Annotated in this window: 32 protein-coding genes, 1 tRNA gene and 1 pseudogene (1 of these 34 only partly in view); 20 read left to right on the forward strand and 14 right to left on the reverse strand. The window is 59.6% G+C overall.

Annotated elements, in window-relative coordinates; translation table 11 throughout:
• Positions 1 to 917 carry the 3' portion of an alginate lyase family protein gene (locus VGU25_11640; GenBank protein HEV2577852.1) on the forward strand. It extends 181 nt beyond the left edge of the window, so 917 of the gene's 1,098 nt are visible here — the last part of the coding sequence; its start codon lies beyond the left edge, outside the window; the stop codon is at positions 915 to 917.
• A 171-nt stretch (positions 918 to 1,088) separates the two neighbouring features.
• Here the strand turns inward: VGU25_11640 and VGU25_11645 are convergent, their stop codons facing one another.
• Positions 1,089 to 1,295, reverse strand: coding sequence for a hypothetical protein (locus VGU25_11645; protein ID HEV2577853.1), 207 nt, complete (start codon positions 1,293 to 1,295; stop codon positions 1,089 to 1,091).
• A 241-nt stretch (positions 1,296 to 1,536) separates the two neighbouring features.
• Here VGU25_11645 and VGU25_11650 point away from each other — a divergent pair, with 241 nt between their 5' ends.
• The 5 genes from VGU25_11650 (at position 1,537) to VGU25_11670 (ending at position 8,534) form a co-directional block, all read left to right on the forward strand.
• Positions 1,537 to 2,487, forward strand: a complete 951-nt coding sequence (locus VGU25_11650) for a DNA-formamidopyrimidine glycosylase family protein (GenBank protein ID HEV2577854.1) — start codon at positions 1,537 to 1,539, stop codon at positions 2,485 to 2,487.
• 60 nt (positions 2,488 to 2,547) lie between these two features.
• On the forward strand, positions 2,548 to 3,225 hold the full coding sequence (locus tag VGU25_11655; GenBank protein HEV2577855.1) for a methyltransferase domain-containing protein: 678 nt from the start codon (positions 2,548 to 2,550) through the stop codon (positions 3,223 to 3,225).
• Positions 3,226 to 3,293: 68 nt separating this feature from the next.
• Positions 3,294 to 4,529: a VWA domain-containing protein gene (locus VGU25_11660; GenBank protein ID HEV2577856.1), complete on the forward strand. Its 1,236-nt coding sequence runs from the start codon at positions 3,294 to 3,296 to the stop codon at positions 4,527 to 4,529.
• A gap of 43 nt (positions 4,530 to 4,572) precedes the next feature.
• A complete protein-coding gene (locus tag VGU25_11665; GenBank protein ID HEV2577857.1) occupies positions 4,573 to 6,741 on the forward strand; it encodes a glycoside hydrolase family 3 C-terminal domain-containing protein in 2,169 nt (722 codons plus the stop codon).
• A 107-nt stretch (positions 6,742 to 6,848) separates the two neighbouring features.
• Positions 6,849 to 8,534 carry a PAS domain S-box protein gene (locus tag VGU25_11670; GenBank protein ID HEV2577858.1) on the forward strand — a complete coding sequence of 562 codons (1,686 nt, stop codon included), beginning with the start codon at positions 6,849 to 6,851 and terminating at the stop codon, positions 8,532 to 8,534.
• Positions 8,535 to 8,836: 302 nt separating this feature from the next.
• Here the strand turns inward: VGU25_11670 and VGU25_11675 are convergent, their stop codons facing one another.
• The 4 genes and pseudogenes from VGU25_11675 to VGU25_11690 form a co-directional block, all read right to left on the reverse strand.
• On the reverse strand, positions 8,837 to 9,394 hold the full coding sequence (locus VGU25_11675) for an NUDIX hydrolase (protein HEV2577859.1): 558 nt from the start codon (positions 9,392 to 9,394) through the stop codon (positions 8,837 to 8,839).
• A 36-nt stretch (positions 9,395 to 9,430) separates the two neighbouring features.
• Positions 9,431 to 11,182, reverse strand: a complete 1,752-nt coding sequence (gene treZ, locus VGU25_11680; GenBank protein HEV2577860.1) for a malto-oligosyltrehalose trehalohydrolase — start codon at positions 11,180 to 11,182, stop codon at positions 9,431 to 9,433.
• A gap of 37 nt (positions 11,183 to 11,219) precedes the next feature.
• Entirely contained in the window at positions 11,220 to 13,877 is a 2,658-nt protein-coding gene (gene treY, locus VGU25_11685) for a malto-oligosyltrehalose synthase (protein HEV2577861.1), read from the reverse strand.
• Between the two features lie 131 nt (positions 13,878 to 14,008).
• Positions 14,009 to 15,856 (reverse strand): annotated as a pseudogene (locus VGU25_11690) (glycoside hydrolase family 15 protein).
• 159 nt (positions 15,857 to 16,015) lie between these two features.
• On the opposite strand from VGU25_11690, the gene VGU25_11695 reads away from it, so the two are divergent.
• The 7 genes from VGU25_11695 to VGU25_11725 all read left to right on the forward strand — a co-directional run bounded on the left by VGU25_11695 (position 16,016) and on the right by VGU25_11725 (position 27,344).
• Positions 16,016 to 18,049: an alpha-1,4-glucan--maltose-1-phosphate maltosyltransferase gene (locus VGU25_11695; protein HEV2577862.1), complete on the forward strand. Its 2,034-nt coding sequence runs from the start codon at positions 16,016 to 16,018 to the stop codon at positions 18,047 to 18,049.
• Positions 18,050 to 18,112: 63 nt separating this feature from the next.
• On the forward strand, positions 18,113 to 21,454 hold the full coding sequence (treS, locus tag VGU25_11700) for a maltose alpha-D-glucosyltransferase (protein ID HEV2577863.1): 3,342 nt from the start codon (positions 18,113 to 18,115) through the stop codon (positions 21,452 to 21,454).
• A gap of 58 nt (positions 21,455 to 21,512) precedes the next feature.
• Entirely contained in the window at positions 21,513 to 22,742 is a 1,230-nt protein-coding gene (locus VGU25_11705) for a hypothetical protein (protein HEV2577864.1), read from the forward strand.
• Positions 22,739 to 23,560: a hypothetical protein gene (locus VGU25_11710; GenBank protein HEV2577865.1), complete on the forward strand. Its 822-nt coding sequence runs from the start codon at positions 22,739 to 22,741 to the stop codon at positions 23,558 to 23,560. Before VGU25_11705 ends, VGU25_11710 begins: the two co-directional genes overlap by 4 nt.
• A 73-nt stretch (positions 23,561 to 23,633) precedes the next feature.
• Positions 23,634 to 26,009 carry a xanthine dehydrogenase family protein molybdopterin-binding subunit gene (locus tag VGU25_11715; protein HEV2577866.1) on the forward strand — a complete coding sequence of 792 codons (2,376 nt, stop codon included), beginning with the start codon at positions 23,634 to 23,636 and terminating at the stop codon, positions 26,007 to 26,009.
• Positions 26,006 to 26,479: a (2Fe-2S)-binding protein gene (locus tag VGU25_11720; GenBank protein HEV2577867.1), complete on the forward strand. Its 474-nt coding sequence runs from the start codon at positions 26,006 to 26,008 to the stop codon at positions 26,477 to 26,479. Before VGU25_11715 ends, VGU25_11720 begins: the two co-directional genes overlap by 4 nt.
• Positions 26,469 to 27,344, forward strand: coding sequence for a xanthine dehydrogenase family protein subunit M (locus VGU25_11725; protein HEV2577868.1), 876 nt, complete (start codon positions 26,469 to 26,471; stop codon positions 27,342 to 27,344). Before VGU25_11720 ends, VGU25_11725 begins: the two co-directional genes overlap by 11 nt.
• Here VGU25_11725 and VGU25_11730 read toward each other — a convergent pair.
• Genes VGU25_11730 through cysD form a run of 5 tightly spaced genes read right to left on the reverse strand, consistent with a single transcriptional unit; the run spans position 27,341 to position 32,287 of the window.
• Positions 27,341 to 27,916, reverse strand: coding sequence for a nucleotidyltransferase family protein (locus VGU25_11730; GenBank protein ID HEV2577869.1), 576 nt, complete (start codon positions 27,914 to 27,916; stop codon positions 27,341 to 27,343). The genes VGU25_11725 and VGU25_11730 overlap by 4 nt on opposite strands.
• Positions 27,913 to 28,965 (reverse strand): XdhC family protein, encoded by a 1,053-nt coding sequence (locus tag VGU25_11735; GenBank protein HEV2577870.1) that lies wholly within the window; start codon positions 28,963 to 28,965, stop codon positions 27,913 to 27,915. The genes VGU25_11730 and VGU25_11735 overlap by 4 nt, the downstream gene beginning before the upstream one ends.
• A gap of 15 nt (positions 28,966 to 28,980) precedes the next feature.
• Positions 28,981 to 29,682, reverse strand: coding sequence for a phosphoadenylyl-sulfate reductase (locus tag VGU25_11740; GenBank protein ID HEV2577871.1), 702 nt, complete (start codon positions 29,680 to 29,682; stop codon positions 28,981 to 28,983).
• Positions 29,679 to 31,340: a sulfate adenylyltransferase subunit CysN gene (gene cysN, locus VGU25_11745; protein HEV2577872.1), complete on the reverse strand. Its 1,662-nt coding sequence runs from the start codon at positions 31,338 to 31,340 to the stop codon at positions 29,679 to 29,681. Before cysN ends, VGU25_11740 begins: the two co-directional genes overlap by 4 nt.
• Positions 31,340 to 32,287 carry a sulfate adenylyltransferase subunit CysD gene (gene cysD, locus VGU25_11750; GenBank protein HEV2577873.1) on the reverse strand — a complete coding sequence of 316 codons (948 nt, stop codon included), beginning with the start codon at positions 32,285 to 32,287 and terminating at the stop codon, positions 31,340 to 31,342. Before cysD ends, cysN begins: the two co-directional genes overlap by 1 nt.
• A 365-nt stretch (positions 32,288 to 32,652) precedes the next feature.
• Here cysD and VGU25_11755 point away from each other — a divergent pair, with 365 nt between their 5' ends.
• Together VGU25_11755 and VGU25_11760 are read left to right on the forward strand one after the other, a co-directional pair.
• The gene (locus tag VGU25_11755; GenBank protein ID HEV2577874.1) at positions 32,653 to 34,716 is read left to right on the forward strand and encodes a hypothetical protein; all 2,064 of its coding nucleotides are present in this window, start codon (positions 32,653 to 32,655) and stop codon (positions 34,714 to 34,716) included.
• A gap of 120 nt (positions 34,717 to 34,836) precedes the next feature.
• Positions 34,837 to 34,913: transfer RNA gene (locus VGU25_11760), tRNA-Pro, on the forward strand.
• Positions 34,914 to 35,120: 207 nt separating this feature from the next.
• On the opposite strand, the gene VGU25_11765 is transcribed toward VGU25_11760, so the two are convergent.
• Both VGU25_11765 and VGU25_11770 read right to left on the reverse strand, forming a co-directional pair.
• Complete coding sequence (locus VGU25_11765) at positions 35,121 to 38,708, reverse strand: TonB-dependent receptor (protein HEV2577875.1); 3,588 nt, start codon at positions 38,706 to 38,708, stop codon at positions 35,121 to 35,123.
• Between the two features lie 59 nt (positions 38,709 to 38,767).
• Entirely contained in the window at positions 38,768 to 42,394 is a 3,627-nt protein-coding gene (locus tag VGU25_11770; GenBank protein ID HEV2577876.1) for a LamG-like jellyroll fold domain-containing protein, read from the reverse strand.
• A 324-nt stretch (positions 42,395 to 42,718) separates the two neighbouring features.
• On the opposite strand from VGU25_11770, the gene VGU25_11775 reads away from it, so the two are divergent.
• Complete coding sequence (locus tag VGU25_11775; protein HEV2577877.1) at positions 42,719 to 44,143, forward strand: hypothetical protein; 1,425 nt, start codon at positions 42,719 to 42,721, stop codon at positions 44,141 to 44,143.
• 232 nt (positions 44,144 to 44,375) lie between these two features.
• Complete coding sequence (locus VGU25_11780; GenBank protein ID HEV2577878.1) at positions 44,376 to 45,809, forward strand: sulfatase; 1,434 nt, start codon at positions 44,376 to 44,378, stop codon at positions 45,807 to 45,809.
• Positions 45,810 to 46,208: 399 nt separating this feature from the next.
• Here VGU25_11780 and VGU25_11785 read toward each other — a convergent pair whose 3' ends face one another.
• Positions 46,209 to 46,946, reverse strand: coding sequence for a response regulator transcription factor (locus tag VGU25_11785; GenBank protein ID HEV2577879.1), 738 nt, complete (start codon positions 46,944 to 46,946; stop codon positions 46,209 to 46,211).
• Positions 46,943 to 48,049, reverse strand: coding sequence for an ATP-binding protein (locus tag VGU25_11790; protein ID HEV2577880.1), 1,107 nt, complete (start codon positions 48,047 to 48,049; stop codon positions 46,943 to 46,945). The genes VGU25_11785 and VGU25_11790 overlap by 4 nt, the downstream gene beginning before the upstream one ends.
• Before the next feature lie 337 nt (positions 48,050 to 48,386).
• Here VGU25_11790 and VGU25_11795 point away from each other — a divergent pair, with 337 nt between their 5' ends.
• The 3 genes from VGU25_11795 (at position 48,387) to VGU25_11805 (ending at position 51,819) form a co-directional block, all read left to right on the forward strand.
• A complete protein-coding gene (locus VGU25_11795) occupies positions 48,387 to 49,616 on the forward strand; it encodes an outer membrane beta-barrel protein (protein HEV2577881.1) in 1,230 nt (409 codons plus the stop codon).
• A 55-nt stretch (positions 49,617 to 49,671) separates the two neighbouring features.
• Entirely contained in the window at positions 49,672 to 51,384 is a 1,713-nt protein-coding gene (locus tag VGU25_11800; GenBank protein ID HEV2577882.1) for an ammonium transporter, read from the forward strand.
• 96 nt (positions 51,385 to 51,480) lie between these two features.
• The gene (locus tag VGU25_11805) at positions 51,481 to 51,819 is read left to right on the forward strand and encodes a P-II family nitrogen regulator (GenBank protein ID HEV2577883.1); all 339 of its coding nucleotides are present in this window, start codon (positions 51,481 to 51,483) and stop codon (positions 51,817 to 51,819) included.
• The last annotated feature ends 310 nt before the right edge of the window (positions 51,820 to 52,129 follow it).

Genomic DNA, 52,129 nt, shown 5'->3' on the forward strand with positions numbered 1-52,129 from the left:
CGACGCCGCTCGTCGCCGCGCCCATCGGCCCCATGCAGATTCCGCACCACTACATGCATGGGTCGAACGGCCCCATTAATCCAGCCGAAGCCGAAGCCACCCACACCTACGGCGAGTTCGAGCACCGCATCACCTCCGGCATGAACCGCTGGGTCGCCACCGGCAACGAAGCCGAGGCCCAGTGCGCGCTCTCGCAGCTTGACGCCTGGGCACAAGCCGGCGCGCTCACCAAGTACGACCCGAAGGAATATTCGCAGTCTTGGTTCCAGGCCGAGTGGACACTCTGCTCCGCCGGCATCACCGCCTCCGTGCTCAGGCAGGATCCGGACCTCGACGGCGCAATGCAGCAGCGCGTCGCCAACTGGCTGAATCACGCCGCGCACCAGCTCATCTCCTACGAGAAGCCCGGCGAGCTCGGCAACAATCACCACTACTGGCGTGCGCTCGCCGCTACTTCCATCGGCGTGCTCTCCAACGACGACGACCTCTTCCGCTTCGGCGTCGACACTTTTAAACAAGCCGTCAGCCAGGAGGACAACAACGGCGCCTTCCCGCTCGAAATGGCTCGCCACGAAAACGCCATCCACTACCAGGCCTTCGCTCTGCAGCCGCTCATCATGATTGCCGAATTCGCCGAGCGCCAGAACGTCGATCTCTACACCGTTACTGACCACGGCCGAACCATCCGCAACGCCGTCGTCTTCCTTGGCCAGGCCATCGCCGATCCCGCAACCGTCAAGCAGTACACAACCGACGAGCAGAAGACGAACTTCAGTGCCGGCGACATCGCGGAGCTCGACTTCTACGTCGCGCGCTTCGGGCCGGCCGGCATCCCGTCGTCGCTCACCGCGCTCCTCAGCCATCCCGCTGCCGCAACGCGCATCGGCGGCAGCGCCACCGTGCTCGCGGCCAAATAATCGCGCGAATAAATCCACGCAATAGAAAGCGGCGCAGAAGATAGGACATCATCTTCTGCGCCGCTCTTTGAGCCCGCGTTGCTGCTGCGGGCCGGCTTGCACAGCCGCGGTCTCAGCACCGCGCGCCGGCGATATCGTCAAAACCTGTTACGCGTTACTTCTGAATCTCACCTATCTCTTATCGCTGCCGCCGGAGCTCCTCGAGCCGCTGCCGCTCTGCGATCCCTGTGATCCTTGCGAGCCCTGTGAGCCCTGTGAGCCCGTTGATTTACCCGACTGTTGAGAGGTTGAGCTACCCATACCTGACTGGGTGCGGTTCGGATCCTGGTTGCTGCCTTTGTTCTTCTGCTGCTCCATGTTCCGATCGTTTGTCGCCATAGTTTCTACTCCTCTTCAGTTGCGAGCGGCCTCATCGCCGCCACTAGTAGGACATCACCTCCCATAGCAGCGTTGCCCGCATTTTTATTGGGTTTTTCGCCAGGATTCACATCCAGATTTCAACCTTATAAACTCCATCTCAGCACCATTCAGCGCAGATTCTTCCAGCAATGTCTCCGCACTGAATCGGTGATGTTGCAGCTAAAAAGCTTAGCGCGAGTATCCTTCTTTCACCGGTCGCATGCCTGAGCTTCCCGACATCACGGCGTATCTCACTGCGCTCACGCCACGCGTCGTCGGGCAGCGCCTTGAAGAGCTTCGCATCGCCAGCCCGCTTCTTCTCCGCACAGCCGTGCCACCAATCCAATCCATTGAAGGGAAAGTAGTTCAAAGCCTTCGCCGCGTCGGCAAGCGCATCGTCTTTGTGTTCAATCCCGAGGCCAGCGCCGAAGCGAACATTGATGAGATCAAAGATCCTTTGTTTCTGGTTCTGCACCTCATGATCGCCGGCCGTCTGCACTGGCGCGATGTCATATCCGGAGCACGACCCAAACTCGGCGGCCGCAACAATCTCGCATCCTTCGACTTCCCCAACGGCTCGCTCGTCCTCACCGAAGCCGGAGCCAAACGCCGCGCCTCGCTGCATCTCGTTCACGGCGAAGCGGCCCTCGCCGCGCTCGACCCAGGTGGCCTCGACATCTTCTCGCTCTCACCCGAAGCCTTCCGCGCCGCGCTGTCTGCCGAGAATCACACGCTGAAGCGCGCCCTCACTGACCCGCGTGTGCTCTCCGGCATCGGCAACGCCTACTCCGACGAGATCCTTTGGGCCGCGCAGCTCTCTCCGCTTGCACAAACGCAAAAGCTCAACGCAGACGAGTGGCAGCGTCTCTACACCGCGACACGCGACACACTGCAAATCTGGATCGGCCGCTTCAACGCCGAAGCCGCAAAGAAATTTCCTGAGAAGGTCACAGCCTTTCGCCCAGAGATGGCCGTGCACGGCCGCTACAACCTTCCGTGCCCGCGCTGCGGCACGCCCGTCCAGCGAATCCGCTACGCCGACAACGAAACCAACTACTGCCCCACCTGCCAGACCAGCGGCCGCGTCCTCGCCGACCGCTCGCTCTCACGCCTCCTCGGCTCCGACTGGCCTCGCACGCTCGACGAGCTCGAAGCCCTGAAGCGCAAATAGCCGCATTCGAATCTCTTATCAAAATCGCCGAAACCATCAATACACCTTATCCTTCTAATCATGCGAGCGAACAACAGCCGCGCCGTCTTCGATGCCACCGCCGCCACCTACGACCGCGACCGCATGAAGCTTATCCCGGGCCATGAAGCCTTTTACGCTGCCGCGCTCGAGCTCATTCCAACGGACGCGCTTCGCATCGTCGAACTCGGCGCGGGCTCCGGTCTCTTCTCCGCCATGCTGCGCGCCGCCTTCCCCGAAGCGCACCTTACGCTCATCGACTTCTCCGAAAACATGCTCGCGCTCGCACGCAATCGTCTCGGTGAAGATCCCCACATCATCTACAGCCTTGCTGACTACACCACCGAACCGCTGCCCGCGAACTCCGACGCCATCGTCTCCTCGCTCTCCATCCATCACCTTGAAGACGACCGCAAGCGCGCTCTGCTGCCGCACATCTTCACCGCGCTCCGTCCCGGCGGGCTCTTCATCAACGCCGACCACATCGCCGGCCCCACCGCCGAGCTCGAAGAGATGTACCAGCTGCGCTGGCTCGCAGACGTCCGCGCGCTCGGCGCCACCGAGCAGCAAATCGCCGACTCACTCTTCCGCCAGCAGGAAGACCGCCGCACTCCGGTTGCCGCGCAGCTCGCGTGGCTGCGCGACGCCGGCTTCACCAACGTCGACTGCTGGTACAAGCACTCCAGCTTCGCCGTCATGAGCGGTACCCGTCCGCGTTGATTCCGTCAGATTCCGGAATCCTCGCCCGCGCGCCGTCGTCTAATCTGTAGAGACCAGACGGCGCGCGTATGAAGCTGACCCGCTACACCAAGTTCACCGGCGACCTCTCCACAAGCTTCGACCTCGAAGACCTGATGGAAGCCCTGTCCGATTTTTTCCTCGACTCCGGCTTCGAAGATCCCTGGTCGCAGTTCCCCAACGCTTCCGACTCCATGGAAGACCTCCGCGACGCCATCCGCCAGGCGCTCGACTCCGGCGAGCTCCTCGACGAAGATGCGCAGGAAAAGTACGAAGCCCTCCCCGAAGAAGGCAAGCAGGAGCTCGTCGAAAAAATCATTCAGCGCATGAAGGACGAGTCCTTCCTCGACGCCGAATCGCCCGAAGATCAGCCCCAGAGCCCCGGCCAGCAAGCCCAGGGCAACGCCGAAGACGCCCGCTTCGAAGTCACCGACAAGGCCATGGACTTCCTCGGCTTCAAGGCCCTGCGCGACCTCCTCGGCCCTCTCGGCAAATCATCCCTCGGCCGCCACGACACACTCTACGAGGCCGCCGGCGTCGAGACCAACGGCTCCTCCAAGCCCTACGAATTCGGCGACTCCCTCAACCTCGACATCGCCCAGACACTCAACAGCGTCTTCGCGCGCGAAGGTCCGCCGAACTCCTCCGGCACACTCAACCTCGAATACTCCGACCTCTACGTCCAGCAGGCCGACTACCAATCTTCCTGCGCCACCGTCGTCCTGCTCGACTGTTCGCACTCGATGATCCTCTACGGCGAGGACCGCTTCACGCCCGCCAAGCGCGTCGCCATGGCGCTCTCGCATCTCATCCGCACCCAGTACCCCGGCGACCAGCTCTCCCTCGTCCTCTTCCACGACTCCGCCGAAGAGATCGCCATCTCGCAGCTCCCGCGCGTCAAGGTCGGCCCGCACTACACCAACACCCGCGAAGGCCTCCGCGTCGCCCAGCGAATTCTCCGCAGCTCCGGCAAAGACATGAAGCAGATCGTGATGATCACCGACGGCAAGCCCTCCGCGCTCACGCTCGACGACGGCCGCATCTACAAAAACGCCTTCGGCCTCGACCCCATCGTCATCTCCGAAACCCTCGAAGAGGTCGGCCGCTGCAAGCGCTCCAACATCATGATCAACACCTTCATGCTCGCGAACGACTTCCAGCTCGTCCAGTTCGTGCAGACCATGTCCGCCATGTGCCGCGGCAAGGCCTACTTCACTACGCCGCAAACACTCGGCAACTATCTCCTCATGGACTTCATGTCCCGCCGCTCCAAACACATCAACTAACTCGCGCTACCATCGTGTGGACAAAACACACGAGGTCACAAGCGTGTTCAAAATCCTCCCCGCGTTCACCCTCGCGCTCGCCCTCGCCGCATCCGCACAACAGCCGCAATATCCCTTCCGCGATCCATCCCTCCCGACCGCCAAACGCATCGACAATCTTCTCTCCCTCATGACCCTCGACGAGAAGATCGACTGCCTCGGCACCAACACCGCCGTGCCCCGTCTCGGGGTCCCCAACTTCGGCAGTTCCGAAGGCATCCACGGCGTCGTGCAGCGCGGCGGCCGCGGCCGCGACGCCATACCAACTACGCAGTTCCCACAGCCTCCCGGCCTCGGCGCAACCTGGGACCCGGCGCTCATCCAACAGGCGGCCGGCGTCGAAGGCTACGAAGCGCGCTACATCACGCAGACGCCGAAGTACAACCGCCAGATCCTTATGCTCTGGGGACCGCAGGCCGACCTCGCGCGCGATCCACGCTGGGGCCGCAGCGAAGAGGTCTACGGCGAGGACCCCTTCTTCAACGGCACCATGGTCACCGCCTTCATCCACGGCCTGCAGGGCAACGACCCACACTACTGGCTCTCCGCCTCGCTCATGAAGCACTTCCTCGCCAACTCCAACGAGGACCACCGCGACAGCTCATCCTCCAACTTCGACGACCGCCTCTTCTGGGAGTACTACTCCGTCCCCTTCCGCATGGGCTTCGTCGACGGCGGCGGCCGCGGCGTCATGGCCAGCTACAACGCATGGAACGGCACGCCCATGGCCGTCAACCCCATCCTCAAATCCATCGTGATCGACCAGTGGCACGCGCTCGTCATCTCCTCCGACGGCGGCGCCGTCCGCCAGCTCTGGTCCGCGCATCACGCCTTCCCCGACCAGAAGGCCGCCGTTATCGCCTGCCTCCACGCCGGCATCAATCAGTTCCTCGACACGTACAAAGACGAAACTCACGCCGCCATCAAAGAAGGCTCCGTCACTGAAGCTGAGCTCGACACACTCCTCCGCCGCAAGTTCGAGGTCACACTCAAACTCGGCCTCCTCGACCCACCTGACTCCAACCCCTACGCACGCATCAACGCTGAACACGAACCTGAGCCGTGGAACTCCGCGCACTCCCACGAAATCTCCCTCCGCACCGCGCTCGAATCCATCGTCCTCCTCAAAAATTCCAACAACACTCTCCCGCTCGACAAGACAAAACTCCACTCCATCGCCGTCATCGGCCTGCTCGCCGACTCCGTCCACTGGGACTGGTACGGCGGCACTCCTCCCTACGCCGTCACACCACTCGCCGGCATCAAGGCCGCGGCCGGACCTAACATCAAAATCAACTACGCCTCCACCGAAACAGGCCAACAAGCCCTCACCGCAGCGAAGGACTCCGACGTCGCCATCGTCTTCGTCGGCAACGACCCCACCTGCGGCCCCGACATGGCGCACGACTGGCACGCCACCGTCGACGGTGGCGGCACGCTTCCCTGCACCGTTCCCTCCGACGGTCGCGAAGGCCGCGATCGCGAATCCCTCACGCTCGAGCAGGAACAGCTCGTCAAGCAGGTCTTCGCCGTCCAGCTGCACACCATCCTCGTCCTCATCTCCAGCTTCCCCTACACCATCAATTGGTCGCAGCAATACGTCCCCGCCATCCTGCACATGGCTCACAGCTCACAGGATGAAGGCACAGCCATCGCTCGCGTCCTCTTCGGCGATTACAACCCCGGCGGCCATCTCGTCGTCACCTGGCCCAAGTCCATTGACCAGCTCCCGCCCATGATGGACTACGACATCCGCCACGGCCGCACCTACATGTATTTCAAAGGTGAGCCGCTCTATCCCTTCGGCTTCGGCCTTAGTTACACCACCTTCAAGTACTCCAACCTCCACACGAGCGTGCCCGCAGATGGCTCATTGGACGTCGCCGTGGATGTCACCAATACCGGCTCGCGCGCTGGCGATGAAGTCGTCCAGATTTACGCGCATTGCCTGCACTCCTCTGTGTCCCGTCCGACACAGCAGCTCATTGGCTTTCAGCGCGTTACGCTTGCGCCGGGAGAAACTCGCTCCGTCGACATCCCGATCAAGACCTCGAATCTCGCCTATTGGAACGAAAAGCTCAACCGCTTCGTCCTGGAAAAAGAGCCCATTGAGCTCCGCGTCGGAGACTCCTCGCACAACATCCTGCTCCGCGCGCGAATCCAACCTAAGTAGACTCCTCCTTGAGCCTTGCTGCGCCCGGCTTGGCAGTATGCTTCAAAACGAAAGGGCCCGATGCTCATCCACCCACATCCCGCGCACGACGATCTCTGCGGGGCAGTATGGCTTTGACCTTTAACGGCCCCGATTCTTTGCACCAGAAGCTCGAGCTCGTGGCGCACACCGGCCTGCTGCTCGCTCGCAACGCCCAACTTGAAGCGATTACGCAGCGCGCAACGGACGCCGCGCTGCAACTCACAGGCGCGGAGTTTGGTTCATTCGTCTGTAATCAGTCCACGCCGCACGCCGGCAGTTACGTCTTCTACACCGTCTCCGGCACTGGCACAAACCGTTCGTCCACCTTCCCGGCTCATGCCGCGCTGGCCGCTCCGCTCAAAGATCGCACCATCATCCGCTCGCGGGACATCGGCCGCGACACCCGTTTCCGCGGTCCGATTCCCGGTGACGGCCTCCCGCACGAAACCCGCACCATCCGCAGCTATCTCGTCGTTCCAGTCCGGAACCTCACCGGCGAGATCCTCGGCGCGTTCGTCCTCGGCCACGAAGAACCCGACGTCTTCGACGAAACCGCCGAGCTCCTCATATGTACTCTCGCCTCGCAGACCGCCGTTGCGATCGAAAACGCCCGCGCCCGCACACTGCTCTCCCGCCAGATCGGCGATCTGGACCGCGTTCACGCCCAGATGAACGTCGACGCCAAGCGCCTCGGCGAGCTCGCCGCCATCGTCGAGGGCTCCGACGACGCGATCATCAGCAAGGACCTCGACGGCGTCATCACCAGCTGGAACAAAGCCGCGCAACGCATCCTCGGTTACACGGCCGACGAGATCATCGGCAAGTCCGTCCTCACGCTCATCCCCGAGCATCTCCAGGGCGACGAGCCGGTCATCATCTCCAAAATCAGCGCCGGTGAGCGCATCGAGCACTTCGAGACCGTTCGCCGCACCAAGTCCGGCGAGCTCCTCGACGTCTCTCTCACCATCTCTCCCATCCGCGACGCGAGCGGCCAGATCGTCGGCGCCTCCAAGATCCTCCGCGATTTCTCCCACCGCAAGCGGATCGAAAACTCGCTCATTCAGGCGGAAAAGATCGCCGCAACCGGACGCATGGCCGCCACCATTGCGCACGAGATCAACAATCCGCTCGAGGCCGTCCTCAATCTCCTCTACCTTATGCGCCCGCTCGTCGAGGGTGACGGTAAAACCTATCTCTCGACGGCCGAGATCGAGCTCAATCGCGTCGCGCACATCGCCAAGCAGACGCTCGGCTACTACCGCGAGCACAGCTCCGCAGTCTGCATCTCTCTCGCGCAGCTGGTCGATCACGCACTCGCCGTCTACAGTCCGCGCTGCTCCGCCTACAACATCGAGGTCGAACGCTGCGTCGATAGCTCCGCGAAGATCGTTGTTCGCCGCGGCGAGATGATGCAGGTCATCTCCAACCTTCTCGCGAACGCCATCTACGCCATGGGCGAGGGCGGCCGTCTGTCCGTTTGTCTCACCGACGTTCAGACGCCAGCTCCGGGCGTCCTGCTGACCATCGCAGACAACGGCGTCGGCATTCCCCAGGAGAATTTGAGCAAAGTTTTCGAGGCCTTCTTCACTACCCGCCTGATGATTGGAACCGGCATAGGCCTCTTCGTGGCAAAGCAGTTCGTCGAGGGCCACGGAGGCCAGATCGGGATCGAAAGTAGCACCGATCCCGAAAAACACGGCACAAAGGTCTCCGTCTTCCTTCCCCTGCACACCATCTACGAAAAGACCCTCGATCCCGCCCCCATCGCCTGACCTCGGACCCGCCAAAAATCCTGTCAAGCCCCGAATCCCGTGTAAACCCTCGCATCCTCAACAAAACGCACGCGTTCTGCCGTGTACAGATCCGCGGAAATAATTACGCTCAACTCGATAAAATAGAACAATAAGACTTCACAGCTACGGGTGGGCGGCCAGCCTGTGTCGCTTCCCCCTAAGTCTCTGATTCCAGATACTTTGATTTTTAAGCCTATTAGAATCAAGACTTTGCACACAAAGTCCAGACCTAAGTCCAATCTTCTGAAGACTTTGCGCAAATTCACCGGGGGAGGGGGCACCTACCCCCGATCCCTCCACACCCGATAAACGCCCCAGGCTGCGGCCGAGCAGTTATCCATCACCCGCCCGTCCAGCAGCATCGCCTCAAATTCGCTCACGCGGACGCGATGCACCGTCATGTCATGCTCCTCCGGCTCGCGCTCATGCTGTCCCTCGGTCAGCCCTTCGGCCAGGAACACATGGTGTAGCTGCCGCATAACGCCATAGCCGATCCAGAGCTTCGCCAGCTCGGTCATCCGCTCGGCGCGCAGGCCGGTCTCCTCGCGCAGCTCCCCGCGCGCCATCTCCTCCGGATCAACCTCTGCCTGCTCCCACCCACCCTGCGGCAGTTCGAAGTAAGTTCCCCCCACCGTGTACCGGAACTGCCGCACCAGCCACAAAAAATCTCCATCAGCAGTACGCTCGATCGGAATCACGATGCAAGCAGGATCCTTATCCACGACACCGTAGATTCCGCGCTGGCCGTTTGACCGCTCGATGACATCCTCGCGGACACTCGTCCACGCATTCCGATAGACCTCTCGACTGCTGATGGTCCTGATGACCTCGTCCGCCACGTCAGATAGCTCCTGCCTCAATGCTACCTGCGCGACTCACGATTCCTCGGTCCGTTCGAGGATCGCGAGGCTCATCTTCGGCAGCGCTATCTGTCCGGCCGAGAGCACGGTCCCCTCGCTCGAGCTCAATCGCACCTTCTCGCCGCCGAGCATATCCGTCTTCACAGGTGTGTCGCCAAGGTTCGCCAGGATGCGCACCTTCCCGCGCTGCATCACCAGCGACTTGTCCTGCTCCCGGCACGCCACCTTGAGGTGGCCGAGATCACCGTCGTTCAGGCTGACGGTAGTCCGGCGCAATCGGATCAGCTGCTTCACCCAGTCGAGCATCTTCTGGTGATTGCCCTCGTGGATTTCACTCCAGATCAGCTTCGAGCGTTCGAAGGTCTCTTCAGCTTCGGGATCGGGAATCGATGACTCGTCCCACCCGAAGGCCGCGAAGTCACGCTTGCGCCCCTCGGAAACCAGCCGGCGCATCTCCTCCTCCTCGTGATCCGCGAAGTAGAGGAACGGCGACGAGGCGGCGAACTCCTCACCCATGAACAGCATGGGAACGAACGGAGCCGTGAGCACGATGCCCAACGCAACCTTTGCCGCGTCCATGCCGACAAGATGCTCCAGCCGCTCTCCGATAGCGCGATTGCCGACCTGATCGTGATTCTGGATGTAGCCAAGGAAGTGATGCGCGGAGAGCCCGTCCACGGGACGCCCGTGCCGGTGGTCGCGATAACGCGAGTGGATTCCGTCGTAGACAAACACGTGCTTGAGGCTCTTGACGAGATCGTCCATCGTGCCGAAGTCGTCGTAGTAGCCGCGACCCGGGTCGCTCCACAGCAACGTGAAGAGCGAGTGGTGGAAGTCATCGCTCCACTGCGCGTCCATGCCATAACCGTGCGCCTCGCGCGGGCGCACAAACTTCGGATCGTTCAGGTCGCTTTCCGCGATAAGAACGAACCTGCGACCGATCGTCGCGCCGATGCGCTCGACCTCCGCCGAGAGCTGCTCCATGAAGTGCACCGCGGAGCGGTCGATGAACTCGTGCGTGGCGTCGAGGCGGAGACCATCGACGTGATAGTCCTTCAGCCACATCAGCGCGTTGTCGCAGAAGAACCTGCGGACCTCATCGCTTCCGCTCTCGTTGAAGTTTACTGCTGCGCCCCACGGCGTGTGGTACCGCTCCGTAAGATACGGTGCGAACTTGTTGGTGTAATTCCCTACCGGGCCGAAGTGGTTATACACGACGTCCAGAATGACCGCGAGGTTCTTCGCGTGGCAGGCGTCGATGAAGCGCTTGAATCCGTCAGGACCGCCGTAGGGTTCGAACGGCGCGAAGAGGAAGACGCCGTCGTAGCCCCAGCCGCGCTGGCCGGCGAACTCATTGATCGGCATCAGTTCCACGTGGGTGATGCCGAGATCGACGAGGTAATCCAGGTGTTCGATCGCGCTGTCGAAGGTTCCCTCTTTGCTGAAGGTTCCGATGTGCAGCTCGTAGAGGATCGCGGCTGAGAGCGGAGGCGAGTGCCAGTTTTTGTCCGTCCATTGGAAAGCGTTTTGGTCATATGTGCGCGAGAAGGAATGCACACCGCGGGGCTGCCACGCACTGCGCGGATCGGGATACGGTGTAGGGTCGTCATCCACCAGAAAGGCATAGTCGGTACCGGGCCCGACGTCCTGCACGGAGACGCACCACCAACCCGTCTGGTCCGGTCCTTCCATAGCGAGCGGCTCGCGATTCACTAATTGCAGCTTCAGCTTCTCGGCGCGGGGCGCCCATATCCGGAACTCTTGCATCGACGTTTCCTCGGTCTCCTCAGGCTGTTCAGATGCGTCAGCGCCCGTGCTGGCTGCGCCGCTCGCGGGTTAGCAGTGACACAGGAAAAACCGCGAATAAATTTTCAATTTGTTGAAGACCTTCAAAGTTCTGACCGGTGAGGCAGTTCGTCCAGCGGCCTTCCGGCAACTCGAGCGTCGTTTCATCCCACGAAGTTCGGGACTGCGTCCAGCGAGGAACGACGGTCAGGATGTCGCCAGCGCGGGTGTAGGCAATGACGCGGTCCGCGTGCGGGCCCTGCGCCTTGCAGGGTCTATACGGTGCCTCCGGACCGAAGCTGTGCGCGCGCTCGCGGCGGAGCCAAAGGGCGTGGTGAATCACCCAGAGCTTCGGCAGTCCCTCGTCCATACGCTGCATCACCTGCTCGGCGGTCATGGAACGCATCTCCTTGAGCAGTTTGCGGCGAAGATCGTAATCGACGGGTCTGCGATTGTCAGGGTCGACAAGCGAGTGATCCCAGAGCTCGGCGCCCTGATAGAGATCGGGCACGCCAGGTGAGGTGTACTTCAGGAGCGTTTGCGCGAGCGAGTTAACGCGGCCTGCGTAGTTGATCTTGTTTACGAACTCCTCGAGCTCCGAGATGAATTTCACGTCGCCGAGAAGTGAATCAACAAATTTGCGCAGCGCCTCTTCATACTCGTTGTTCTGCGAGACCCAGCTGGTCCTCAGCTTCGCCTCGCGCATGGCCTTTTCCATGTAATTCCGCAGACGCTCGGCGTTTATGGGCCACGCACCGATGATCGTCTGATACAGGAACCATTCGGTGCCGCGATCGATGACGCCGCCGGAGGTGTAGCGCGCGTTGTGGCGGCTCCAATGCTCGGCGAGCTGATGGAACTCGTCGGGAACTTCCGAGAGCACCGCAAGACGCGCGCGCACATCGTCGCTGCGTTTTGTGTCATGCGTGCTGAGCGTGGTCATCGTCTGCGGAAAGGTCCGCTGCGTCGCTTCGTTGTAGGTGTGGAAGTAGTCGAGCGAGAATCCGTCGCAGTCAGGATCTCCGCCAACTTCGTTCATCGCCGTGAGGCGATTGGAGCAGTAGAACGCAGTGTCTTCGACGCCTTTGGCCATTACCGGACTGGTGAATTGCTGGAAGCGGTAGACAAACTCGCGCTCCTTTTCGCCGCGGACCCTGAGCGTGAGTACATCGCGCATGAAACTGAACAGCAAGCCATCGATGTCCTGGCGATTGTCGTTCGCGCAATGAGTTGCACGCGCGATGATGTTGATGTCTTCGTCGGTGATCTCGTCGCGATCAGGAACGACGTAGGTGCGATAGATCGCGAAACATGCCGCAACCTCACGGATGGCCCGGCGGATCTCGGCGCGCGTGAAGTCGCGATATTCACGGCTGGATTCGCAGATCTCGACGAAGAGGCTGGCGAGACGATTGACGTCACTGCCGAGAGCCTCCTGCGCGACGTTCATCTTCTTGTCGTGCGCCACGACGGGGTATGGCGTCGTGTCGCCGGTGTATTCCGCGTAGTACTCGCCGAGCTGGTTGAGGCCATCAGGCTTTACGAGCACGCCCAGCGCGACGTTCAGGAAGTCGTAGCCGGTGGTTCCTTCGATGGGCCAGCTCGCGCGCAGCCACTCGCCGGGCTCGAGGATCTTCTCGCCGATGATCCATGCATCAGGGGCACGCTGGCGCAGACGTTGGAAGTACTGGAGCGGGTCGCGAAGCCCGTCGGGGTGGTCAACGCGTATGCCATCGAGCACCCCATGGTGTAGCCACTTGAGGATGAGCGCGTGTGTCTCTTCAAAGACATACTCGCGTTCGACGCGGAGACCGATGAGCGTGTTCACATCGAAAAAGCGGCGATAGCCGAGCTGCTGATCGGCAGTCTTCCAGTAGGCAATGCGGAAGTGCTGCTGCTCAAGGAATGCATGCAGGGTATCGACGTTTTCGTTCAGCTCGCGCACAGCGCGATCCACACCGTCGCGCACACGGTCTTCTTTGAGGAGCCGCCCCAGCAGGCTGTGCAGCACGACCTTATCGCGATGGCGCGCAAGAACAGTGCGGCGATCCGAGAACTCTGCGACAGGAAGCCGGCCGTAGCTTGCCGCGAGGAAGTTCAGTGTGTCGCTCTTGGCATACTCGGCGGCGAGATTGAGCAGACCGGAGAGGCTTTCGGGCGCGACAGGGAGCGTCTGGCCGGAGGCTTTGACGACGAAGGTGGCGCCCTGGCGTGCGAGGACGATGCCTCCCCTGCTCAGCACACTGCCGTACTGGTCTTCGAGGATGGGGACGAGCACCTTGTCGCGCAGGCGTTCTTCGTTGGGGTTCCAGTCGATGTCGAAGAAGCTGTCGTAGCGGCTGTTGTGTCCGTTCTCGAGGACATCGTGCCAGTAGCGGTTCTGCTCGCCAAGGCTCATGTGATTCGGCACAATGTCGAGCACCTGGCCGAGACCGACCTCGCCGAGACGCTTGCAGAAACGGGCGTGGCCTTCTGCGCCGCCGAGCTCTTCATTGACGCGGCGATGATCGACGACGTCATAACCGTGCATGCTGTTGGGTGCAGCCTGCAGATAGGGCGAGCTGTACACGTGGCTGACACCGAGCTCGCGAATGTAGTCGGCGACGGCCGAGGCGTCGTCAAAGGTGAAGCCTTTGTGCAACTGCAGCCTGTAGGTCGCGCTGGGCACTCGCTTCACGGGTGTGGAATCTCCTTTACAGATCTGCAACAGCGTGCAGGCCACAGTTTTGGTGTCAGGGTTGGAGATCTAATTGCAGTCTCTCTCCCGATAGAGTCGCTGGGATGCGGACGAGGTTGCATCCGCGAGTGCTAGAGGCTGGGCGAGTACGGTTCAGGTTGCCATTGGCCGGACACTGTAAACGCCGCGTGCGCCAGTGCGATATGCGAGAGGGCCTGCGGGAAGTTACCCAGCATGCGGCCGTTCTTCGCATCGTACTCCTCGCTGAGCAAACCGACATCATTGGTGAGTGAAAGGAGACGCTCGAAGAGGCGCGTTGATTCGTCCTTGCGGTTGATGAGCCAGAGGCAGACGACGAGCCAGAAGCTGCAGGCGAGGAAGGCGCCTTCACAGCCGCTGAGGCCATCCTTGGTCTTTGCGGCGTTGTAACGCTGGACCAAGCCATCCCTCATGAGGTGCTTCTGGATGGCGTCGATGGTGCCGATGATGCGGGGATCGTCGGGCGGAAGGAAGCCGACGAGCGCAAGGCGCAGGCAGGAGGCGTCGACGTTGCTGGAACCGTAGCTTTGCGTGAAGGAGTTGAGGCGTTTGTTGAAGCCTTTTTTGCAGATTTCAGCGTGAAGCTTGTCGCGATTCTTGCGCCAGCGTTTTACATCGCCGGCGCCGTCGTAGTGTTCGTGATGCTTGATGGCGCGGTCGAGCGCGACCCAGGCCATGACCTTGCTGTGCACGAAGTGCTTGCGTCCGCCCCGAACCTCCCAGATGCCTTCGTCGGGAAGGTGCCAGATGTCGCAGAGGTGATCCATGAGGTAGCCCTGCAGATCGGCTGCGGGCACGCGGATGTCGTCTGTAGCCTCAGGAGTGCGGGCGAGCGCGGCGCTGACTTCGCCGTAGACGTCGAGCTGAAACTGTTCGGAGGCGGCGTTGCCGATGCGGACGGGCTGCGAACACTCATAGCCGGGCAGTCAGGCAGCCTCCCACTCGATGAGCTTGCGCTCGCCGCCGATGCCGTAGAGGGTTTGGAGCTGATCGGGGTTGCCGGCGATGGCGCGGAGAAGCCAGAGCCGCCAGCCCACGGCTTCGTCCGTGTAGCCGGCGCGCATGAGGACCATCAAGGTGAAGGCGGTGTCACGCAGCCAGCAGTAGCGGTAGTCCCAGTTGCGCTCGCCGCCGATTTCCTCGGGAAGGCCTGCCGTGACGGCGGCGACGATGCCGCCGGTGGGGTGGTAGGTCATCGCTTTGAGCGTGAGGAGCGAGCGCTCGACGATGTCTTTGTAAGGACCGTCGTATTTGGAGCGGCCGATCCACTCGCGCCAGAAACTTTCAGTGTCATTGAACGCGTCGTCGACGGGGACGGGTTCCGGGACCTTCTCGATCGAACTGGCATAGGTTAGGACGAAGCATTGTTGATGGCCGGCGCGGAGGGTGAACTCGCTGACGGTGGTGAGGCGTTCGCCGTGGAGCTCGGCGGCCTTGGAGCCGGCGCAACTGCTGCGAAGCACGACCATGTTCGGGCCGGCGACGGCGCGGATTTCGTGGTCGGCGCTGGTGACCCAGGGAACGGTGAGGCCGTAGTCGAAGCGCAGCGCGAGCTCCATGCGGATGGCGACTTTCCCGCGTGTGCAGCGAAGGATGCGCACGACGTCAGAGTGTTTGCCGCGGGGCGGCATGAAATCGGTGAGCAGAAGCTCGCCGGACGCGGTGGTGAAGGTGGTCTCGAGGATGAGGGTGCCGGGGCGGTAGCGGCGCTGAATGGCGGTAATCTTGTCGCGCGGGCGAAGGCTCCAGTAGCCGTTGTCCCGCGTGCCGAGCAGCGCTGCGAAGCAGGCTCCAGAGGCGAAGGTAGGCCAGCAGAGCCAGTCGATAGAGCCCTCGCGACTGACGAGCGCGGCGGTTTCGAGGTCGCCGATGACGGCGTAGTCCTCAATGCGCGCACCGTGGAGAGGTTTGCGGTCGTGCTTTCGAAACCACTCTGGCAAAGAAGTCTCCGTTTCGCGACCTCATGCAGGTTTTTCGGGCTTGCGCTCACGAGTCTGCAGTTTCTGCTTCTAATGAGGTTGGATGCAGGCCGGCCCGAGGGCAACCGCGGGCGAGTTAGACTGCAACGGCAGATTGATTTTTTTGACGGAGGCCGCAGCATGAAGCCAACCGAGGGACGCCGGCGCGTTGTGATCGAAGAGGTGCAGCCAGTGGTGGATGGCGGCAGATATCCGGCGAAACGCGTGATCGGCGATGTCGTGGGGGTGACGGCGGCGATCTTTGGAGATGGACACGACCATGTCGCCGGGCGCGTGCTGTACAGGCACGAGAGCGAAAAGGAGTGGTGCGAGGCCCGTTTCGAGCCCTTGACCAATGATCTCTGGCAGGCACGGTTTCCAGTGGACCGGATTGGCGCGTGGAGCTTCACGATAGAGGGATGGGTGGATCACTTCGACACGTGGTCGCACGATCTGGTGAAGCGGTTGGATGCGCAGCCGGACCCGAAGGAGCCGACCGCGCAGGTGACGCCGCAGGATATTCCGCTGGCGCTGCGGATTGGAGCGAACCTGTTGGAGGCGGCGGCGGATCGGGCGGAGAAGACAGATGCGGCTGATGGAAAGAGGCTTACGGAGGCTGCGGCGCAGTTGCGCCATCTGGCGGATGCAAATCTGCCTTACTATGACTCGCCCATAACGCCGGAGCTGGAAGCGCTGGTGAGAAAGTATCCGGATCTGAGCTTTGCGACGAAGCTCGACCGCGAGCTGCCGCTGTGGGTCGACCGCGAACGAGCACGATTCTCCGCGTGGTATGAGCTGTTTCCGCGGTCCTGCTCGCCTGTGCCGGGGCAGCATGGAACGTTTCGCGACATGGAAGCGCGGCTGCCGGAGATTGCGGCGATGGGCTTTGACATCTTGTACATGCCGCCGATTCATCCTGTCGGCGTGCAGTATCGCAAGGGCAAGAACAATTCGGTGAAGTCGGACCCGGAGGATGTGGGCAGCCCGTGGGCAATTGGCGGCGCGGAGGGTGGACACACGGCGCTGCATCCGCAGCTTGGCACGATGCAGGATTTCGAGCACCTGGTAAAGGCGACACAGGCGCATGGGATGGAGATTGCGCTGGACATTGCGTTCCAATGCTCGCCCGATCACCCGTGGGTGAAGAACCATCCGGATTGGTTTACGATCCGGCCGGATGGAACAATCCAGTATGCGGAGAATCCGCCGAAGAAATACCAGGATATTTATCCGCTGAACTTCGAGACGAAGGACTGGCGCGGGCTGTGGGATGCGCTGTATGGCGTGTTCAAGTACTGGGTGGATCACGGTGTGCGCGTGTTTCGCGTCGACAATCCGCATACGAAAGCGCTGCCGTTCTGGGAGTGGTGCATCGCGGAGATACGGAAGACGCATCCCGAGGTGATCTTCCTGGCGGAGGCGTTTACGCGCCCGCATGTGATGTATTCGCTGGCGAAGGGTGGCTACACGCAGGGGTATACGTATTTCACGTGGAGGACGACGAAGGGCGAGTTGCAGGACTACTTTGAAGAGATTTCGAATCCGCCGGTGTCGGATTTTTTCCGCCCGAACGTGTGGCCGAATACGCCGGACATTCTGCATGCGCAGTTGCAGGAGCCCGATCCGGTCAAGCGGAGCGCGGTATTCCAGTTGCGCGCAGTGCTTGCGTCCACGTTGAGTGCGAACTGGGGAATTTATGGGCCAGCGTTCGAGCTGTGCGAGTGGCGGCCGGCGAAACCTGCTCCGGGCAAAACTGGAAGCGAGGAGTACCTGGACAGCGAGAAATATCAGATTCGAGAGTGGAACCGAAGTGCGCCAGAGTCGATTGCTCCGCTGATTACGAAGTTGAACCGCATCCGGAAAGAGAATCGTGCGCTGGAGAGGAATGAGCACCTGGTGTTTCACGACGCACCAAATCCTCAGCTTCTTTGCTACTCGAAAGCGACGGCGGATAAGAGCAATGTGATTCTGGTGGTGGTCAACCTTGACCCTGCGACTGAGCAGACGGCGTGGCTGGATTTGAAGTTGGATGCGCTGGGGCTGCCGTGGAAGGGCAGCTTTATGGTTGAAGAGCTGTTGACGGGCGCGACGTATACGTGGAACAACCAGTGGAACTACGTGGCGCTGCGGCCGTGGGAGATGCCGGCGCATGTGTTCCGCATTGTGAGGCCCTGAACACACGATTCGGCAAGCGCTGCATCCAAACGCAGAAGATGAACTGTTGAAAGGCACGAGCAAGTGAAGAAGCCCTGCAGCGCTACTGATCCTCTCTGGTACAAGGACGCGGTTATTTACGAACTGCACGTGCGCGCGTTCATGGACTCGAATGACGACGGCATTGGCGATTTCCAGGGGCTGCTGTCAAAGCTGGATTATCTGCAGGACCTTGGCGTCACGTGCCTTTGGGTACTGCCGTTCTTCCCCTCCCCGCTGCGGGATGATGGGTACGACATTGCGAACTACACGGATGTGAACCCGTCGTATGGGACGATTGACGACTTCAAGCAGTTTCTAAACGCAGCGCATGCGCGCAACATGCAGGTGATGATCGAGCTGGTCATCAACCACACGAGTGATCAGCATCCGTGGTTTCAGCGCGCGCGAAGAGCGCCGAAGGGATCGCCGGAGCGGGAATTTTATGTGTGGAGCGATACGGATCAGCTCTACAGAGACGCGCGGATCATCTTCACGGACACGGAGAAGTCCAACTGGACGTGGGACGATGTGGCGCAGCAGTACTACTGGCACCGCTTCTTTTCGCATCAGCCGGACTTGAATTTCGATAATCCCGCCGTGATGGAAGAGGTGTTGAAGGCGATGCGTTTCTGGCTCGACATGGGTGTGGACGCGATGCGCATGGACGCAATTCCGTACCTTGTGGAACGCGATGGAACCAACTGCGAAAATCTGCCCCCGACGCACGAGAAGATCAAGCAGATTCGTGCGGCGATTGATGAGGGATATGCAAACCGCCTGATTCTGGCCGAGGCGAATCAGTGGCCTGCGGATGTGCGGCCTTACTTCGGCGAGGGCGACGAGTGCCACATGGCGTTTCACTTTCCGCTGATGCCACGTATTTATATGGCGATTCGGCAGGAGGACCGCCTGCCGATTACGGACATCATGGCGCAGACGCCCGATATTCCGCACAACTGCCAGTGGGGAATTTTTCTCCGCAACCACGACGAGCTCACGCTCGAAATGGTGACGGATGACGAGCGCGACTATATGTATCTCGCGTACTCGGCCGATCCGCGTATGCGGATCAATGTGGGGATTCGGCGGAGGCTCGCGCCGCTGGTCGATAACAATCGCAGGCGCATTGAGCTGCTGAATTCGCTGCTGTTCAGCTTTCCGGGAACGCCGATTATGTACTACGGCGATGAGATTGGGATGGGTGACAACATCTATCTCGGCGACCGTAATGGTGTGCGCACTCCCATGCAGTGGAACTCGGATCGCAATGCCGGGTTCAGCAAGGCGGTGCCGGCGAAATTGTATTTTCCGGTAATCATGGATCCGATCTGGGGCTACCAGGCGATCAATGTGGAGGCGCAGCAGGCGGATCCGTCGTCGCTGCTGCACTGGACGCGCAACATGATTGCGTTGCGGAAGCTCTTCCAGGTGTTTGGACGCGGGACGCTGGAGTTTCTGCACCCGGAGAATCGCAAGATCCTGGCGTATATTCGCGACTATCAGAGCCCGGATGGAATGCAGTCGGAGACGGTGCTTTGTGTGGCGAACCTGTCGCGGTTTGCGCAGCCGGTTGCATTGGATCTCGCGCGGTTTGTGGGACGGCAGCCGGTGGAGATGTTGGGGTATGTGTCATTTCCGGAGATCGGAACTCAGCCGTATCCGCTGACGCTCGCTCCGTACAGTTTCTTGTGGCTGGAGATTCAGCCGGCGGTGCGCGAGCCGGAGCCTGCGGTGGTGGAAAGCAAGTCGGCGGCAGTGGACTTGAAGCTTGTCACGGCAGCGGCGTTCACAACTGAGGGAATCCTGACGCCAGAGGCGCAGGCGTTTCTGCAGCAAGTGCTGCCGGGGTATATCGCGCAACAGCGGTGGTTCGGCGGCAAGTCGCGGACGATTGCCTCCGTGCGCGTGACTTCATCCACGCGTTTGCCAGCAAGCCAGGCTGCGCTGACGACAGTTGAAGTCTGCTACAAGAATGAACCCAGCACGGCGACGGAGGTGTACCAGATTCCACTTGCTGTGGCGTCTGGAGCGCAGGCAGAGGAACTGCGCGTGAACTCACCGCGGGCGGTAATTGCGTCACTGGATAACAGCCAAAAAGGGCCGGTGCTTTACGACGCGACAGCGGACGAGGGATTCCGGAAGGCGTTGCTGCGCATGATCGCCGAGAAGGATGCCGCGAGTCTGGCGGGAGAGGAGCCGGCTTTGTTGAACACGCGCTCGCGTGCATTGGATGCGGAGCCGTTGCTTGCGGCGAGTTCGCGAGTGGGATCAGCGGAACAGTCGAACACCAGCATGATTTATGGCGATCTGGCGATTCTGAAGCTGTTTCGGAAGATCAGCGCGGGCGAGAATCCCGAGGTGGAGATGACGCGGTTTCTCACGGAGATTGCGCATTTCGCGCATATTCCGGCGTATCTTGGGGACCTGCATCGCGCCAGTGATTATGCGACAGTCGCGTTCCTCCAAACGTTTGCGCGTAACCAGGGCGATGGATGGTCATGGACGCTGGAAGAGCTCGGTCAGTATTACGAATCGGTTGTCGGATGCCCGGCGCCGTCGTCTGTGGGTTCTCCGGTGGGATTCGATCAGGCCGATGATCTTCCTCCGGAGGCGCGAGAGCATGCCGGGCTGTATCTGGAGGCGGCGCATCTGCTGGGGCGACGAACGGCGGAGTTGCACCTGGCGCTGGCGACGCCGACAAACGATATGGCGTTCGAGGCTGAGGCGTTTAGCCGTGAGGAACTTGCGACGGAGCGCGAAAGAATTGAGCAGCAGATAACGACTGGTCTGGCGCTGCTGGAGCGTACGTTGACAAGCTCGGAACACGAGCTCGCGCCGGAGACCTTGCAACAGGCGCAGGAGATTCTGGCACGGCGGGGTAGCGTGAAAGAGCGGCTTGCGGAGCTGAGCGGCGATCCGGCCCAGTTTGGGCAGCGGATCCGGATTCACGGCGATCTTCACCTGGGGCAGCTTCTTCGTGCGCGCACGGATTTCCTGTTCGTGGATTTCGAGGGAGAGCCGGCTCGATCGCTGGAGGAGCGGCGAAAGAAGCAGTCTCCGTTGCGCGATGTCGCGGGTATGCTGCGGAGCTTCAGCTATGCGGCGCACGCGGCGCTGGGAAAGCACAGTGCGCGACGGCCGGAACACAGTTCAACGCTGGAACCCTGGGCCACGCTGTGGGAGCGCTCGGTTTCGAGTGAATTTCTGCGGGGTTATCGGGAGACAATTGATGGCAGCCCGCTGATGCCCGCACCAGAGAAGGCACAACTGTTTTTGCGAGCGCTGCTGCTGGAGAAGGCGTGTTATGAACTGGCCTACGAATTGAATAACAGGCCGACGTGGCTGCATATACCCCTGGCGGGTGTGCGTGAACTCCTCGGGTGAACGGCATAGACTGTCTGTAAGCGCATCCAAGCTGCAGAAGGGCATTTGACTGATCGGTATGGCATCTCCCTCCAGCATCGAAGGGTTCGGCGCTTCACCACAAGCAGCTGCTGAGCAGCGTCCACCGGCGGGCGATTCGCCACGCCTGCTGTTGTGTGTGCCCTCGCTGCCGGACGATGTGTTATCGGGACTGCTGGCGGATCTTGCGACGGTATTCAGGCCGGATGAGGTGTTGATCGCTTCTCCAGATATTGAGGAGCCCGAGTTCGGACAGGCACTTCCGCTAACAGTGTTTGATGGAACCCGCGTGCGGAGTGACTGGGTGCTGACCGCAGGCGACTACATGGCTGCGAACGAGTTGGTGCAGCGGCACGACGCGGCGCAGGTGCTTCTGCTGGGTGGCGATGTTGCCGCGTTGCCGGTCAGGACGATCCGCGAGATGGCGGACAGGCTTGCAGCAGGCAGTGACCTGGCTGTGCCGTCGTATTCACTGGGAGCCCATGATGGGCTGGTAACCTCAGCACTGCTTTACCCGCTGACACGAGCACTGTTCGCGGCGAACATTCGATTCCCGCTGCCGATGGATGCGGCTATGTCGCGCCGCATGGTGGAACGTATGGCGGCAGTGGCTCAGCGCCAAGCTGCGGCTCAGGTTGACGCCCTGCTGTGGCCCGTCGCGGAGAGCGCAGCGGCAGGATTCAACGTCCGCCAGGTCGATTCCGGCGCGCCAGCACCATCGGCGCCGGCTACGTCGGATTTCAACACGCTCTTCGTGACGGTTGCGGGAGGCATCTTCGCGGATATAGAAGCGAAGGCCCAGTTTTGGCAACGGTCGCGTGGGCCCGCCCCACCAATGCGTGAGCCATCTGTTCTGCAGAAGAATGGCAGCAATGGTGATCTTGCGGAGGAGTTGCCGGGCATGGTGGAGGCGTTCCGACTGGCCCACCGGAATCTGCAGGAGATATGGGCGCTCGCTTTGCCGCCGCAATCGCTGCTTGCGCTAAAGAAGCTTTCGATTGCAGAGCCGGAGGCGTTTGCGATGGCGCCGGCGCTCTGGGCCCGGCTGGTCTATGATTTTGCACTTGCATTTCACCTGCGGTCTCTTAATCGCGGGCACTTGCTGGGAGCGTTCACACCGGTTTACCTCGCCTGGGTCGCCTCCACGTTGAGGGCGGTGACGGACGATGCGACGGCGGCGACTCATCGCGAGGAGACGGCGGCGGCGTTCGAACGCGAGAAGCCTTACCTTGTGGCCCGCTGGCGCTGGCCGGATCGGTTTAATCCATGACAATCCTGCTTCAATTCGAGCGCGGTATTGCCGCATATACGCAGTCCGGAAAGGAATGGATGATGGGTCAGCAGATTGAATTTGCACTTCGTCAGTCCATGCACCGTGTGCTGGTCGTGCTGGTCAGTTTTCTTCCCGGCCTGCTTGCGTTCCTTGTGGCAGTGATCTTATTTGCGATCGTGGGAGCGATTGTTGGCGGGGTCGTTCGGCGGATTCTTACGATGACGCGTTTTGATGAACGGCTGAGCAGAGGACCGGCCAGCGGCACGCCGGCGAGTTTGTTCGAGTGGACGTCGAATCAGCCGCCCTCACGACTGGCCGCACGCGCGCTGTTCTGGCTTTGCACGCTCGTCGGTGTAGCCGTTGGGATCTCGGCGTTTGCGGCTTCCTACTCTGCCGACAACCAGATGCCGATCTTTCTGCTGCCGTATCTCACGCATGTGATTGGAGCGGTCCTGATTCTGTTTGCGGGGACGGTGATCGCGCGCTTTCTGGCGCGGTCGGTTCTCATTAGCGCAGTCAACGCGCAACTGCAGTATGCACGGATCCTTTCTGTCGGAGTGAAGTGGCTGGTGATGGTGCTCGCGGCGGCGATGGCGCTGGACCATCTGCATATCGGCGGCGCCATCGTAAGTCTTGCGTTTGGCATTCTGTTCGGCGGGATTGTTCTGACGTTGTCGCTCGCTGTGGGGCTTGGCTCACGTGATCTGGTCAGCCGCTCGATTGAGCGGACGATGGAGCGTCCGAGCGGGTCTTCTGAAGCTACAAATCAGCGGGCGGCGGATGCGCAACCGCGATCTCGGCTTCGCCACTTCTGAAGCATAGGCGTGACGCAGACACGGCTTTCGTACTATCCTTTTCGGAATCTACAGCCGTTGAACCGCGTGAACTATGCCGGAACGTGATGACATTGTGGGCACGTCGCCTCTCCGAAAAGAGGGGCGGGCGAAGGTGCTCGGTCAAGCGAAGTACGTTGACGACCTGAGCCTTCCGGGAATGTGGCACGGCGCGACGGTGCGCTCGTCTATTGCTCGCGGCCGGATTCGGGCGATTCACTTCGCGCCGGAGGTTGACTGGTCGCAGTTCGCGATTGTGCGGGCGAGTGACATTCCCGGCGAAAACACGATCGTACATCTGACGAAAGATCATCCGTGTCTGGCTGCAAACAAGGTGAACCATCCTGAGGAGCCGATCCTGTTGCTTGCGCACCCTCAGAAGGCGTCGCTGCTTGCGGGCATGGCGGGGGTGCGCATCGAGTATGACGAATTGCCGGGTGTGTTCACGATCGAGGAGTCAGAGACTGCTGTAGCGACCAACGACGTTGATCGGATTATCTGGGAAGGCAGCGACTACGGCGGGACAGCGAATTGCTTCAAGCAATATGTACTTCACTCGGGCGAAGCAAAGGAGACGGAGGACGGACTTGCCCGGGCCTTTGAAGCTGCTGATTACATCGTGGAGGGCGAGTATCACACGGGCGCGCAGGAGCAGCTCTACATTGAGCCAAATGGCGTGATGGCCGAGTGCGAGAAGGATGAGAGAGGGGATGTTGTCAGCGTTTGCGTGCGCGGATCGATGCAATGTCCGTATTACCTGGTGCACGCACTAACTCTGGTCTTCGGTCTGCCGGAAGAAAAGTGCAGAGTGATTCAGACAGAGACGGGTGGGGCATTTGGCGGCAAGGAAGATTTTCCGTCTGTAATCGGCTCGCACGCGGCGTTGCTCGCGATGAAGTGCGGGCATCCGGTGAAGATGATCTATGACCGCGCGGAAGATATGGCGGCGACGACCAAGCGGCACCCGTCGCGCACGCGTCACCGCACGGCAGTGTCGAAAGAAGGCAAGCTGCTCGCGTGCGAGATTGATATTGCTCTCGACGGAGGAGCATATGCGACGCTTTCGCCCGTCGTTCTATCGCGAGCGACGATTCACGCTCCAGGACCTTACAAGTGGCCGTATGTGCGCGTGCGGGCCAAAGCAATGGCGACGAACCTACCGCCGCGCGGAGCGTTCCGAGGATTCGGTGCGCCGCAGTCTCTATTCGCGCTGGAGCGCCACATGGACAAGGTAGCGCGCGCTGTCGGGATCTCGCCGGAAGAACTGCGGCGTCGCAACTTCCTCACGACGGGCGATCAGACGGCAACGGGGCAGGTGTTAGGGGAACCCGTCGACATGCAACGCCTGCTCAATCGAGCGCTGGAAGAGAGCGACTATCACGCAAAGCTCGCGCGATTTGCCGAGCAGAACCGCGGATCCGCGATTAAGCGCGGAATAGGGATTGCAGCGTTCATGCATGGGTCGGGGTTTACCGGTTCAGGCGAACGCCGATTGAACTCAGTGGTTGCAGTTGAACTGCTGCCGGATGGGCGGCCGCAGATTCTTGTTTCGTCTACGGAGTTCGGCCAAGGCACGAATACGATTCTGTGCCAAGTTGCCGCGCAGACGCTGCAGATTCCGTATGAGCAGGTGATGATTGCGCAACCCGATACGTTCCTTGTTCCCAACTCGGGTCCCACGGTTGCAAGCCGCACGGCGATGGTGGTCGGGAAGCTCGTTGAGCGTGCGAGTAAGCAATTGCTGGACAAACTGCGGATCGAATCCGGCCTGCCGGCAGACCATACGCCGGAGCAATTTACGAAAGCTGCTTTGGCTTACCTGAACGCTCATGGCGAGTTGCGATGCTCTGTTCGGTATGAGCCCGTACGGCCGGTGGAATGGGACGATGGGCTGTTTCACGGAGATGCGTATCCTGCCTATGCCTGGGCGGTTTACGTCGCAGAAGTCGCTGTCGATCTGAATACGTATAGCGCGTCGGTAGCGCGCTTTGATGCTCTGCAGGAAGTCGGAAAGATCATGCACCCTGTGCTTGCGAAGGGCCAAATCGAAGGTGGCGTGGCGCAGGCAATTGGATATGCACTGTACGAGAAGTGCGTCTGGAAGCACGGCCGCATGATGAACAACCAGATGACAAACTACATCATGCCGACAAGTGCGGATCTTCCGGAGATTCATGTGCACTTTGAAGAGGTTCCGTGCGTGCATGGACCGTGCGGAGCAAAGGGCATTGGTGAGTTGCCGATGGACGGGCCTGCCCCTGCAATTCTGAACGCAATTGAAAATGCGACTGGCCTCAGCTTCGATTCGATTCCTCTTCTGCCGGAGGACATCTTCGAGAAGGCGCACAGCTTTACTGATCCTGGACATGGTGGGAGCGAGGATCTTGATCCTGAAAGGCTGGGTGAGTTTCTGCCTGAGGTGAACGCATGACGGTTCAGATTCAAATGATGGTGAATGGTGATCAGCACCGAATCGACGTCCCTCCGATGAAACGATTGCTGGACGTGTTGCGTGAGGACCTTCACCTGACTGGAACCAAGGAAGGCTGTGGCGAAGGCGAGTGTGGGGCTTGCGCTGTGCTGATGAACGGGGAACTCGTGAACTCGTGTCTTGTTCCGGCGCTGCAGGCGAATGGTACGCATTTATGCACGATTGAAGGCGTTTCGACGGAGGGACGGCTGCATCCGATCCAACAGTGTTTCCTTGAAAACGGTGGAGCGCAGTGTGGTATTTGCACACCGGGCATGATTCTGGCGACGCAACATCTGCTGGATCAACGTCCGAACCCCACGCTTGAGGAGATTCAGGAAGGGCTTGCGGGAAATCTGTGTCGCTGCACGGGATATATGAGGATTTTTCAAGCCGTGCAAAGGGCTGCCGAGGCACAGAATGCGCTCTGATGTTGCCGGGTACGACCTGAGCGCGCCGCCAACTCTTGAAGCTGCGCTCGCGCAGATTGCCTTCGAGCGCGGACGTCACGCGTTGATCGCAGGTGGGACCGAGCTGATGGTCGCCTTGAATACGGGCAGGCTTGAATCGCGGTCTCTTATTTCAATTCAGCATCTGCATGAGCTGCGCTTCATCCGGGTGAGCGATGGCGCATTACAGATAGGCGCTGGAACTACGTTCACGGATATACGCAGGAATGAGACGATCGCGTGGGAGCTTCCACTGCTGGTTCAGGCGGCATCCTGGACGGGCTCGATTGCGAACCAGAACCGCGGGACGATCGGCGGCAACATCTGTAATGCATCACCCGCCGCCGACACTCCGCCAGCATTGCTTGCCTATGATGCGACGGTGACTTTGCTGAGTGTTCGTGGTGAGAGAATAATCCCCTACAGCGCGTTTCATCTTGGCTACAAGAAAATGCAGCTTGAGCCGGATGAGATTCTGTACTCGGTAAGCGTGCCGCGCCGTTACAGCGAATGGCGACAATACATCCGCAAAGTCGGAACTCGCAACGCACAGGCGATTTCGAAGACCGCGCTGGCGTGTATCGCTCTGGTTCAGCAACAGAAGATCGAAGAGATTCGCATTGGGGCCGCTTCACTGGCCGACCGTCCTCTTCGCTGCACTGAGGTGGAAGATGCGCTGCGAGGTCGCTCTCTGGCAGCGAAAGACCTCGAGGAGACAGTTAGAGCTGGACGCGCGGCGCTGACTCGCGAGTCGAAGCCGATCGATGATATTCGTTCGACGGCAATGTATCGCAACGTGGTCGCGGCAAATTTGCTGGAAGAATTTCTTCGGCAGCTCTCGTTTTAGCGATCGCCTGGCGTCTCGAACAGAGCGCGCGCAATGCCCAGGTCGTCTTCTGTATCAATATCCAGGCTGAGCTCTTCTGCTTCGATCGCATGCGCGTTCTTCAGCAGACTGCGTGCGCCGGTATCACCGTGTAGCTGCAGCAGGGATGAGAAGAGACTGACAGGAAAGTACGCGGGAACGCCAAGGGAACCGGCATAGGCAGAAGCCGATAAGCGTTGCTGATCTTCAGCGAGGGCGCGCAGGTGGGTCGCGCGAAGCGCTGGCTGATCGCATGCGAGCATCACCGTACCCGCCAGATCGTACCGTGCGGCGGCTGCGATTCCAGAACGAATTGAAGACGCGATGCCTTCTTCGGCCTCGTGGTTAACGACCACGATCAGGTTCGGCGAGGGTGCGATTTCGGCGTATTCGGTTTCTTTGCGCACGACGACGAAGACTGGAGAGAGCCCAGCCTCGCGTGACAGCCTGACGGTTCTCTGAAGCAGCGTCTCTCGGTCGAGTACGATGTTTTGCTTTGGACGCCCTAGCCTGCGTGATGCCCCGGCTGCCAGGACAACAGCTGCGATGCTCACAGCGCACACTGCGCCTGAAGATATCGTGCGGCCCCGCCTCTGGCTATCTGATCGGCAACGATCTCCGGCGTCATGCGTCGCGAATGACCAAGCTTTCCCTGGCAACATGCCTGAATTTCAGCGATGGTCGCCAACGCGATTGCTTCAGCGCCGTCACCGCCGAGATCAAGTCCTACTGGCGCGAAGACGTTTTGGCATGCCTGATCCACGGTCCAACCAAGTGTCGAAGCAGCTTCGCTCAGAAGCAGCGAACTCCTGTGTCGCGAGCCAAGCAGGCCGATGTAACGCGGCTGATATGGCAGAATACTGCTCAACCACGCACGATCCTGTTCGTAGCTGTGAGCCATGATGACCACAGCATCGTCAGATTGCGGCAAAACCCTCGTGAAGTCGCTGGAGGCGAAGATGGCTTCGGCGGCCGGGAAACGTTCGCGGCGCGCGAGTTGCGGCCGGCCATCGAAGATGAAGGTTCGCCAGCCCATGAGTGAAGCAAGCTGGGAGATCGGTTGCGCATCATCACCGGCGCCGAAGAGCAGGAGCCGCTGAGGAGGCTCGAGCCATTCGTCGAACAGCGGACGGTCTGATGAACTGCCCGAGCTTTCGAAGACAACCGTTCCGGATTCGTCATAAATGGCGCGACGGAGAGACTGGCCGTTCGCAGGGAGCCACGTCACAACGTTGCGGCGGAGTCCGGTGAGGGATTCGCTCATCGCGTTCAGAAGAGCCGCGGCTTCCGGAGTGTCAACCGGTTCGATGAGCAGATCGAGCGTGCCGCCGCAGCCCAAGCCATATGGCATGTCTTCGGTATCGTCGAACACTGTCGAAAAGCGCTCTACGACAGCGCCGTTGCGTGCAGCCCATGCGGCTTTGCGGGCGACCTCAGCCTCCAGACAGCCACCGGAGATCGAGCCTGTGCTGCTGCCGTCCGCGCGCACCAGCAGGCGTGCGCCGCGACGCCGATAGCTTGAGCCTTCAACGCGGACGAGCGTGACAAGAGCAGCGGCTGGTCCTTGCTGCCACTGTTCCACGATGGATCGCCGTTCGCGCATTGTTGACTCCGTCGTTTAAGCCCGCTCGCTGAAGGTATGGATGCCGCACTCAAGCTTTCTGCCGCCCCATCGACCACTGCGAGGATCCGCTCCAGCAGCAGGCCGCGCGGTGCATGGCTCGCATCCGATGCTCGAATAACCTTCATCGTAGAGCGAGAGCCGCGGAATGTCATGCTCTCTTGCGTAGGCCTCGACGCGATCCCAGGTCCAGTCGGCAAGGATACTGATTTTCTTCATCTGTTTTCCACTGGGCAGGCGATGATCCTCAGTTTTCTTCAGGTTGGCACGGGTTGGTGATTGTTCGCGACGTAGACCCGTAAACCACCACGCGTATGGTTCGAGTGAGCGCATCAGGGGCTCTACTTTCCGGATCTGGCAGCAATGCGTGGGATTGATTACGTGCAGCAAACCGAACTGCGCTTCGTGCTGCGCGATTGTGTTGGACGGGACGGCGTTGATGAGGTTCAGTTTCCAGTCATGAACGAGGCGATCACGATATTCGAGGAGAGCGGCAAAGTGATAGCCGGTTTCGAGAAAGATCACGGGAACGTCGGGCAGATGCTGACGAAGTAGATGGAGAACCACCATGTCCTCAGTCTGAAAGCTGCTTGTAAGGCAGACGTCGCGGCCGCCGGACGCTCGAACGGCTTCATCAGCGAGTTGAGCCGCAGTTAATTGTTCCGTGTCCACAGCTGGATTCAATACCAGGTTGCTCATGGCCGCTCCGTAAGCCAGTTTTCAAGATGCTGTTCATTGTCGATCAACGCATCGCCGACAATATCTCTGATGGCCTCAAGGGTGTCCGGTTTCAGGTCTTCGCGCGCAGTGAGCGCGGCGACTTGCGCGAGTTGGAGCGCTCGCGCTACGGCTGGAAGCGATGACTCTGGAATGAGAGGATCGTCGATATCGACTGCGAGTTTGTGCGTTTCCGAAAATCCATTCAAGACGCGCTCCAGCAACTCGTGGTCATTACGCAACCAGATGAATGCGGGGTTCGCTGTCGAGGGTTTCTCCGGTGTGGCAATGTCGACAGAGGCGGAGATCATGCCTGCCGCGACCGTCGCGTTCGCCAGAGGATCCATCAGGATGAACGAACCGGTCGAGCGGCTGTCTTCGTAGTTGTCGAAGAAGAGAGGCAAATTCGTCTCGATTTCGACTTCCGCAATGTCGTTCATCTGTAGCTTCGAGGCAGAACGATGCTCGGCAGTCACAACATCGACCCGATACATGATCGAGCGTACCGTCGCACGCACAACACGCGTCGTGTGCTTGAGCAGATAACTCTGACCGGCGATGATGGGCTGTTCATGCATCCAGACGAGGCTTGCGCGGAATACATTGCTTTTCGCCGGAGGCTCGGCATCTCCATCGGCGAGCATCTCTCCACGGCTGAGATCGATCTCGTCTTCCAGCGTCAAGGTGACGCTCTGCCCTGCTCGCGCCTGCTTGAGTTCGCCATCGTACGTCACGATGCTGCTGACGCGAGTTGTTCGGCCGCTCGGTAGCGCGCGAACTATTTGGCCGACGCGAAGCTCGCCGCGTTCTACGCGGCCGGCGAAGCCGCGAAATTCGGCGTCGGGCCGCACCACGAGTTGCACCGGGAAGCGAAGCGGCTCAGCGGCTGCCGGGACGATCTGGAGCGGTACAGTTTCGAGGTACTCGAGTAGCGTAGGCCCGCTATACCAACTCATTGCGGTCGAGGGTTCGACAACGTTATCGCCGGCCAGCGCGCTAACTGGAATCAATTCGACGCTGCCCAGCTGCAACTTGCTGGCCAGATCGAGATATTCGGTTCGGATCTGTTCGAACACTCTCTCGTCATAACCGACCAGATCCATCTTGTTGACAGCAGCTACGACGTGCGGGATGCGCAAAAGACTGGCGATGTAGGTGTGCCGACGCGTTTGCGGAAGCAGCGACCCAGCCTTGGCGAAGGCCTTTGCATCGATGAGCACAATCGCGACGTCGGCCGTCGATGCTCCCGTGGCCATGTTGCGCGTGTACTGCTCGTGACCGGGCGTGTCGGCGATGATGAACTTTCGCTTTGCTGTCGAAAAGTAGCGGTAAGCAACGTCGATCGTAATTCCCTGCTCGCGCTCAGCGCGCAGACCGTCGGTCAACAGCGAAAGATCGAGCTCACCGCCGGAACGGTTTACGCGACTCGCGCGGATCGAGGCGAGCTGATCCTCGTAGACGCTTCTGGTGTCATGCAGCAGCCGGCCGATCAGCGTGCTCTTTCCATCGTCGACGCTGCCAGCCGTTGTGAAGCGAAGCATCTCCTGATCGAGATGGCGGTCGAGGAAGGAGCGAAACGCCTGTTCACGCGCAAGCTCTGATCGGGAGGCATGCATCTGCGTATTGTCACTCGTGATCATCAGAAGTATCCCTCTCTCTTCTTCAACTCCATGGACCCTTCTTCGTCGTGGTCGATCGCGCGATTTTCGCGCTCGCTGCGACGGAATCCGATAAGTTCCTCGATGATCTTGGGCAGCGTGTCGGCTTCACTGCGGATTGCTCCGGTGCAAGGCGAGCAGCCCAGCGATCGCATCCGGACCTTCATCTTTTCCGGACGTTCATGTGGCAGCAGGCGTGTCGTTTCATCGACGAGCGTCAGTGTTCCTGCGCGATTCACAACCAACCGCTCCTCGGCGAAGTACAGCGGCACGATCGGGATTTGCTCGGCATAGAGATAGAGCCAGATGTCGAGTTCCGTCCAGTTCGACAGCGGAAACACGCGGATCGATTCGCCTTTACGAAGCCGCGAGTTGTAAAGGCTCCAGAGTTCCGGACGCTGGTTTTTGGGATCCCATTGGCCATGCGCATCGCGAAAGCTGTAGACGCGCTCCTTGGCGCGACTCTTTTCCTCGTCTCGACGCGCTCCGCCGAACGCCGCGTCGAACCCGCCCGCTTCGAGCGCATCAAGCAGCGATCGTGTCTTTAGCGCGCCGCAGCAGTTCTGCGTGCCCAGGGTCCACGGACTTGCTCCGGCAGCGAGGGCGTGTTCATTGCGGTGGACGATGAGTTCAGCGCCAATCTCGCGCACATAGGAATCTCGGAACGCGATCATCTCGGAAAACTTGTAGCTGGTGTCCACATGCAGAAGTGGAAACGGAATCCTGCCCGGGTAGAAGGCCTTCTGCGCCAGCCGCAGCATCACGCTGGAATCTTTGCCAATGGAATAGAGCATCACCGGGCGGGCGAACTCCGCGACTGCCTCACGCATGATGTAGAGGCTTTCGGCTTCCAACGTCTGCAGATGGTTCAATCTGCTGCGGTGAAGTTGGTCAATCGCAGACGCGGTTTCGTTGACAGTGGCAGGCATTGAGGCCTCCGGAAAAGAGATGGATGTGAAGCAACTGGAAGAAATCTCCAGCACGCACGTCCAGTTTTCTTGGTGGTTTCAGTGAAGGAGGGGCAGGAGACGCGCGAAGCATCGATCCGACCCGCACGGGGGCGTTATCAGCAACAACAACAGCTGAAGCACTGGCAGCAGCAGTACACGCCCTTCATGGTGCTAGTGTACGGTCCGCTCGGGTGATACTGCAACTACACCCCCGTTGCACAACTGTCTACATCGACAGAGGTTTGTGGAACTTGTCGTGCAAAGCCAGAATGGCTGCAGTACATTGCCCGGAGAGTTCCTGCCGTGCTTTGCCGCTCGTGTCTCGAGCATCAAGGAGTCGCCGCATGTTCGCATTCCGCCAAAGGCTGATTGCGCATCTCGCAATCGCCGCCAGCCTTCTCGGCGCGAGCGCGAACATGAGCGCGCAGGCCAGCAAGAGCGCCACGGAATATCCGGACTCGCGCGTCGACGTCTACGGCGGCTACGGGTTTTTCCATCCGATCAACAGCGGCGTCGGATCCAAACAGTATTTCGACGTGAACAACGCCAACGGCACGGTAAGCGTCACGGGCTACTTCAATCGTTACATTGGCGTCGCGACAGAAGCTGGATATTTCTCTGGCGTTCGCGAACATGCGGTCTACAACCCCAACTGCGTGGGCGAGGGCTGCTCGCAACTCGTTTACACCGCAGAAGCTGGTCCGGTGTTTCGTGTGCCCTTGGGTCCATGGATCCCGTTTGTCCATGCTCTGGGCGGCGGCGAGCGTTACAACGGGCCGGTCAATCAACCATTGACCTGGGGATGGGGAGTATCAGGCGGTGGCGGGCTCGACTATACGGCTCCGTTCTTCCATGACCATCTCGCGGTTCGGATTATTCAGGCGGACTGGCAATACTCCCAGGTTGTCTACGGTCCGCTGGTCTTACCCGAGGCCGTCAAAGGCGGCTTCGGAGAAATCGATGCACTGAAGCTCTCGGGCGGTCTGGTCGTGAAACTGGGCGAGGTCACTGCGGCGAAGGCGCTCGACGTAGGTTGCAAGGCTGAGCCGGCAGTTGGTTATCCCGGAGATGTGATTACTGTCACTGCAGCGTCCATCAACTTCGATGCGAAGCGGCCCGCGGCTTACACGTGGAAGACCAACGGCGGCAAGCTGAAACCCGACCAAGCGCAGGCGACGATCGATACAACCGGACTTGCGCCGGGCGAGTACGAGGTCAGCGCGCACGTCGTTCAGGGCATGAAGGCGCGGCAGCAGGCCTCATGCACCACGCCGTTCACCATCAAGCCGTTCGAACCGCCGACACTGACCTGCTCCGCGACTCCATCAAGCGCGACGGCAGGAACGACTATCGACATCAGCACGACTGGAACCAGTCCACAGAATCGTCCGCTCACCTATTCGTACAGCGCGAGTGCCGGCCAGATCACTGCGACCGGCCCGACAGCGAAGCTCTCGACCGCCGGACTTCAGGCAACAACAATTACGGTCACGTGTAACGTCGTGGACGATCTTGGCCAGACCGCGCAGTCGAACACGCAGGTAACTCTCACCACGCCGCCGACGCCGACAGTTGCGGAGACGCAGGATCTCTGCCACATCACCTTCGAACGCGATCACCGCCGTCCGGAACGCGTCGATAATGAGGCGAAGGGCTGTCTCGATGACATCGCGCTGACGATGCAGCAGCAATCGGGTGCGAAGCTCGTGATGGTCGGCAACTCTTCCGCCAACGAGCATCCGGAAGCAGGCGCAGAACGTGCACTGAACGCGCGACAGTATCTGGTGCAGGAGAAAGGGATCGACAGCTCGCGCATTGAGCTTCGCACGGGCTCGATGCCGGGACGGTTCGTCACCAACACGCTCGTGCCCCCCGGAGCACACTTCGACGGCTCGAACTCGCAGACTTTCGACGAAAGTTCGATCGTTCGTCATGGACAGGCGTATGGTGTACCGGGCGCAAACAGACACTCGAATTCGCACTACCAGCCACGGCGAACCGCGCCTAGAAGATTTTCCGCACCACTGAAGGAGGCTCCGCGTGTGAATCCGCCTGCTGCTGGAAGGTCAGGGCCTTCGAGTTCCGCACCTTCGGGAACAGGCGCAAAACCGGGCACCCGCAAGAAGCCTTCGCCGGCGACTCCGATGCCTGCGCAACCCACAGCCGGACAACGGACGACGGCGAAGCCTTCCCCTTCCACGCCGATGCAGACCAAAGCTGTCAAGCCGTCGCCTGCGACTCCGGTGCAAAGCAAGGCGGTGGAACCGAGCTCGGCGCAAACTAAGCCAAAAGCAACCACTACAGCTTTACAGATGAAGGGCAAACCATCACCTGCAACTTCGATACAGGCCAAGGGAATTAAGCCTTCACCTGCAACTCCAATGCCGCAATCCTCGAAAAAGAGTTAGCGAACTGCCCAACAACTCGGACCTTCGGGTTTCTGTTAGACTGATTGAGTCGGACGCGGGCTTCTTAGCCGGCGAGCGCTGATCCTCTTTCGCGCATCTCTCCGGCAAGATCAACAGGTTCGGGGCGTAGCGCAGTCTGGTAGCGCACCTGCTTCGGGAGCAGGGGGTCGTTGGTTCGAATCCAATCGCCCCGACCATTTCTAAAATCAGCGATTACGCGGGTTCCCTCGCTGCCGGAAATTCTAAGGCGGGGTCGGTTCTCGCAACGAGTCGCTGAGTTTCGAATCTGATGGGACGGGCGTACGAAGTCAAGTAATGTGCCTGCGGCCTGGCCGGAATTTGTCTCCCGAGCTCATTGGGGAAACCGCAGTGTGATGCGGTTCTTCAATACCATCGCGATGTGATTAGAAGTTGAAGGTGGCCTCGATCTGTCCCTGACGGTTGGCGGGCGAAAACTTCGAGGTGACCTGGCCGAAGTTAGAAGAACCGAGCGTCGTAGTTGGGAAGGGAGCCTGGACGCGGTTGAGCGCGTTGAAGTAGTCCATCCGCACGGTGAACGAAGTCCCTTCCGTGATACGGAACAGCTTCTTCGCGCTCAGATTCTCCACTGGGTACCACGGACCGCGAACCGCGTTATAAACACGATTGGCGTTGCCCAACACATACTGGCTATTAGTGGGCGCAGTAAGGCTCCACGCGCCGGTGCTGAACAATAACGGCGCCGGCCCTTTGCCCTCGAAGAACTGCGTAATCTGACCGTAGTTCCCTGACCAGAGCGGAACACCGGGATTGAAGTTAGGCCGGTTGCTGCCGTTCAAGGGACTTCCTCCGCTCTGCGTGATCGCCAGTGGCTGGGAGTTGTTGTAGGTAAGAATGCCCGATACTTGCCATCCGCCCAGCAACCGGCCCGTCTCGCCCCGGTTCAGCCAGCGCTGGCCCGGACCGAAGGGAAGCTGATAGAGAAGGGCTAGCTTCGATTCGAACGAGCCGGTCGAGTCCTCACCCCACTCCGGCGCCTGGTTGTACTTGTTCACAGTTGTGATGAGGTTGTCGTAGAGCCTCGGCAGTTCGATATTGGCCAGGAAGTTAATGTTGTTCGACAGATGCTTATCGGCTTGAATCTGGAAGGCGCTGAAGTAAGTAGTACCTGCCTGATCCCACACGCGCGCCACGTTGGAGTACTGCGGGAAGGGTTTCAATGACTGAAGGACGGTGGCACCGCCGCCGAACTGCGCCGCGAAGTTCGCGTACGGAGGGGTGAAGCCGGCCGCCTTGGCTGCGGCCGAGTTGATGTTTTGTGTCAGCAGTGTTCCGTACTGCAGCACCGAAGGATTGGGTTGGCTTATAGGATTGCGGTTATAGCCCGACAGATGCGTGACCCGGTTCGCGGTGTAGTCGACGGTCAGCATCGTGTGCCAGGGGATCTGACGCTGAACGCTCAAGCTCCACATCTGAAGCATCGGCGCCTCGCCATTCTTGTTGTAATCCAGATAGTAGATCGTCTGCCCAACGCCCAATCCCGGGCTGAAGGGCGTGGGATTTACGGTGGGGATCGGATTGGCCGTGCCGGTGGCCGGGTTGTCCCACTGGCCATAGGAGGAGGTGTTGCCTCCGGTCGAGTTCAGGGTATAGCTGCCACCCAGCAGTCCGGCCATGTTTGTGGGCCCGGAGTACGCGCCTTCGCCCTGGCCGTAAGCGCCGCCGTAACCGAGGTAGGTAAGGGTATATCCGCCCTGAATCACCGTGTTCCTGTCGATGTTATAGGCGAAGCCCAGGCGCGGAGCAAAGTACAGACCGTGAATAGCTATCTGGTTATAACCGGCACAGCCCTGGCAGTTGCCATACTCCGTGGCGGCGCCGGGCAGGTTGCCGGCTGCGGGATTCGGGGTGTTGGGGGCCAGGAACACATTATTGTTCGCGGCCAGCGTGTACGGCATCATCAGGTCGTAGCGCAGCCCGGCGTTCAGCGTCAGCTTGTTCGTGATCTTGAAATCGTCCTGGATGTACGCGGCAATCGCGTTCGTGTTGATGGCGGTAGTGGTTGACGCCGTGCGGCCCGCGGAATCGGGCAAGCCCAGCAGGAAGCTAGCGAATGAGCTGCCGTACTGGGAAAAGTTCGGATCGGAGGGAATGGTCGAAGTTTCGGCCTGGCTGAAGGCGAAGTGGCCGGCGCCGTAGTTGCTGAGGCTGGTCGCGTAGTAGTGGTGGTATTCGCCGCCGATGTTGAACGTATGCCGGCCCTTGTTCCACATCCAATTGTTGAACAGGTTCCAGCCGATGTTGTCCACGTAGTTCTGAATGTGTTGGCCGTTGCCGTTGCCAAAGCTGGTGGGTGCGTTCTGCCCGTTGAAGCTGATATAGGCGGGGCCATTGACGACTCCGGGGAAGCTAGGGGTGTTGCTGTTCTGGTAGTTCTGCATCTTGTTCTGTGCAGCGACACCGGCCGTCATCACCAGGTTGGAGCTGAAGGTCTTGGAGTAGTTCGCGAGCCAGACGTTGGCGGTATCAACGCCCCATTGCTCGGGGCTCAGAGGATTGCTGGGGCCAACGATGGCGGTGGAAGTATTGAACGACCCGTTAGTAACGCTTTCTTCCTGAATTACGTAATAGTGATTGCGCCACCAGGTGAACGCAACATTCTGGCTGGGCGAGATCTGGTGATTGATGGTGACGCCATAAGCCTGCGTCTGGAATGGAACTGACTTGACCGCGGAGGTTTCATTGCTGTCCATCCCGAAGTTGGTTCCTGGAGAATTGGGATCGGGAATGTACTGCAGCAACGATTTCGCCAGAGGGTCGATGCGGCTGGGGCAGATCACGTTCGGCTGGTTGCCGTTGCATCCCATGAACTGCTTCCCAGTCAGCGGATCGTAGATGGGAATCACCTGGTCCTTTGAGTTGACATAGCCGCTGAAGTCGCCCTGCTTCTCAGCCGCTGTGGGAACCGTGCCGAAGGACGCCAAACCCTGGTTCTTGTTGAAGATGTCGAGGCTTACCAGGAAGAAGGTCTTGTCGTGGCCGTTGTAGAGCTTGGGCAGAACCACGGGACCGCCGAGAGTGCCGCCCCAGTCTGTCTCCTGATCCACCGGCGCAATCGCCTGGCCGGCGCTGTTGAAGTTCGAGGGGAAAAATCCAGCCGAGTCGAAGACACTGTTGCGATCGATGAAAAAGGCATCGCCGTGCAACTTGTTGGTGCCCGAACGCATGTTGTAATCGACCGCGCCCTGCACCATGCCGTACCGCGCCGAAAAGGCGTTGCGGATGACGCGGAACTGGTCCACCATTTCGTACGGCGGGTCCGAGTTGATGTCGGAGGCGGTGTCAATCTGCAGGCCGTTGTAGTAGTTTCCCGCCGAGTTGATCTGAGATGGCGCGCCGCCTTCCACCGTCACGCTGCCATAGGAGCCGGACCTGACGCCCGGCGCCAAGGTGGCAAAGCTGGTGATCTGGCGCATGTTGCCGTTGATCTCAAGCGGAAGGTCCGTCACTTCCTCATCCGGCAGCATCGAGTCAAGCTGAGGATCGGTGGTATCCATATGGATGGAATTAAGCGATGACACCTCCACTGTCTGGCTGATTGCGCCCACCGTGAGCTTGATATTGTTGGTCACCTGAGCGCCGACCTCAACAATCACATGCGTCTGCTCAAACTTTTGAAAACCGGTCGCTTCCACCGTGATGTCATACGTTCCAGCCGGCAGAGGCACGGTATAGAGTCCCACTGAGGATGCAGCGACATGCGTCTTGATCCCAGTGGCTTCATTCGCCAAAGTAATCTGCGCGCCCGGGATGGCGGCGCCCGATGGGTCCGCCACCCTTCCGGTCAATCCGGCGTTGTTCTGCGCGTGCAGCGACAATGGCTGCACGAGCAGCAGAAGCGGAAGAAGAAGAAGGGCGAGGGGCAAAGAGAGGCGGCCTCTCCGCGCCAGCGTCGTCTGCTCTCCAAACACCTTGCGCGATCCGTTCAGATTTTTCGGTTCCTGGTGTGGCATGGCACTCCTCCTCAAGTCTTCGTTCGGCTTTCTGCTCTTCGGGTTGAATAACTTCGCTTTCATTGCGCATGAATTGATGCGTGGATATCGTTGCCATGCGGCGTCGCAATTGCGCCCGCGTGGGCGCTGTTCTCTTGAAATGGCGCAGCATTCTGTGGCACTTGCTGTTCGGGGAAATTCCAGCCGCGCAGGGATACATGCGCGCTGCCGGTGCCTGCCGCGTCCACAGGAGCCTGGATGGTGACGGTTCGCTCTTCGCCCGGCAGCAGAGATAAATAGTTGTCACTGTAGTACGCAGGAAGGATGCGCGTGCCATCGGGGTGAAGCAATGTCAGCTTGAGCGCGATAGCCGCATCGGTACCGGTATTGCGCAGATGCACGCGCCATACCTTCTCTCTTCCACTTTGGACTTCCGCGTCAGCTGCAGACTTTACGCTGCTGTTCACCGAAGCCGGAGCGAGTTTATCCAGCGCGCGGTTGTCGGCAGGTTCTTTCGCAACCCAATAAAAGTTGTCGGCAATGAGCGCGCCCGACGCGTCGCGCAACTCCAACCGAACAAACACCAGCGGGTGCTTCTCAAAGAGGTCGTCGATAGGGAGCAGAAAGATCGGCGTGGTAACGTTTGCTGAAGCGTCAACGCTTACGTCCTTAGATACCAACGTCTCGTTCTCCGGCGACACGACCAGCGCATGAACATGCAGACCGCGCGCAGCATCACGCGTCGTGTTGACGACATCCACTGTGTGGTCGGAGAGATCCATTTGTATGTGCAGCGGCGCATTGGCCTTGCGGATGCCATAGAACGACGCCTGCGTGTCATAGTCCGAGCTGTACATCTGCCACATCGTGCTGGGCCAGGCCGGTTGCGTCATCCAGATCATGCGACCGCTGTTCGGCTTCCACAGGTGCGCGTACATGCCCTCATAGATCGCCTGGTGATCGACGTAGTTGAAGAGCTGGATGCGGCGCTCGAACTCCTGGAGCGAGTCGAACGCCCCAAGCTGCAGCGATAACTGGTGCATCAGTTCATGCGTGTTACCACCTTCGCTCTGGTGCCAATCGTGGTATGCCCATGCATCGCTGACAGGCCAGCGGTCTGAAGGAGCAACCGTATGCTCGAACGCCTCGCGCGTCGGAAAGGACGAGATGCCGAGTTCAACCGAGAAGCCACGATTTAACTTGCTGAAATATAGAGTCGGGTCGACCCAGTGATATGGTCCGCTCGGGCGCAGGTTCACCTGATTCGAGCTCGGCGAGTAGAAGCGCGTGCCGTCTTCCTCGTGGAACATGCGAATCAGTTTTTCGTTGAGCACAGGCGGCGGAACACCTTCGTTGCGCCCGCACCAGATCACGATGGAAGGGTGATTGCGATAGCGGCGCACGGTGTCTCGCGCGTTCTCGACAAACAGCTCCGGGTCGCCTGGTTCAGCGTTGTAATTCTGGGTGGATCCCCAGAAGTCGTTCCACACCATGAGGCCGTACTCGTCGGCAAGCTCGTAAAAGACCGGTTCGGTGTTCTGGCCCACCCAGTTGCGGATCATGTTCAGGTGCGCTTCGCGATGCAGCCGGAAGTAGGGTTCAAGGTGCGCGCGGCTGACGCGCTTAAGCATGTCGTCCATGCCCCAGTTCCCGCCGCGTACCGCGATGCGTACACCGTTCACCTTGATCACAAGGTCGGTGAGTTCTGGCTCATCTGTCACCGGATGCACGGCAGGCGTGTTCTCCGCGGCGCGGTCGATGGTCGAAGCCCATCCTGTTGCGGTCTGCCGCATGTCTTCGTGGCGGACGTCGACAGGATCGTAGCTCTTGCCGAGCGCGAGAGTGGGATCCACCTCCACGCGGCGAAGGTGGCCGGTGTGGTCGAAGAGCGTGAGTTCGTAAGTGACTTCGCGCACACCGAACGTGACGGTCCGCTCGTCAGAGACAGCGCCCGCGGCGGAGAGCGTGAGGTGCAGGTGATAAAGGTTGGGGTCGCCGTAACCATTCGGCCACCACAGGCGTGGATGCGAAAGGTGCAAGGCACTGAAGTGGTCCGGGGTCAGATGGAGTGTCGTGAGGCCGGGTGGCACGGTGATCGTCGTGTGCACCTGAACGCCTTCGAACGCGGCCTGGAGCGCAATAGTACGCGCTACATTTCCCTCGTTATGGACCGGCACGTTGATGTCGACGTCTGCGGTAGATATGTCCGGTAATGGCAAGCGCGTGACGACCTGCGGATCGCCCAGCGTTACGGCTCCCGTTTCTTCGAGGCTGACGCTCTGCCAGATGCCGGTGTCGCGGTCGCGAATCGCAGGCATCCAGTCCCATCCCTCGGTGTCGACGAAGGTCGGGCCGTCGATCAGCATGAGACCGCCGTCGTAACCCGGACCATCCTTCATCGACTGCTCAGCCGGGATGCCCGGATGGGGCGGCGGGGCGACCCGGACCGCCAATGCGTTCGAGCCTGCGTGCAGGAATCCAGTTACATCGAAGACCCCGCGCTCGAAGGCACCCTGCATTTCGCCTAGATTGTGTCCATTGAGCCAAACGTCCGCGGTGTAGTTGATGCCTCCAAAATGGAGTGTGAAGCGCCGGCCTGCTGCGCGTGCAGCGGGTGCGGCAAACTCCACCCGGTACCAATAGTCATGTTTGTTTAGCGACTCCGGGATGGCCAGATTGTTCAACCCGAAGTCCGGGTCCGGATATACGCCGCGATCAATGAGCGTGGTAAGCACCGTGCCGGGCACGGTTGCTACTATCCATTTGGCCTCAGAGGATTTCGCAAGACCGCTCAGATAGCCCGGCACAGAAATCTTCGCTCCAGCATCCGTCGGGATCGACTTGTCCGCGTTGGAATAGAGTCGCCAGTTCGCGGCGATTTCCCACGCGTCGGCCCGTGTTTGCTTTAATGTGGGTTCGGGCGGGGGCAGAGGATCGGGGTCCGGAGGCTCAGGCGCAGCACCGTGCGGCATCAGATCGGGGTCCTGCGGTTCGCGATAGCCCACCTGCTGCTTGGTCTGAACTGGCCAAGGTTTGGCGTTTTCCTCGCGGAGCTGCGCATCGAAATCCGGTGGCGTCGCGAAATCGTGCGCAATCTTTGCAGCGGATTTCGCCCCTTCCCTTACCCAGAAGCCTCCGATGTCACCGCTGAAGCGTGCCGCATCGCCGACCGGATCAGGTGCGAGCTCAATTTCCGGGGTCAGGTCGCTCTTTGGAGAGTGAGCCGTTCCCTCCGCGGTTCCATCTACATAAAGCGTCATGATCTGGCCGTCATCGCTGAGGGCCAATAGATGCCACGCGTTTGGAGTCAGGGACGTTGTTGCAACGAGCGAGGCACCCGCAGCCGAGCCAATCCCCGGATGTCCCTGCTGAAGCTGGAAGTAACACGCCGATGAATTTGGATCGCCTATGCCCGCGATCAGCGCGTCTGCGTCCGGCGTGTCCGTCCGGACCCACAGCTCTTCGGTCCGGGCGACCGTGCCGGCAAGTTCTTTTGGCAGCGGCTTGGTCAATGACGGGCCGCCCGCCACCAGATGCGCCAGGTAAGGCCCTGCTTCTGGGGGCTGCTGTGCATGGACGACACCGAATCCCAGCAGCCCAATCGCACTGGCTGCCTGGAGCAGCTTCCGTCCCGGAGACAAGATGCCGCGCTGAAACCCCGGTCGATTCTTCGCGTTTGTCGATGCGAGCTTTGGCGCTACTGCCACGGAACCCCCAAAAACCGGCTCCAGAGTAGGAGTCCCACTGGAAGTGGTCTAGGTTAGAGCGGTTCGGCTGTGTAACTTGGCAGTAAACATGCTTCCCGGCTGATTCGCACAACTGCCAGGCGGCCAATGAACCAACGGTCCAGGATGCGGAAGACGCAGGCAGGCTTGAAGTTCGGCGGCTTTGGCCGCCAATAGCGCTGTGCGAAACGGTTGAGCATAGAACGCGAACGGTGCTCTAATGGTTGGCACCTTGAGAGGCACGGTTAACGGGACGTTAACCACGTTAGAAGGCGCGGCAGTTATACTCGGGGGCAAGTCGGGAGCATGCTGACCAAAGACTATCGCCAGGAAACGGTGGATACCCCAGAGCTGGAAAACCGGGTGCCCGACGCCGTTCAGATCCGCGAGCACCTTGACGTTGTCCTCGCGAGCGACGAGTTCTCCGCAAGCCGTCGCGCCTCGGAACTGCTGCAACATGTCGTCGAACGTGCTCTCGCCGGTGATATGGGAAGCCTGAAGGAGCGGCTTCTTGGCGTGGAGATCTTCCACCGGCGCAGCGACTACAACACCAGCACGGACGCAATCGTGCGCGTCACGGCCAACGACGTTCGGCGTCGGCTAAGCCAGTTCTACTCCCGGCACCCTGACCAGCCTCTGCGCATTTCGCTTCCCCTGGGCTCCTATGTCCCGGACTTCATTCCGACGATTGCACACGTCCCGGACCCGGCGCAGGCGGGTGGTGTTCATGTGTCCAGCTCCTCCCTTCCCCACTCTGAACTTCCGCAGGGACACAGTTCTTCGCCTGCGCCGAGCGTCGATCCATCCGCTCCTGCCGCCACACCGATTCGAGCAAGCGGACGCGTTCTGCCGAAGCTGCAGTATGCCCTGGGACTGGTATTGGCGGTACTCGTCGGTTGGTGGTTCCACAGCATGGTGCACACACGCGATGTGCAGACAAACAGTGCCTATTCCTTTTATAACGACCTCCTTGGGCCGATCGGTCTAAACGGTCCGGGAAAGACTGAGATTGCTCTCACCAATCCCCATATGTTGCTCTACCTGGGGCTGAACAGCCCCGGTCCCGCGCTGGGTGCAAGTCCCAAGGACATCCCCGTTCCTTCGAATATGGCCGCCGTGTTGAATAAGAGCGCGAACGACAATCAGGCCGATTTTCCCTATCACCACTTCTTCGTGGACTACACCAACTACACCGGCATTGGTGAGGCCAAGGCTGCCTTTGGGCTGGCCCGTACTCTCGAGGCGACAGGCCGAACTGCCGAACTCACCGAGGAGCGCTTCCTTAATTGGGAGACCGCCCGCCAGGAGCCGCTCGTGATCCTCGGAGCTCCCCACGAGAGCAAGTTCGTTCAGGACACGCTCTCGGCGGCCAACTTCACGATTGGTTATGACTCGATCCATAATGCTCATCCGCTGCCCGGCGAGCAGACCGATTATTCCAAAAGCCGCGCAGGCGATGTGCTGGAGGACTACGGTCTTATCTGGATGACGCAGTCTCCTTCCGGCACGCGGATTTTAGTGCTGGCCGGATTGAGCAGCGCGGGTACAGCAGGCGTTGGTGAATTTTTCAGCGACCCGGATCGGATGAAGCCTGTATACCAGCAGCTTCGTGCCGCTGCAGGATCCAACAACTTCCCCGATTCCTGGCAGGTTCTGCTGCGCATTCAGGCGAGGCAGGATGTTCCGGTCAGCGTTACTCCAGTAGCGGTGCGAATCACTCGCAAGCCCTAGACATGACCGCGGAAGAGGCGATGCCAAGTAGTTAACTAACGTTCTTTCCGTCGTCTTCGCGGCCTGGCCATATCGCCATAACCCGCTGATTCTTCTCCCCGACGTCGCTCAGTTCCGCAAACGCAACGTCCCTAACGTTGCTACTCTTCCGGCACCGAACGATGATGCTTTGTGAAGACGAATTTGGAGCGCGGTGTGACCAACGCAGCCGCACGAAGTGGATTCCATCGGAATGACCGATCTGCTCAACCGTCGCACCTTTCTGCAAACAGCCACAGGAGCGGCGCTCGCTTCGTCACTGCCACTGAAGGCCACGACACCTGCTCGCTCGCAACCCAATCTGCTTTTTGTCTATACCGAGGGTCAGCGCGCAGATTGCATGAGCGTAGCCGGCCATCCGATTTTGCGCACTCCCAATCAGGACCGCATTGCCCGTGAGGGAACGCGCTTCACAAATGCTTTCTGCACCAACGCCCTTTGTGCACCCGCACGCGCCACGGTGATGACCGGCTTGTGGTCGCGCACCTCCGGCGCTCTGGACAACAAGCTGTTGAATACACCGCTGCCTGCAGACATCCCGATCTGGACCGACCTGCTGCGCGAGCAGGGCTATCGAACTGCGATGCTCGGCAAGGTGCATGTACGCAACGGCCTCAAGGAACGCTACTGGGACTACTACTTCGGTTTCAACGCCCCGGTGACGAACTATTACAAACCCAAGTTCGCCGAGGGCATCGCCGGCACGATCGGCCCGGAGAAGACCTACCGCGGTTACGCTGACGATCTTGTGACCGACCGCGCGCTGGCGTGGCTGGATCAGCTTAAGGGCAATGAACCGTTTTGCCTGAACCTCTGGTATCAGACACCTCACGCTCCGTTTTTCCGCCCGCGTCGGCTGCTCGATGCTTACAACGGTGTGCCCATCCCCAAGCCGGCCACCTTTGACGATGACCTTCGCGGCTATCCCGGAAAACCGAAACCGTTTGTGGAGGCAGACAACAAGATCGGCACCATCGACACAGGAGATGCCGTGCGCTCACTCGAGGAGCTGTGCAAGGATTACTACGCTGGCCTGACTGCCGTCGACCAGAACATCGGCCGCGTGCTCGAATGGCTGGACCAGCGTGGGCTCACGGATGACACAGCCATTGTTTTTAGCTCCGACCACGGTTATTTCCTTGGCGAATGGCGGCTGTTTGATAAGCGCCTTATGCATGAGCCTTCTATCAGGGTTCCTCTGATGGTGCGTTACCCTCGTCGTGTGAGGGAGGGCGAGGTGAGACCTGAAATGGCGCTGGACGTGGACCTGCCGCCGACAATGCTCGATCTCTGCGGTATAAAAGCCCCAGCGGGAATGCAGGGCCGTAGCCTGCTGGAGGTTGCGGCGCCGGGCTCCGCACCGTGGCGCAGGGATTGGCTCTACGATTACTACGAATATCCAGGATGGGAGAACGTGAAGCCGCATCGCGGCGTACGCACCGAGACCCACAAGCTGATCCAGTGGTATACGCAAGATCCGCAGGAGTGGGAGCTCTACGATTTGGCCAGCGATCCCAACGAAACGAACAACCTGTTTGGGAGACCGGAGCATGCCATGGTGCAGCAGCAGCTCATCGAGCGGTTGGATGAACTGCTGCGCGAAATTCCCGCACGCCACTCAGTCTAAAGGGAAAATTCGAGTAACTGGTTCCGCAGATTGTCCTTCGCCTAGTGATTATCTTCGGCGATTATTCCCAACTTCCCAAGCACCAGAATCCACCCAATTTCCGCGTCGGAGAGAACGGGCATCTCGACGTGAACGAGTCCCGCCAACCGCTTCAATGAGGCGTTTCCGCCACCATCAGTAACCGCGAAAGTACTAAAATCGTTTGGTAGGGCCGACCATTTCTTTTCGTGATCCGCACAGGGGTGGGTGAGATCGCTAGCTCTCTGGGGAACTTATACCTGTACTCCGAGACCTTTATGTCCCCATCCGTCGTCCATCGCCGTCGAGCATAGGTTGCGCTCTCGCGCCCTCGCTAGTCGAACTCTCATGACGGTGGCCAGGATCGCCCTGCACCGCGATTTACTCCGCTTCAGCCCCACTCGAAGGCAAGCTTTCCACAAAGCGATAGCCTACATAGGCGTCTGTCAATAGATAACGAGGGTTCGAAGGATCATCCTCAATCTTCTTGCGCAACTGCCGAACGAACGTTCTTACGTAGTCGACTTCGTCTCGAAACTCCGTGCCCCACACTGCAGTAAGCAGCTTGCCGTAGGTGACCGCGCGTCCTGCATTGAGCATAAGGAAGTACAGAATCTCGTATTCTTTTGGCGTGAGGTGAATCGGCCGGCCAGCCTTCGTCACAGTGCGCCGCACTGGTAGCACCTGAATTTCACCAATAGTTAAAGGCGCATCCCCTGGGCGTTCCGGGGTCTGTGACCTTCGCACGGCGGAGCGAATGCGCGCCATGCATTCGCCCATGCTGAACGGTTTGGTAATGTAGTCGTCTGCTCCGCGCTCAAGCGCTTCAATCTTGCTCTGCTCACTGTCCTGCACGGTTAGCATCAGAATCGGCAATCGCGGAGCCATGGCGCGCAGCTTATGCAGAGTTTTGATCCCACCCATCCCGGGCATATTGATGTCGAGAAGCACAGCATCAAAAGATTCCGTCTGCACTAGCAGTAGCCCATCTTCTCCTCGAGAAACCTCTTCTACAGTGAAGCCGAGTTGTGTCAGCGAGGCTCGAAGGGCGCGGCGGATAGCCGGTTCGTCGTCAATGACCAAAACCCGAATTGGTGAGGATACCTGATAGCCGCTCATCGGATCTCGCTATCGTCATTCTGATGGGGAAACGACGCATAGAACGTAGTGACGCCGGCTTCCGTGCTTGTCACCCAAACGTGTCCTCCGTGAGCCTGTGCAGCTTGTTTCGCAACCGAGAGGCCGATACCCGTTCCGGGTGCCTGGCTGGCCGAATGCGACGAGCGAAAGTAGCGATCAAAGATGCGCTCGTAATCACTGGGTGGAATGAGAGGGCCTATGCTTCGTACGGAAAGAATCACACCCTCGGACTTCTCGAGGCCTTCGATGATAATTTTTGTTCCGGTCTGGGCATACTTGCTGGCATTGTCTACATATTGAGTAAGCAAAGCGGTCACGAGACCTCGGTCGCCGCGGACAGTGACATCTTCGCTCGATAGAGCGATCACGACGGAGAAGCGAGCAAGCGGCTCGCGCAAACTTGCCAGCACATCATCGACGAGCGGGCCGACCGCTATCATTTCGGTCTGGAGAACAAGATCAGAAGCGTGGAGCCGCGCGGTGCGTAGCAGACGGTTTGTCAACTGCTTCAGCAAATCCGCCTGTTCTTCGATCAAGCTTACGAGTTCAGATTGTGGAGCTGTGAGGTTTCCCATAGCGGTCAGGCCGCTGCCAGCAGCTTCGATTGCGGTTAGCGGAGTCTTGTAGGCATGCGCCAGTGAGTCGAGCACCATCGTACGCATTTGCTCGGTTCGTTTCGCACTCTCCGAACGGCTTTCGCTGGCGAATGCGTGGTAGCGATCAAAGGTGATGGAAATGATCGCCGCAATGGCATCTGCTGTTTTGGCTGTGGTCTCGCCGCGCAGCAACATTGCACCAATAGGCAGCTGTCCGACTCGCAGTACCCGCCGAATCAAGCCGGTCTCACGGTCCTCACTTGCGGTTTCGAACAGACTAATGTTCTTGAGTATCTCGTCGACATCATCGAACCACTCGCCAGTCCGATATATCTCTCGCAGATCCAGATCCAAAATCGCGACGGCATCCACGTCAAAGATTGACTGCACAAGATCCACTAGCTGCTGCCCAGGCAACCGGTGCGGATTCACATGCGTTGCCTTGTGAAGAAACTCACAGAGCTTGTCTGCTTCCAGGGGATCCACGGTGCGCTCCAAGTACCTGCGTTCGTTTGTAAGCGGATAAAGAGCGCCCGAAGCGCTCTACCACAAAGTGCCTGAAGATTCGAGGGGTGATTTGAGGAGATTACGGCATGGGCAGGTCAAAATCAAGCTCTCTGCCGATGCCGTATCAAAAACCGGCGGCAAATCAGCCCTAAATCAACCTTCTTTATGAGTTCTTCATGGGTTATTTGCGTTCCTAAAAGTGTTCACCAAACAAACATGCCCAGCGGGATAACGCCATAAACGGTGGACCTCAGAGCATCTTCATCCTGCGCGGACAGCCAGCTTAGAACTCACTTCGCATGACAAGGAGACCAGATTGCGAATCCCATTGAAGCTATATGGCACTCTCTTGACCGTCCTTGCCTTCACGCCAGCGCGATCGCAAACCGCACCAGCCCCCGCCGTCGCTGCCGCCGCGACAAGCGATTCTCAACCGCCCCCGTCTGTTCCACCGGCCGCGCAAGCGCCCGCGCCGGCACCGGCACCCGCGCCCACAACTGAAGGTCCTCGGGTATGGAAGCTTGGACCTTTCGATTTCAGCGGCTTCACCGACTTCTATTACAGCTACAACGCGAACCACCCGAGCAATGACGCCAACGGCAAGACGAACGACCTATATGCGTTCGATGACAAGACAAACCAGGTGAACATTGAAGCGGCAAAGTTCGTAATCAATCACGATCCCAAACCGATCGGTATGCGCATCGACCTGCTGTTTGGCAGGGCAAATGCGCTCTATCACAGTTCGCGAGACACCTCGACAGACAATTACATCGAGCAGGCAATGCTCACCACAAAACCATCGCACACCCACGGAACCGAGATCGATTTCGGTGAGTTCACGTCGTCGGCCGGCGCCGAAGTTGTGGAGACCCCACTCAACTGGAACTTCTCACATTCAATCCTGTTCGCCTGGGCGGTTCCGTACTACCACTTTGGCGTTCGCACCTCCACGCCGGTTACCAGTACGTGGACAGCGGGTGTGCAGGTCGTCAAGGGCTGGAACAACGTCAATTTGAGCGATGGCGGGGCTACCGTCGGCCTCACAAGCGCGCTCACTAAACCGAAGTACACGTGGAGCGCGAATCTCTACACGGGGCCTGCCAACATCTTCGGCGAAAAGAACTACAAGAACCTCATCGATACCACCCTACTGCTGACGCCGACCGCAAAATTCAACGCATACATAAACTACGACTACTTGCACCAGAACAGTACTCCGGTGGTCAGTGGATCATCGACCACTTCACTTCATTACCAGGGGATCGCCTTGGCTGCACGGCAACAGGTGTCGGGCAAAGGTGCCTTCGCCGCACGTTATGAGTACTTCGCTGATGGCGAGGCTCTTTCTACCGGTACTAACCAGAACCTTCAGGAGATCACGGGGACTTACGAATATGCGTGGCTGCCTAATCTGATCACCCGCGCCGAGTTCAGGCATGACTGGTCCGACGTGGACTTCTTCCACAAAGGGAACACTGAACTTGTGAAGGGGCAAACGACGGCGACGATCGGTCTTATTGCATTCCTCGGCCCGAAGCGCTGACGACCCGCCTGGAGAGATCAAGAAAAATTCGCCGTAAACCTCAAGGAGACGAACGATGACTCGATATACGACATTGGTACTGTTTCTCATCATCATCGCACTGAATTTCGGAGCTCTCTCTCTGCGTCGCTTGTTCGCTCGGAGAAGAGGCGCAGTCGCGCAGAAAGGCAAGGTTTCGCGGCTGATCCAGCGTCTCAAGAACCCTGAGTGGCGTCGCTACGGTCTCGTGCTGCTCGGCGGCAAACTGGCCGGACTCGCGCTCGTTCTTGCGGCGGCGTTCTACTTCGAGCCCGGTCTCTTCGGTCACCGAGTCTTCGCAGCCGATGCCGTGCTCAAGGGCAACGACATCGTCAATCCCGTAAACACCGCATGGACCCTGATCGCGGCATTCCTTGTCTTCGGCATGCAGGTGGGCTTCACTATGCTCGAAGCCGGTTTCTGCCGATCGCGCGAGACCGTCAACGTACTGATGGAATGCGTGGTCGATACGTGCCTGTGCGGTTTGTTGTTCTATGCCTGGGGCTTTTCCTTCATGTTCAGCCACGGGAATGGCTTCATCGGCTATCACTGGTTCTTCCTGCAAAATGTTCCGGCCACGTATGAGACTACCGGCGTGGCGTTCCTCGCCTTCTGGATCTTCCAGTTTGCCTTCGCCGACACATGCTCCACAATTACATCCGGTGCCATGATCGGCCGAACGGCCTTCGCCGGCGATCTGCTCTACAGCATTGCAGTTTCCGGATTTATCTACCCGATCATTGGTCATTGGGCCTGGGGACCTGACGGCTTCCTCGCAACGATGGGAAGCACCGGCTACTTCCTTCCCACTCTCGGGCAAAGCTTTCATGACTTCGCAGGATCAACCGTTGTCCACACCATCGGCGGCATTATTGCTCTTAGCGGTGCCATTGTTCTCGGCCCAAGGCTAGGTCGCAAGTTCAAGCGCGATGGAGGTGGCCCGATGCTTCCTCACGATCTCACCATCGCGGCATCGGGCGGCTTGTTGCTCTGGTTCGGATGGTACGGCTTCAATCCAGGAAGCACCCTGTCCGCCATGGACTTTGAGGGTATCGGCCGCATCTCCGCGAACACCACACTTGCTGCATGCGCTGCGGGCCTGACCGCGATGCTTGCTGCATACACGATGAGCAAGAAGTGGGACATCAGTTTCACTGTCAACGGGTTCCTCGCCGGTCTTGTCGCCATCACCTGCCCCTGCTACTGGGTCAGCCCGACGGGTGCAATCATTCTTGGCGGAATCGCAGGCGTGATCGTTGTCGCGGGCGTCGAGCTTCTGGAGTGGCTGCGCATCGACGACCCGATTGGTGCGGTTCCCGTTCATGGAATTTGCGGCATCTGGGGGACTCTCTCGCTAGGGCTCTTCGCAGTCGGCAAGTATGGCGCAACCGGACCGATCACGCCGGATAACAGCGCCCCTTTGAAGGGTCTCTTTTACGGCGGCGGCCTCACGCTTTTCAAGGCACAGTTCATCGGAAGCGCAACAATCACTCTGGCAACCTTTGCCGTATCGATGCTTGTGATGTACGCCGTTCATGCGATGGGCTTGTTGCGTGTCTCGGCTGAGGGTGAACTCTACGGACTTGACCTTCACGAACATGGCATCTCGGCCTATCCGGAATATGTCATCACGGCTCTCGGCTCACCTTCGGGTGCGCGGCTCCCTGACGACAAGACTTCCGTCTATTCGGAACATGCCGTTCCTGCTCGGCACGCACCCTCAGCTGCCCGACTCACTTCGGACAACTAAGGCTGACTTGTAGGGGGCGGGTGTAACCCGCCCTCTGACATTGAATCGCTGAGTTCACCATTCGAACTCACCCAACTTGCTCATCGAGGAGCAGCTATGACGACAGTTGTTGCGATTATCAGGCCAAACCGGTTCGATGCCGTGAAGGAAGCTGTTCAGGACCTCGGCGTGTCCGGCATGACAGTTTCTGAAGTGCGCGGACACGGGCGGCAGAAGGGCCACACTGAAACTTATCGCGGTCGCGAGTATGACATTAGCCTTCTCCCCAAGCTGAAGGTTGAGATTGTTACAAAAGACGATCGTGTCGAAGCCATAGTCGAAGCCATCATTGCCAACGCCGCTACCGGCTCTATCGGTGACGGTAAGATCTTTCTCTACAAAGCCGAGGAAGTCATCCGCATCCGCAACCAGGACCGCGGCGAGCTCGCGATCTAGTAAACGTATTGTGGTCCGTCGGGATCGCAACCGCGTTCACACGTATGCGGTCCGCGTCGTAAAAGGGAGAGTCGCCACGCGCGCCTCTCCCTTCCCGCGGAATACGTTACGCAAACAGTCATCTGGTCGTAGCGGACCTACGGCCAGATTGCCGCAACACTGATCTTCACCCCAAGGAGTGCTATGTCGAGCGAATACCGCAACTTTCTCGAGCTGTCGTATGAAGAGCTTGAGGAGATGAATCTGAAGGCCAAGGACCAGCGTAAGAAGCGTGTCGCGATCGACAAGCTGCAGGAAGAGCGTGTGAAGT

The sequence above is a fragment of the Acidobacteriaceae bacterium genome, assembly GCA_035944135.1.
Taxonomy (GTDB): Bacteria; Acidobacteriota; Terriglobia; order Terriglobales; family Acidobacteriaceae; genus Granulicella.

What these genes read in the sequence shown, in the direction of transcription:
- VGU25_11695 (HEV2577862.1), top strand. Translation starts at nt 16,016, where the DNA reads ATGAAGCCAACCGAGGGACGCCGGCGCGTTGTGATCGAAGAGGTGCAG.
- VGU25_11765 (HEV2577875.1), bottom strand. Translation starts at nt 38,708, where the DNA reads ATGCCACACCAGGAACCGAAAAATCTGAACGGATCGCGCAAGGTGTTT.
- VGU25_11725 (HEV2577868.1), top strand. Translation starts at nt 26,469, where the DNA reads ATGCGCTCTGATGTTGCCGGGTACGACCTGAGCGCGCCGCCAACTCTT.
- VGU25_11715 (HEV2577866.1), top strand. Translation starts at nt 23,634, where the DNA reads ATGCCGGAACGTGATGACATTGTGGGCACGTCGCCTCTCCGAAAAGAG.
- VGU25_11710 (HEV2577865.1), top strand. Translation starts at nt 22,739, where the DNA reads ATGACAATCCTGCTTCAATTCGAGCGCGGTATTGCCGCATATACGCAG.
- VGU25_11650 (HEV2577854.1), top strand. Translation starts at nt 1,537, where the DNA reads ATGCCTGAGCTTCCCGACATCACGGCGTATCTCACTGCGCTCACGCCA.
- VGU25_11800 (HEV2577882.1), top strand. Translation starts at nt 49,672, where the DNA reads ATGACTCGATATACGACATTGGTACTGTTTCTCATCATCATCGCACTG.
- VGU25_11740 (HEV2577871.1), bottom strand. Translation starts at nt 29,682, where the DNA reads ATGAGCAACCTGGTATTGAATCCAGCTGTGGACACGGAACAATTAACT.
- VGU25_11775 (HEV2577877.1), top strand. Translation starts at nt 42,719, where the DNA reads ATGCTGACCAAAGACTATCGCCAGGAAACGGTGGATACCCCAGAGCTG.
- VGU25_11670 (HEV2577858.1), top strand. Translation starts at nt 6,849, where the DNA reads ATGGCTTTGACCTTTAACGGCCCCGATTCTTTGCACCAGAAGCTCGAG.
- VGU25_11785 (HEV2577879.1), bottom strand. Translation starts at nt 46,946, where the DNA reads ATGAGCGGCTATCAGGTATCCTCACCAATTCGGGTTTTGGTCATTGAC.
- VGU25_11805 (HEV2577883.1), top strand. Translation starts at nt 51,481, where the DNA reads ATGACGACAGTTGTTGCGATTATCAGGCCAAACCGGTTCGATGCCGTG.
- VGU25_11735 (HEV2577870.1), bottom strand. Translation starts at nt 28,965, where the DNA reads ATGCGCGAACGGCGATCCATCGTGGAACAGTGGCAGCAAGGACCAGCC.
- VGU25_11755 (HEV2577874.1), top strand. Translation starts at nt 32,653, where the DNA reads ATGTTCGCATTCCGCCAAAGGCTGATTGCGCATCTCGCAATCGCCGCC.
- VGU25_11780 (HEV2577878.1), top strand. Translation starts at nt 44,376, where the DNA reads ATGACCGATCTGCTCAACCGTCGCACCTTTCTGCAAACAGCCACAGGA.
- treZ (HEV2577860.1), bottom strand. Translation starts at nt 11,182, where the DNA reads ATGCAAGAGTTCCGGATATGGGCGCCCCGCGCCGAGAAGCTGAAGCTG.
- VGU25_11660 (HEV2577856.1), top strand. Translation starts at nt 3,294, where the DNA reads ATGAAGCTGACCCGCTACACCAAGTTCACCGGCGACCTCTCCACAAGC.
- VGU25_11655 (HEV2577855.1), top strand. Translation starts at nt 2,548, where the DNA reads ATGCGAGCGAACAACAGCCGCGCCGTCTTCGATGCCACCGCCGCCACC.
- VGU25_11720 (HEV2577867.1), top strand. Translation starts at nt 26,006, where the DNA reads ATGACGGTTCAGATTCAAATGATGGTGAATGGTGATCAGCACCGAATC.
- cysN (HEV2577872.1), bottom strand. Translation starts at nt 31,340, where the DNA reads ATGATCACGAGTGACAATACGCAGATGCATGCCTCCCGATCAGAGCTT.
- VGU25_11645 (HEV2577853.1), bottom strand. Translation starts at nt 1,295, where the DNA reads ATGGCGACAAACGATCGGAACATGGAGCAGCAGAAGAACAAAGGCAGC.
- cysD (HEV2577873.1), bottom strand. Translation starts at nt 32,287, where the DNA reads ATGCCTGCCACTGTCAACGAAACCGCGTCTGCGATTGACCAACTTCAC.
- VGU25_11705 (HEV2577864.1), top strand. Translation starts at nt 21,513, where the DNA reads ATGGCATCTCCCTCCAGCATCGAAGGGTTCGGCGCTTCACCACAAGCA.